This window comes from Paraburkholderia suaedae, assembly GCF_040812055.1.
Taxonomy (GTDB): Bacteria; Pseudomonadota; Gammaproteobacteria; order Burkholderiales; family Burkholderiaceae; genus Paraburkholderia.
In genome coordinates this window covers 1-57,671 of sequence record NZ_JBFOAH010000031.1, presented here as the reverse complement: position 1 = coordinate 57,671, position 57,671 = coordinate 1, and the positions used below count along the sequence as shown (strand labels likewise).

The window sequence follows — 57,671 nt, the reverse complement described above, 5'->3', positions numbered from 1 at the left end:
GCGCACGCCATTGCCTTTGCCGCCCGCGGCGTGGCAACTGAAACACGCCTGTACGCTCGTACCAGTTCCCGTTTCGGCGAGCTGCTTGCCGGCGGCGACGAGTTCCGGCGCTGGCCGCTGTGAAGCTCTCAAAAGTGGCGGACGCTGGTTCGAGAAGAACACCGCGAGGGCCCGCATGTCGCTGTCCGACAGGTTTTGAGCGACCGCCTGCATTTGAGGGCTGACACGCGTGCCGGCCTTGAACATCGACAGCGCATGTGCAAGGTACTCCGGATTCTTGCCTGCCAGCCGCGGCGCGCCTGTTTCACTTCCGGCACCCAGCGCACCATGGCACGCTACACAGGTCCCAACCGACGGACTTTGCGCAACGTTGCCTGTACTTGCGGTCGCAGCCTGGCTTTGGGCGAAGCATAGGCTCGCGAACGCGCCAAGCGACGCCACCAAACCTATTTGGGCGCCGCGGGAAATGGCGTGCCGAAGATATGAACCCGTCTTCTCGTGCCGCTCTGCGCGAGACCTGTCGTCCGGATTGCGTGCATTGAATCGCTTGATGATCTCGAGCATCTGATCTTCCCGTTGAGGTTTGCCAGAGTCTGTCTATAGTCGACGGGCGCGTGAATTTAATTCTATCGATGACCCTCATTGAAAATGGCTATGAATTGTCATGAATTGAGCATGCGTAAGGACTTGAGCCTCGGTAAAGACGATCAGCAAGCATGTCAGATGACAAAAACGTAATCGGACCGCAACGTAACGGTTATCCAGACGGCCCAATTCCGACGTCATAAACGGAGTCGGCACTTTCATTTCGCCTCGAGGGATTTCGCTGTGTAAAGTGCCGGACAATTCAAGAACGACACCGGAAGTTTGCGTAGAATTTTGGGTTCATTTTCGCTACTGCGTTGCGAGCCCTGCTACGCGACAACGCCCCTCGCACTACTCGTACCACTCGTACCACTCGCACCACTCGCACCACTCGCACCACTCGTACCATCCACACATCTCGTTCAGAAAGCGGACGGATCCTGGGTGAGCTCGGTGAAGTGATGCCATGCCGCGAAAAGGCTTGCAGCATTGTTTGCGATCCAGGGAGGCGCGCAGCAGATGGCGGTTCAGGGGGAAGTGCGCTGCCGGACCCGAAGCTCGACAGATGGCCGCCGCTTCGTTGTACACGCACATGCGAACACGCGCCTTTGCGACCTGGCCAGAAGCGGCAGCGCGGCCGATTTAATGCAGAGATGATCGAACGCTCGACAAGCGCCAGGAAGATCGTGAGATTGCTTCATGAGGGCAAGCCGGTCATGCTTTCTGCGGACATGGACCACGGCATCGAAAACTCTCTTTTGTGCCTTTTTGGGCGTCCCTGCGTGCACACTGACTTCTGTTTCGCGACTTGCGAGAATGGGACGCGCGCGTGGTGCCGTTCGTCACAGAAGTACTGCCGGATTTTAAAGGGTATCGGTTGAACGTTTTTGCGCCGCTCATCGATTTCCCATCGGGAAGCGACACGAATGATGCGTGTCGCATGAATGCGTTTCTCGAGGCTCTGCTGCAGATGACGATCAACTGGTTGCGGGTTTCCACGCTGATTTCGTAGAGAGGGATCGAACAAGCCAGAGGCGCGGATCGGTGTTCGGTATGGCGCGCTGAAAATACGAAGATATGTTTCGTTATGCGAATATGAACGTATCGACAGATCGAGCACGATCAGCGACGCTGAGCCGAGCGCCGACGATGCTATGCCAAGCCTGGCGTGAGGTCAGTTATGGCAGTAGTGACGCAGATTGATCATCGAATAGGCAAGTGCCTTTAGCGCGTAGTCACGTCACTGACGCGTTCGACGCGCAGCAGTAGACGACGGAACTTGTCTTCCCAGGCAAAGACGCGTTCGATGGTCCTGAAGCGCTCCCTCGAAGATCGCCGGATCAAAGCGCTCGCGAGCTCCGGAATCTCAGCTTTCGCGGCCGGATACCGCGGAGAGACTCGGGGTGAAATGACTCGCGCATTCCCCTAGGAAATGCCTGTCGATAGGCTTCAGAGTCTTGGTCTCCCGCCACCCTGCTATCCAAACTACGGGGCGCAAGTCCTCGCTGGCGACCCTCTCAGCGATCGCCTTTAGCGGGCGTCGCGCAACGCATATCCCGCGAGTGCGCCGACGATGCACAGCACCGACACATAGAGTTCGGGCGCGGCCGGGTTTGACGCCGACATCAGCGACACGGCCACCGGCGTCAGCCCGCCGAACACTGCGTACGAGACGTTATACGAGAGGGAGATTCCCGAGAAGCGCACGACTGGCGGGAAAGCTTTGACCATTGCGACTGGAATGGCCGCCACCGCACCGACAAAGAAACCGGCCATCGCATAGAGCGGCATAAGCGACGAGCGATCGACCATGATCTGCTTGCACATGAGAAAGTACGACGAGCCAAGGAGCAGGCAGCCCACAAAGATCGTACGGGCTGCGCCGAAGCGCCCTGCAATCAGACCAGCAACGACGCAGCCAATCGTCTGGGCGAGAGTCGCAACGACGTTCGCCTGCAGCGCGGTTGCTGCATCGATATGAAAGCGCTTTTGCAACAGAGTTGGCGTCATCAGGATGACGACGACAATCGCTGCGGTCAGCGTCCAAGTGAGCAGCATAGACACGAGTACAGCACCGCCGTGGTCGCGCAGCACCGTCTTGAGCGGCACCTCCGCGGCCAGCGACTTGCGCCGCTGCATTTCGATGAATACGGGCGTCTCGTGCAGCCAGCGGCGCAGGAAGGCAGAAAGAAGACCGAAAAGACCGCCGATGAGGAACGGAAACCGCCACGCATAGGCAAGAATCTCGGCATGCGAATAGTGGTGGTTGAGCGCGGAAGCGAACAATGAGCCGAGCAAAATGCCCAGCGTCAGCCCGCCGGTGAGCATTCCGCACGCGTATCCGATGTGACGCTGCGGCACATGCTCAGAGACGAATACCCACGCGCCCGGCACTTCGCCGCCGACTGCCGCACCCTGCAGCACCCGGCACACCAGCAAGAGCACTGGCGCGGCTACGCCGAGACGCTCGTAAGTCGGCAAAAGTCCAATCAGCAGCGTCGGCAACGACATCAGCAGCACGCTCAGCGTAAACATGCGCTTGCGCCCGATCAGGTCGCCGAAATGCGCCATGATGATGCCGCCGAGTGGACGCATGATGTAGCCTGCGGCAAAAATGCCGAAAGTTTGTACCTGGCGCAGCCAGTCCGGAATTGACTGCGGGAAGAACAGTTGCCCGATTACGGCCGCAAAGAATACATAGATGACGAAATCATAGAACTCGAGCGCACCGCCGAGCGCGGCGAGAAAGAGCGTCCGGTGGTCGCTAGCCGCCAGCGGACGATGCGGGACAAACGGAATCTGGTGTGAATCGGTGGTATCCATGCGAGCTTCAAATTGAACCAGGAGGATCGTTATCTTCGTGCCATCACGTCAAAGCGTTCCGTACGTGAATGCGGCGGACCCTGCGACGGCGGCAGGCGCGCAACGTCCCAACATCGGCTCACGGGACGCGCCTTTCGCGATTGCGCGGCTATCTCTGCGGCGGGCTGTCATGCTCGGCGACAGCAGACTATTACGCGTTTGACGTCACGCCACCGACACGGCCACGACCGTGCGTCCGGCCGAGCGCTCGACAAGTTGGTCGAGCGTCGGATGTGAACTCAACCATTTCGCGAGCCCGCGCAGTTTGCGATAACCGATGACGATCATGTCCGCGTCGACAAGGGCGGCGTGGCGGGCAATCGCGTCGACGACGCCGCCTTGCGAAGCATGGCCGCGCGGGACCGTCCCTTGGGCGGTGAGGTGAAGCACCGCTTCGTCGAGAATGACGGATGTCGCTCCCACCATGACGCTGTATGCGGCGCCACTCAGCATTCCCGCACTCGATGCCACCGCCGAGACGGTGTCGGTAACTACGAGCACGTGAACTTTTTTGCCGCAGGACGAAGCCAGTTTGCCCGTGCGCTCAAGCGCACACGTGGCCTCGGCTGAGCCGTCGTAGTAAACCAAAATCGATCCGGACTGGGTCATGGGCAATGGTTGTGCCGCCTGTAGGGTTCAAGGCGCTTCTATTCTCCATAACGTCGTTTGCCGAACAGTGTCACGTCGATTACCGAATTGTTATTTTTTTCGACAGGGGCCTGCCCCGCAGCCAACGAGAGGGGCGTCGGCTACAGTCCTCCACGGAGCGCAGCGGCCGGGCCGTGAAGCGTCAGTCGCGGAATTGCCTGGATCTGCTGCCTGCTCAAAGGAGCCAGTCGTGTGCATTTAACATGGAGTATGTCGATCGCCGTCGCCGCAGTGAATATCAAAGCCACGCCTGCGCCCGCCGTGACGCGCGCGGCAGCAATCGCCGGAGCGATATCGGCGGTTCCCCGTCGGTCCAGTTTCTGGCTCTTCCAGACCGCTGCTCCCCGGATTGTCATTCGCCGGCGACTCTTTGCTAGCGCCTCGCCGTTTCACGGCAAAGCAGGCAATGTCGCGAAGCCTGTTGCGTGCCGTCCCAAACGCCGAACAGGCGTCGGCCAACGCGAATGGGCAAGTGGCTGTTCCACGCTGAAAACCCGCCGTCCACAGCTTTGATCTGTCCGGCGGGAAAGGGTCCGTCATGCGCCTGTCGCGTCGCGTGGAAGCGCTCATGCGTTGGCGTGAACGCGCGCTGGGGCAATTGTCCGAATCTCCGAAATGTGGCGGTGGCCACGCGCGGAGCCGCACCAAGCTTACCCCCTCCACTAGCACGTTCTTCTTGCGAATCCCGACAGCGCGAACCACTGCGTCCTCGTCAAACCAAAGTCGCTTGTCTCAGCCACGAGTACGGATCTGCCCTTCGGATAACAAATTCTTAATGGACGCGTCACTGTCGAATCAGGTGCGGCCGCCATAATCGGATGGTTCCAATCAGAAAGGATCGCGATCGTGAAGCGTCTTTTACTGCCAACCCTGCTGACATTGTTGTGCAGCACCCCTATTGCGTGCTACGCCCAGAACTTGTCGATCCTGCAGCCGCAGATTGCTAATCCGCCGGCGTTGAACGCACCGCCTCTGCAGATGCCGCATGGATCGTCTGTGAGCGGCAACGATGCACGCAAGGCCCTGCAGGCTGCGATGCAAGATGACATCGTCCGCGCAAATCTGCAATTCCTGGACAACCCGTCGGGCGGCGTGGACATGATCAATATCGATCATGATCGTAAGCCTGAATCGACGCTGTTTGTTCACAACATATACCTGAATAGATGATGCGGAAGCTCTTTGCATTTCAAAGGCCCCGTAATTACGCAGCGACGTCTGTGCCGTTACGCGGATCATCGCCTTGCCTGACAACCGGGTCCGACGCGACGTCTGCGAACGAAACCGACTTGCGGTTTGCAAGCCGGTGATTGACCGGAAGCGCAACGAGAAACGGCTCAACCTACGCTGATGGACGCTCCCTCGTTTAAGTCGTTGCTTCGACACTCCCACTTTGGCACATTGATGCCACCTCGGGTGGTGGCGTCCATTCCATTACTGTTGACGTTAGCTCGTTCCGCGCACCTGGTCTCTAGCACGCTCGCGATATTCGAGCGTTTCAATGTAAGTCAAGGCTATGCGGAAGAAGCCGCCGTTTTCGCAGAAACGTTGCCGCTGAATTCCTGATTGGGAGATCGGTGAACCCGACGGGTTCGATTTCCAGGCGCCGAAGGACCTGGGAGCGGGTCTTTCGGTCCGTTCTGCCCGTTTATGGACGGATCGGTGCCAGGAGCCGGTCGGGGCTCTTGTAGATGTTGCTCAACGCCAGTACGGGGAAGGCGCGCGTGATGTTTCTTCGCGAGGCCGTGATAGCGGGCTTTGATAAACCGCAAACGACTCACCGCCGCTATCGGATCTATAGAGACAACCCATTTGCAACCATGTGTCGCAAACAATAGTATTGGAGACCAGTCTTTTTGCGACTCATCGTCCTAACATGCAACTGCTCTCGATCGGAATTAATCACCATACCGCGCCGGTTGCCTTGCGCGAACGAGTGGCGTTCTCGCTCGAACAGATCCGGCCCGCCCTGCAGACACTGAAAGCCGCGTGGCATAGGCACAGTAGTCCGCGCGGTGGTGCGGCGCATACCACGTCGGCGATGGATAGGCTCCCGTTCAGCTGCGACGCGCTGTCTGAAGCGGCGATTCTGTCGACCTGCAATCGCACCGAAATTTACTGCGCGACTGATGACCGCGCCGCGCCTGAGCGCGCGATTGCGTGGCTCTCCGCCTATCACGGCATTGATGCTGACGAACTGGCGCCGCATGTCTACACGCTGCCACAGTCGGAGGCGGTGCGACACGCGATGCGCGTGGCGTCGGGCCTCGACTCGATGGCGCTCGGTGAAACGCAGATTCTTGGCCAGATGAAGGAGGCCGTGCGCACCGCGTCCGAAGTCGGCGCGATGGGTACATATCTGAACCAGATGTTCCAGCGTACCTTCTCGGCCGCAAAGGAGGTGCGCGGCCAGACCGACGTCGGCGCCCATTCGGTATCGATGGCGGCAGCCGCGGTGCGGCTAGCGCAGCGCATCTTCGATAAGATCTCTAGCCAGCGCGTATTGTTCATCGGCGCAGGCGAGATGATCGAACTGTGCGCCACGCATTTTTCGGCGCAGACGCCGCGCGCTCTGGTAGTGGCGAACCGCACCCTTGAGCGCGGCAGCAAGCTCGCCAAACGCTTCGGCGGTCAGGCGATTCCACTTGCGGACCTGCCCGAGCGGCTGCACGAGTTCGACATCGTGGTGTCGTGCACCGCGTCGTCGTTGCCGATCATCGGCCTCGGAGCGCTCGAGCGCGCAATCAAGGCGCGCAAGCACCGGCCGATTTTCATGCTCGACCTCGCAGTGCCGCGCGACATCGAACCGGAAGCCGGGCGGCTCGAAGACGTGTTCCTTTACACGGTCGATGATCTCAGCACCATCGTGCGCGAAGGCTCCGCGATGCGTCAGGCCGCAGCGGCCCAAGCGGAAGCGATCATCGAGACGCGCGTTCAGGGGTTTATGCACTGGCTCGAGCAGCGCAGCGTGGTGCCGGTGATCCGCCATATGCACACGCGGGCCGACGCGCTGCGGCGCGTCGAACTCGGGCGAGCGCAGAAAATGCTCGCTCGCGGCGACGACCCTGCCGCGGTGCTCGAAGCTCTGTCGCAGGCGCTCACCAATAAGTTCATCCACGGTCCGACACATGCGCTCACGCGTGCTTGCGGCGGCGACCGGGACCACCTCGCCACTCTGTTGTCCGGCTGCTATCGGCACTCAGCCTCGTCCGAGCTCTAACGGCGCGCAACCCTCGTTAAAAAGAACGCCTGGTGTCAATCACGTTCATGCGATTCGTGGACGAAGCGAAGATTTTCTCCCGCAGTGCATTGAAATACTTGCGCTGTTTTCATGGGCCAATACGTTATCCGTGACGGTGATCCCACCGCAACACGAACACAGCGCAAGCCGGCGAATGGAACACAATGTGTGCCTCCCACTCACCGGAATCAGAGCCATCCACGCCTCTCAGATGCGTCAAGTCAGCTCTTGTGCGCAGTTATGAAAGCGATCTGACCGCGTCGTTGACTCGCACCGTCCCGGTCTGTACAGGCTCCAAGTACAAGCCGATGCGGCCAGACAAATTGCTCGAACTCCTCGGCACTCAATCTCGTTCAGACTTTCGCTACAATCGGCTTTGGGCCATTTCGACCTTCAACGCATGGGGATTCCAGCCGATTCCAGTGGGGCGACGCTAATCCATGCACCATGGCCGTCCAGCCGACTTTGCCGCTTGCAAAAAACCCGTAACCAGTTGAAGGTGTGGGAGCGCAACGTGACAATGTTGTCATGCGCGCGTCAGCTTGGGGGCACGGCCAGTTGCGCAGAATGAAATCAGCTCATCGTCTCTGGAGGCCTTGAGCACGCGCTTCGTTCAAAGAGAGTGAAGTTGAACTTCTCCTAACTCTACCTGTCATGCATTGCCGTTAACGCACCGATGCAAAGCAAAAGCCGGCGCTACGCACCCAGCCCTTCGAGACGTGGGAACGCGTGACGTGCATTTCGACGGTGCAGCACTCCCGACATATCCCTTCGTAATACTAACTAACGCTGGCGGGCCGAACGCGGCACACAAGTTGACAAATACCCTTTTAACGCTCGCGGCTTGAAATGATTCGTCATTGCGCACATCGAAAAAGACTCTTTACGCAATTCGCGTGTCATCACGATTACCCGCCGGGTACACTTCGCGCTCAATTATCAGAGTGTTTCGCCGCGGCCATCGGCGCCATGCCCAGCATCGCCAATCGCGCGGTCTGTTTTGTTTCACCATGCAATCTGGAGAAGAACATGAAGAAAACGCTTTTTGCCGCCTCATTGCTGGGCGCGTTTGCGGTCTCGGCGCAAGCTCAAAGCAGCGTGACCCTCTACGGCACGCTGGACGCAGGGCTGGTCTACTCCAATAATCAGTTGGGCCATAGCAACTTTCAGCAGGGAAGCGGGTCCCTGTCGAATACGTTGTTCGGCGTGCGCGGCAATGAAGACCTCGGTGGTGGCCTGCATGCGATTTTCACGTTGGAAAGCGGCTTCAACCTCAACAATGGCGCATTCAAAGAAAACGGCACGATGTTCAACCGTCAGGCTTATGTCGGCCTGAAGAGCGATCAATATGGCCAGATCACGCTGGGCCGCCAATATGATTCGATGGTCGACTATCTCGCACCGATTTCGGCCGCAGGCTACGGCTATGGCAACAATCTGGCCGCGCACCCGTTCGATAATGACAATCTCGACGGTACTTTCTCGGTTACGAACTCCGTAAAGTACACCAGCACGAATTACAACGGCATCCAGTTCGGCGGCTTGTATGGCTTCAGCAATGCGGCCGGTCAGTTCTCGAACAACCGAGCATGGAGCGCGGGCGCTTCATACCAGAACGGTCCGTTGAATGTCGCGGCCTCGTATCTGCAACTGAACAATTCCGGCAGCAACAACACCGGTGGCGCGGTCTCGTTGGGCAACGGCGACGCAAACATCGCCGCGGCCCTGCAGCGCACTTACGGCGCCGGCGCGAACTACACGTACGGCGCGGCGACCGTCGGCTTCGTGTATACCCACACGCAGCTGGACAATGTACAAGGCATCAACGTCGGCGGGACGGTCATCGGCGGCATCGGCGGCACGAACCTTCATATGGACAATTATGAACTCAACGGCCGTTACGCATTGACGCCGGCGCTGAGCCTCGCGGCCGCCTACACGTTCACCGACGGCAAGGTCACCGGTTCCAACGGAGCGGGCGATCCTAAGTGGCAGACGGCCTCGCTGCAAGGCGACTACGCTTTGAGCAAGCGCACGGATGTGTACCTGGAAGGTGTGTACCAGCACGCCTCGGGTCAGTTGGGATCGCTGGGTGCGAACGTGGCCGCGATCAATACGCTGTCGCCGTCGTCCACCGCCAACCAGACGGCGGTGACGATCGGCATGCGCCATCGCTTCTGAGGTGAATCCGCCATTTCCTGATTGAGCCGCTAGTCAGGAAAGCAACCACAACCGCGCACCGGTCGCAGGTCGGCGCGCGGTCGCGTGCGTTTGCGCGCTGTTCTCTCCGTGTCGTGGGCTTTCGGTCCTGTGGCCCTCCCGCTGGCCCTCAGGAGTTTCCTCAAATTTACTCATCATGCTATTCGTTTTTCCCGCAGGGCCGATTCGTCTTCGTGATGTCGTGCAATATGAAATGGCGCGAAGATTCTTGTACGGCGCAGACGAGGGGATCGTGGCGCGATGCGCCGACGGTGGAACAAAGATCTCGAGCGGCAAATCAGCTGTTGCAGTAGTGACGCAGGTTGTCGGGTAGCTGAGCGCGATCACCCGCGCCCAGCCTCCTCAGGTAGGGTCGAGAACTGGCGCGCACACCGGTAGGCGCCGGTGGTGATTCCACCGCTTTCGCGATGCCCCGCATCCGGCAACCATGGTCACGTGCTTAGCTCCCGCCACGTCGAACGGACCGGGCCGATTTGCGGCACTACGCTCTCCTGTGTGCTTCATGTCAAGATTTATGGGAGCTATCTCGCTGGGCGCGCTTTCGGTGGGGCAGCACGACGAACACGATAGCCGTTGACCAGCTTCAGTTCCTCATACAACCCGGTGCGGCTCTTGTCTTTATTGACCTCAACCTGCAGTTTGGCGAATTTTTCCTGAAGTCGCCTGGTCACCGCCCTCAGCAGCCACGCATGGGGCGGATGGGCATCGATCAGCACCACCAGATCGTCAGCGAATCGGGCATACCCGACGTAGGTGTACTTCCCGTTGCGCGCGGCTTCTTTCGCCCGCTCGGGCATACGGTCTACGTCAGTGAGATAGATGTTTACTGAGCAATGGTGAAAGCACCCCGACTTGCCGAACGCCTTGTTTGCCCGACGCCGTCAGCATCAGCTTCAGCACATGCATTACGTCGTCGTCGTTGACCCGACGCGCCACCTGACGCCGGTCTTGCACTGAACAATCGCCGTCGCCACCCGATGCACCGCTTCATGCGCGGTACGCTTGGGACAATATGCGTTATTTTGGTCTTCTCTGGCGATAGGACTAACCCGCGTTCCGCCCGAAATTCAATCGCTGCGGGCTTGAGCTCCTACGCAAACGCCCCACGAATGCCGTAAACGTTTCCTCCAGCCGCAGGTAGGCCGCCTGGTCGACCAACTGGGCACTAAGCGCGCGCAGCTCGTCCTGGAGGCTCAAGCGGCGCAACTCCGCTTGGCACGTGGTCGGACTTGGCTGCGATTCCATTCATAACGCCGGCGACCTCACTGAGGTTGTAGGGTCCGTTGTGAGTGTAGAAATGCGCGTCGACAGAGAACTTACTGTTCATCATGTATCTCGTCTTTTTAGCTCGGCTGTGCTCGCTAAATGTCGCGTAGCACATCACGTGCTTCTTTAACAGAGAAAATCATCCCCATATCTTTCATTGCCTCACTACGTGTGTATCGCAACTCACGATTTGCGTTGAAGCGGGTGTACGTTGCCCGGTTCACCGGCGCGAATACCACTTACCTCGGCAGCCGGTTCGGCAAACTGTAATAACGCCCCGGCGGCATCATCTGTAGACCACCTGGGCACAGTCGACCCAGCAGCGTTGGAGGCGGCCCCAGGTGCGTTTGCAGCAGCGGGCGCGGGGACAACTGTGCTGGACTGTCCGGCCGCTCCGGACGCCGGCGTGCTTATGCTGTCTGGGCCTGTATCGGGGCCCGAGTCGTCGTAGGCCGGCCGAGGTGGATTGCCGTCGGAGATCAGATACTGGCGACGCTGCAGATACGCGTCTCGTACGAACGAATACTTGTCGAGGGCAGCACCCGCCAGGAGATTCTCCGCACCGAGCAGCGATGCGCGCTCGCTAACGACCCGCACGCCATAAAGTGTCGTCCGGACCCAGATCGGCTGGATGTACGTTGTCAGATCCGCTTCGAACTCGGCGAGCATCCCCGCAGTGTCACGCACGGTGCTCGGACCGAGCAGCGGAAGAACGAGATACGGCCCCGGCGGCACGCCATAATGACCGAGCGTCAACCCAAAGTCGGCCGTGTGCTTTGGCAGTCTCGCGAGCGTCGCGACGTCGAACAGGCCGCCGACACCAAAGACCGTATTGATGGTGACGCGCATGACATCCTCGACGCCATCGGTAATTTTCAACTGCAGCAGATCGTTGGCAGCCGTGTACACGTCGCCAATGTTAGAAAAAAAGTTGGTAACGCTGTCCTGCACCGGCTGCGGCAGTGCCCGTACATACGCCTGAGCGACCGGCTTTAAGGCGTACTGGTCGACCTTGTCGTTGAACGTGAAGACAGTACGATTGAGCCCTTCCAGTGGATCACCCCTGGTCGGCGTCTGTACCGTCGCACAGCCCGCGAGTATCAGTGCTGCCGCCACTGCCATCCCTGTGGCGCGTATCGTTGTCGTTACTGTTTTGCTCATTTCGCCGGGACACTCGCTTGAGGCTAGATCTCTGACAATGCGTAACATTCAATACACCGCCAGCATGTCTAGCGGACGATGTTTGAAGCGTGGGTGCACCCAGTAATATTGCTCGGGAAATTTCACGATCTGTTCCTAAAGAAATTTATTCGTGCGGCCCGGATCGACCGTGTCACTCCAAACGGGAAATCGGTAAGCGGCTTGGAGATTGTCACCTTGTACCCTGGGTCATTCGCAACCAAGTGATTCGCTATCAACCTGACCACAGCGCATCGATCGACCATGTCCGCGCAATTGCGCCGGCACGATCAAGCGGGGCTTCGCGCCCGAGCCGGGAGTTTCGCGAAGTTGAACGGCAGCAGCTTCGAGACATTGGCATTCGGTGCGTGCTGCGACAATTCGGTGAGTTCATGCAGGACGTACACGTAGGGCTCGAGTTGCAGGCCGTCCCCCTGACGCCTGCCGATCCTGCCGTCCGCTTTGACATTTAGCGGTACTTCATCGACCTGGCTTGGCAATTTGTCGCAAACGCCTTGCGAGCGCTTTGGAGACGATCGGCGTGCCTTCTCCAGCCACGCCGCCTTGTGCCGCTTCGCTATCGCGCAGAAACAGGCTCACTTCGCCCGCTACAATTTCGCGCTCGTTGTCGGAGATGATCATGTGATACGAGTCGTCGAGATAGATAGAACGCACGAACGATGCCCCAATGTGCGCGTTGACGAATCTTGCGTTGTTGGCACTCGCGGTTTCATCATCTATGGCGTGAATCGTGAGGCAATCGGTCTTAATATCGCCCAGGAACCTGCGCACGCTTTTCGCGAGCCGGGACGCTTCATGAAGCGCCGACAGCGATATGGTGGAAGGACCAATCTCGCTGATCGCGTTGCTTTGCATCACGCGAGCAATTTTCGCGCGAAGCGCTTCGTTCTTGAGCCCGAATGGCGATTCTTCGCGATATCGCCACCTTCCTCGCATCGGCGTGTAATAGGCCAGACCTAGCAGGAATTGATACCACGGGATAGCCCAGCCGTCGTAGGCTAGCGTGACGGACAAGAGAATGACCGCCTGAGCCGAGGGTCGCTGCTTGACGAGCGCGAGCGCCAAAGTCGCCCCGATCGAGAGGCCGCACACCGACACGCGTCGATATCGTTGGGAAAGTTCGTCGAATCGGCCGACGGCCGCTGCGAGCCACTGCTCCATCCTTCTTTCCGGCGATCCGGCACTATAGCCGTCGAACACTGGCGCATAGGTTGCGAAGCCACTGCGCGCCAAAGCGCGAGCTAGAAACCGCATCTCGAGCGGCGAACTCGAAAGACCATGGACCAGGAGCACCGCGTGATCCCCACTTGCGTTGAACTGCGACTTCGTGTTTAACAATTTCAATCCTCACTTCGCTCACTAGAAACTCGCCGGCGTGCGTCAAAGTCTATTCGCTACACTGTCGATCAGCTTGTACTGTCCTACGCCCACGTCGATGCGAGTGCGATGGCTGCTACTAGGCACGAGTGTGGATGAGAGGCGGCTGGTATCGTTCGAATGGACATGCTCGTGGGGCATCCCCGGCACAGTCGCCGCTCGTTTCGTTTTTGGTGCGGAAGCGGGGTCACTCTCGCCATGGCAGCGCACTGCCTGATGAACGCGCGCCTGAGTCGGGATAATGTCATCGTGATAGCGAGGAAGATTCCGTATCAGCCGATGAGTTTCATCTGCAGCGCGACTGGCGATCTCGCGTTCATTATCCGCCCGCAAGAGCATTTCATAGCGCGACTGCGCCACTAGGGCGATGAGTTCGGCGCGATATTCAGAACGTCGCAACCTCTCTATCAGGCAAATCACCAGCATGCTAACCACCGGAAGCGATACGATCAGCGCAACGTCGGACTGATCCAATACTCCTATCTGCTGGTACGGGGGCACAAACAGGAAGTCGGCGATCGCAAGGCCAACTGTCATGACGGCGAGCGCAGGCGCCATTCCGAAGAAATATTCGATCAACGCGGCGGCGATGAAGTATGCCGTTCCAGGCATGATTGGTCCTAGTAGCGGGTGCAGCAGCAACCGAACTCCACTTGCGATGACGAGTGCGAATACCGCAAAATACCAGCCCCCGAGACCCCGCGGAGCCCAGCGGCTTGCATTACGAACTTTCATATAGTGTCGTTTGATTTGGTGCCTTGCATTCGGCGGTTGAGAGGGCGAGGACACGTCTGGCCCCCATATCGAGGAGAGCCAAAGCAGAGTGATAGCCGGCTATTACGGTCCATGAAACGAGCTAATATCCGCTGGGCGGAGAGCGCGTCCAGTGTTGACGGAACCGATACGTCGACAGGTTTAAGTTCGCAGCTCGCCCGTACTGTGAGACTGACCAGGTCGCGCACTTGAGATCGAGCAGACAGACAAAAGCGACATGTCTGACATTTGTGACAAGTAAATCAATGCGTCGCACCGACTTTTCTAAGCGCTTCCATTGCCGCCAGATTGCCTTGCGCTTGAACGGTCGCGAGGGCAGTGTTTCCCCGCGCGTCCGCATGATCCGGGTCCGCGCCATGCGCGATCAGGTCATCGAACAAGCCAAAGCGTCCAAAAAGCGCGGCGAAAGCAAGTGCGGTTTCGCCCGCGTTATTGGTTGCGTTAACATCGCAGCGCGCTTGCAAGAGCGTCCTTGCTATGTCGAGTTGGCCTTTGTAAATGACGCCCATCAAAGCCGTATTGCCGTTATGGTCGGCTGCGCACGCATTGGCGCCGGCGGCCATCAGCTTGTCGAGCGTATCGGGATGATTGTCATAGGCAGCAAGAATGAGCGCCGTGTAGCCGCTCGAATTGACGCTTTCAAGTGGGTAGCCCGCCTTGAGCAACGCATCGAGAATGTCCCATCTCCCCTCTCGTGCAGCGTTGAACCATTCCTTGTCGTATTGATGCGCGGCGACGTGCTGGCTCGCGTCCAGATGCAGAGCAGGAGCAGTCGTGACTTCCGATCCGCATCCTGCCAAAACCACTGCACATGCAGCCACGCTAGCGATGGAACGCCATGCAAAGCCAAAGTTTCCGAGATCCTTCATACCAGATGTTTCCGTGAGACGAGGCACGCTGGTTTAGCGGCGTGCCTCTTGTAAGCGGTGGCGACTAAAGGCGAATCAAGCTTGCCTGAAATTACTCGTCAGACAGCTTCGCCGACAATGTCTTCACCTTCGAGCCGTCCGCGTTCAGCGCACGGATCAGACGCGCGCCCAGGTCGGGATCGGCCTTGTTGAAGTAGGACAGCATCGTGTATTTGTTGTCTTCGTTCGTGACATGGCTCAAGTCGCCGGACAGCGCGGTCACGAGGTCGCCCTTGCCTTGCTCGGTAAGACTTTCGAAATACTGGCCCGCTTGCCGGAAATTCTGCTTGTTGTGAATCGCGATCTGCTGCGTCGTTCCGGACAATGGCGTCTGCACGTACTTGAATTTCGGGTTCTGGCTTAGCTCGCTGATCCCCGACGGCTCATAGTTGACGTCGCCGGTACGGCCGCTCGCGTTCATTTTTCCATCTTGATTGTTGTTGTGGACTTCAGCCAGCGGCCGGTTGATCGGAAGCGAATTGAAGTTCGCACCCAGCCGGTACATCTGCGTATCGGCGTACGCGAACAGACGGCCCTGAAGCATCCTGTCTTCCGACGGTTCAATGCCAGGAACCAGTCGCGACGGCGCAAACGCGGACTCTTCGGTGGACTCGAAGTAGTTGTCGGGCACGCGGTTCAGCGTCATTGTGCCGACCTTCCGCTCAGGCACACCAAGCCATTCCTTAGTGTCGTCAAGCGCATCGTAAGAGAACTTGTTCAGATCCGACGGCTTGAGAATCTGGACATACAGATCCCACTTCGGGAAATCGCCTTTACGGATCGCGCCGTAGAGATCGTTGGTCATCAGGTTCCAGTCCGCACCAATGGATGCGGCGATTTCACCGGGACGCAAATCCTTCTTGCCCTGATCGCTGACCCAGTGGAACTTGACGTAGTGCACCTCGCCCTTCGCATTCACGAACTTGAAGGCATGTACTCCAAATCCGTCCATGTGCCTGTAAGAATCGGGCATGCCCGCGTCGCTATAAAGATGCGCGAGCATATTCGTCGCTTCAGGCGTATGCGCAAAGAAATCAAAGGCCAGATTGGCGTCCTGGACGCCCGTGACCGCGCTGGGCTTGTTAGCGTGGACGAAGTCAGGGAACTTGATCGCGTCGCGAATGAAGAAGATCGGCCAATTAATGCCAACCATGTCCCAATTGCCTTGCTGAGTGTAGAACTTGATGGCAAAACCACGGGGATCGCGTGCTTGTTCGGGAGATCCGCGGTAGCCCATCACCGTTGAAAACCGCACGAATACCGGCGTTTTACTGCCTGGCGAGAAGACCTGCGCCTTTGTCAGGTCGGATAGATCGGCACTTGGAACGAAGTTGCCAAAGGCACCTGTGCCTCGCGCATGAACGACACGTTCAGGAATGCGCTCGCGATCGAAACGCTGCAGCTTTTCAACCAGATGCGAATCCTGCAGTAGCACGGGACCTTCGGGCCCCGCTGTTTCCGAATTCTGGTTGTCTCCAACAGGAGATCCGTTGTCGCGGGTCAGGTTGGCTGCAAAGACAGGCGGCAACATCGTGGCGCTCAAGACGACGGACAGAAGCGTTCCTTTCAAGACTCTAGTTGCATGTTGCATATGGGCTCCTGGGGATCGGTTACTACTCAAGACATCGCTAATCGGGCGTTGCATGCTATGTCGATGCCCTAGAGCGGTCCAATCGCCATTTTTAATGAACGCGATAGTCATGGACCAGGCATGCGTACATGACAGATTTGTCAGCGATAAGCACATTCGGTATCCTAACTTCCAAAACGGTGATTCAACGGCACCCGTACCGAATGACACGGATCCTTCATGCCACAGCAACCTCAGAGAAGAGGCTAACGCAGCAGCGCTGCCGGTCGGACATTCGTACGCGCCGTAGAAAACAACCGCGTGGGGCTTCGCTCTGGCACATGCGTGCGGTGACGAGGCACGCCAACGTCTGTGCTATTTAAAGAAGGTCATCTGTGCGATCTCGGCGATGTCGAGGCACTTGGCTAACACGAGCTAGCCCTGCAGTACGCCCCTCCCGGGGGCGCTCTCTGAGCGTGAGGTTCTACGCCGACGGTTCTTCCGCCGCAGCAGTACAAGCTACAACGCGATCCCACTGGATATCCGTCGGCCACGCCTGACGGTAGCCGTGGTCTGACCGGCAGACTCTGAAAGTTCCTAGTTTCTTCACAGACACTATTGCCGTGTCGACCAGGAGACGCAAACCAATCTCTTCGTTATGGCGATATACCACAAGGAGTCTAGATGCGTGATTCTGATGACTGTATGGCGTCAACATTACAGTTCGGTCACGTTCGAGATGGTCGTCAAAGAAATTTGTTTGACCCGTCACTTCCATCGAGGCTCATGCGAAGAGGCGGGCTCTCGACCGGGTGTTGTCAACTTGCCGAGCGTGAGACGAAAAACCGGCAGGTGTCTTGATCGTTTAGAAAGCGGTCGACGGACGCGATAGTTCAAGACTGATGTCACAGTCTGCGGCAACACCGGAACTGGGCGCTTTTTACGCACTTCAAATTCTTTTCCCGCAGTAAAGACTTTGGCTCGCTTCCGATCGGCAATACAGTTTTTCTCAAACGTATTGGAACTTGGCGCCTCGTGCTATTTCCTAGTGGAAACGGCAGACCCGCCGCGTGGATCGCGACCGACATCGACCGCCTCCAAGACGGCAACCTCGCCGATCACTGGGATGTCCTTCAGGACGAAGCGACCACGGCCCAATCCGTTAGTGGCCTGCCGATGTTCGGCGACCTGTTTCCTGCCTGACCACGGATGCACCAACAAGGATACGACTATGAAACTCACCGGAAACACGATCTTCATCACGGGAGGCGGTTCGGGCATCGGCCGCGGGCTTGCCGAGGCGCTGCACAGGCGCGGCAACAAGGTTATCATCGCCGGCCGCCGGCGCGGCCATCTCGACGAGGTGATTGCGGCGAACCCCGGGATGGCTGCGATCGAACTCGACATCACCGATCCGGCCAGCATCGACCGGGTGGCGGCGCAGTTGATCGCGGACTATCCCAAACTCAACGCTCTGATCAACAATGCAGGCATCATGCTGCTGGACCAGGTGGGCGGCCGGATTGACGATGCGCTGATGGTGTCCACCATTACGACCAACCTCATGGGGCCGATTCGCATGACGTCAGCTCTAATCGATCACCTCAAGACGCAGAATGACGCTGTCGTCGCCTATACCAGCTCGGTGCTTGCTTTCGTGCCGTTGGCCGCGGCCGCGGTGTACTCGTCGACCAAGGCGGCACTCCATTCGTACGTCCTCTCGCAGCGCTTGACGTTGCGGGATACGAAGGTTCGCGTGCTCGAGATTGCACCGCCCTGGGTGCGCACGGACCTCATCAACAGCCGCGAAGCCGAACTGGGGATGCCGCTTGACGCGTTCATCGCCGAAACGATCGCTGTCCTCGGTACCGATGCGGATGAGGTTTTGGTTGAAGGTGCCAGGCCGCTGCGAGCGAACCCCGGCCCCGGCGAACAAGCCGTCGTCCATAGCTTTAATGCGCAAATGACGGAAGCCCTGTCCGGGTCAACCTCAGACGTCGCTTGAGCGACCGCTGATCCCGGTGCCACATGTCGGTTCGTGAGGCATCGTCCACTATTAGACATGCTGGACGCGAGGACTCGTTAGTGGCTTGCATGGCGAGGTCCTCGGCCCAATGTAAAGAGGTGGTCGGAGGCACGATAGCATATAAGACGAAAAATGCGAGTCGTGTGAGTCTGCGATAGCTCGAGCAATGAACTCTATGACCGGACTGCTTGATTCCGTCGCAGTAAGGCGGCTCGCGCAGAAGCGATTTGTAATGTACTGCTTATGAAAGCAAAGATTAGAACCGCCGAGCGGCTGTTAGCGAGAAGCGTCGGGCAGCGGCCTTGTCGCGCTTGGCTGCAAGCAGGAATTCAATGGTCGTGCTCGCCTTGATTTTGCCGTCAAGGCAAAGTGCGGCGGTCCTGCGCAAGGGTCACGACGATGAAGGCCACGCTGCACAAGGTTGCGACATAGATCGCGGGCACCATTGTGCTGTTCTTCAGAAGCAGCCAAACGATGATCCGCGTCAGCCCGCCGAAGAGTGGTTACGCGACGTTGTACGAGAACGAGATTCACAAAAAACGGACCGCAGCGGGAAACGCGTGGATCATCACGAACGGGATCTAGCCGACTATTCCGACCAACAGGATATCGAGTTAAGTGCCGTGCTGATCGACTGCTCCGCACAGCAAATAAGACTCGCCGCGCAGCGTAACAAACACTTCGTCCATATGCCAGGTGGTATCCGGCTTTCGGCAAACCGCTTTTAGGCGATGCGAGAAGCGTTCTAAGCGTGCCACGCGCACTCGCGGGATCCAATCAATCACGTCGGGATCTTTCCGTGAAGCCCAGAAAACGTTTTCAAAGATGAGCCGCAGGATTTACCGCCTTACATCTGACACGGAAGATCAATATCGAAATCGCATCACCAGATTCCTATGGATACAGGCCGGGAAAATCGGTAAAACAGGCGATTGCGGTGACGCGCAAGCGTTGCTGGCAGTATGACTGGGTTGTTGAGTTTGACATCAAGGCGGCGTTCGATCAGATCGATCATGACGTCCTGCTCAAGGCGGTACGCAAGCACATCAAGGTGGATTGGCTTCTGCTGTATATCGAGCGATGGCTAAGGTCTTACGGGGCGTCTTGCCCGTCATGGCCATCGTGGTCGTCTCAATTTCGGTCGCCGAAGTTTACCTCATCGCCTTAGCGCGACAGAGCCCTCCGGGATCCCCCTCGGCGGCCATCCGGGTCTGCTCAGCCTCAACGGCCTTGCACGGAACATCTGCGCACGCGAGGCCATTGCGGCGCAGTCACTGGTGGTCAAGTCTGTGCGTACGTTGATCTGCGCACTATTCCGGTCGCACCTGCCCCGTGAGCTCCGCACTGGCGAAAATCTTTTCGGTCGCGCCGAAACTGGCGATTGCCGCCAGCCCCAGGAGCGCCAGCACGCCGCCGAACCAGAAATCGGCGGAAATGCCGACCCGGTCGACCACGGTGCCACCTATCGAGGAGCCGACAGCGATCGCGACCTGGATGATGCCAACGAACAGCGCGGACCCCGCCTCGGGCAGATCAGGCGTTGCGAGTTGCATCCACACGCTAAGACATAGCGGAATGGCGCCGAACGCAACGCCCCACACGAGTATGGCAACCATCACCGCAGGCTCGGAATGCCGCAGCAGCGGCATCGCCAATAGTGCGAACATGAGCAGTGACACGACCATCACCAGTGACGCCTTCAGCTTGCGCGTAACGATCGCCGAGAAAGCGAAGTTGGAAACGAACCCCACGAAGCCGAACCCGAGCAGCAGCAAGGTAATGCTTGACATGCTGAAGCTGGCGTTTTGCAGCAGGAACGGCGCAACGTACGTGTAGGACGAGAAGTGAGCGCCGAAGATCAGCGCGACCATCAGCAAACTTCTACGCGGAAGAGCGCGTCGGCATAGCGTGACCAGATCCGCCATCCGCAACGCTGCCGTCGACGGCAGCGAAGGAATCAGGAACGCCTGCGCGGCGAGCGCGACGGCCACCAGCACGCCGGTCGCCATGAACGACGTGCGCCAAGACGCCAAGCCGGCGATGAAGGTGCCGAGCGGTACTCCGATCACCGTTGCGCATGTGACCCCGGTGAGGATTGCCGCTGTCGCCTTTGCGGCATCGTGTGACCGTACCAGCCGTCCAGCAGCCGCCAGCGCAAGTGTCCAGAATCCGCCCAGACTCGCGCCGAGTATCGCGCGACCCAGCAGCATGAACGCAAAATTGGATGCGAAGGCCGATATCAGATTGGACGCCAGTAGCAATACCGACAGCATCAGCAGGATCCGGCGGCGGTCAATGCGTCCGGCACCCAGCATCATCCCCGGCGCAGAAAGAGCGGCGATAACGCCAGGAATGGTCACCATCAGCCCAGCAGTGCCGGGCGTGACGCCGAGATCCCGGGCAATCTGCGGCAGCAGACCAACGGGCAAAAACTCCGTTGTGACAAACGCAAATGCGCCGATCGTCACCGATCCCACTGCAAGCCACGCGCGCAAAGGGGACGAGTCGCCGCTTTCCGGCGGATCGTTACTCGCCGGCTGATTCTGTTCCATCATCATGATTCTGTTTTCTGTCTGCGTATGGGTGATCGAATGTTGGGACGGGCGCCGCGGCGCCGTAGGTCCAGTCGTTTGGGGGGAAATCACATCAAAGAAAAAGTCCTGTTTTCGGGGCCGTTGTTCATCGATGAACAGGCGACCTTCTCCGAGTTTTCACGACGCTCGACGATAAATGATGTTTGTGACGATAACCTGCGAAGCGTGCGCCTCTCACAACCGGCCGGTCGCGGACGTACTCAAGGTCGTTTGTACTGCCCGGCTCACACACATATCGACCGCCCGCCGCTAAAAGGGACGACACCATATCACCTCTTCCGCTGTCGTGCTGGATTGGAGAGCGCTTCAAAAAGTAGTCATCAGAACGCTAAAGCGTTCGCCAGCAGTGGTCGTCGGTCCATTAACAAGTCAACCGTCGACACAGCTTGTTCGCCTGGCAACCGACGAGCAGTTCGAGAGAACTGCCGCTCTCACCATCAATGACGGCAGTGAATGGCCTCAAGCCCCAACGAAAGCGTGGCGTCCTGATGGTTTCGAACTTAGGCTGAGGCAGCCGCGACACTTGGCCGCGCTCCCACGCGGGCGCGCCAGTCTTTGAATGAACTCGCAACTTAAGCAGTACTTCTCACATCGATCGTCTTTCGTCCGCGAGCCTTACTGCGACACAACCCTTTTGGGTCCTCACCCATTCGTCCCCCTGAATTACAGCTCGGGGCTATATCCAAGCCCACTGTACTGATTTGCCTTGCAAACGTAAGTCAAATTCGACTCCCCCGGGACCCTGAGACCGCGTTCGGCCGAGCCAAAAGCAAAGGCTGGGCCATGCGCTGGGGCTCATCGAACTGTTAGAGACCCATTGATCTCCGACGTTGCCGCCGCCGTTTGCCCCCTGTCGAGGCGTCGCAACGCAACCGCGCGCCGTGTAATCAGTTATTAAGCTGATGATAAGCTTTTACTCTTTATCCTCTTGAGGCGCGCGCAAGCAAGGTCGTTATCCCCACATTCAATTGGAGATAGAACATGTCGCGTTACATCACTACCCGTACCGCCTTGGCCGTTACTGCACTGACTGGCGTTGTTGCCATCGTTCAGGCCGTCACATCGCCTCGCAGCGGCGTGAATGCAATCGAGCCGGCGCCGAACAGCGCAATCGAATCAACGGATGCCGGAAGCCCGCTGCTGTCCCAGGTGCAGCTTGCGGTATTGCTTGAAGGGTTCGATTGGCAGGAGCCATTGGCTGCAATCCGCTCAGCCGGCGTGCAATAGCGCATCCAAGGGCCGCACCCGTCGCATTAGCGGCGAGCTGTCCCATCTGGAGACGATGGGACGCCAGGCCGGAGGCGATGCGCCGCCGCGCTTTGCCATTTTCAGGCGCTACATGGATTCACCTAAGTGACTCGTTATGTGGCGGGCAAGGACGTCGAAGGTGACAGGCCGCTTATGGGCTTGCGGTCATCTGATTGTGCAGCCGGATCTTGCGCTTTCCGCCGGGTCGCGCGCGGCGCATAGTCGCCGCCACGCACGATAGGCCTCTTTCGTTTTACAGGCTTTCGGCTTATCTGCAGACTTCGCCTGGTACGCCGCCCAATCGTGGGCGAGAACCTTCTCTTCCCGGTCAGTAAGTGGCGCGTCGGGCGGCTTACTGTGGTAAAAGAGCGCGGCAACTGCAACGCCAAGCCAGGGCTGTTAATTTCTCGTGGCTCCGCAGAGGCAGCGTCGCAAATGTTCAAAGTTCAGCGCGTTGCGGTGCCGCTCGATGGTGATGCTTCGGCCTGATGTAGCCCGCGCATGCAGTTCAGGGCGATGGAGCGCAGGCGCGCCAGAATTCCGGGCTTGGTTCGCGTCGAGCAGTGATCCTCTCGCAAGGCCACATGGCGCACATGATGATTCTGGTTCTCTATTGACAAGTGGCCACGGATGGCCATCTGACAGGTTGCGGCGCTCATAACGGATGTACTGACCCACCATGCGGTTTCCGCTGGTGCGGACCCAGCCGTCAGTGTGGTGGCAGCGTTCGACCGAACGCGAGCCGCTGACGATGTGCCGTACCAGCGGCTGCCAGTCCATCTTCCAGCCAGTCTAGCGGCACACTCCAGATACGCACGATACACGGCTCGCTACGGCTGTACCGGCTCGGATTGTCTGGACACGGTTTTGCAACGCAGGCGGCCTCTTCCAGGGTGGCTGCCTGACGGGCTTCATGGGGTAACTGAAGCCCGGTCTTTCGAGACGCCAGTGGCGATTGTAACAATCCTTGAACTCGACGACCGCAGGCCGGACTTTCTCGTCAGATTCCTGACGATGCGATCGGGCCAATTTTTTTCGCCGCACGTTACACTAGCCGCGAAAATTCCGGGAACCTCACTTGGCAAAAGTCTCCACGATCCGCGATGTCGCCGAATTGGCCAACGTGTCCAAGGCGACCGTCTCGCGTTACCTCAACGGTACGTTGACGCTGCCGGCGGAAACCAGGAAGCGCGTCGACGACGCCGTGATCGCCCTCAACTATCGGCAGAATAGTCTTGCGCGGCGTCTGAGCATCGGCAGCAGCGAGACCATCGGCCTCGCGATGCCGGACATTGCCAACCCGTTCTTCGCGGAACTTGCCGACGCGGTCGAAGAAGCCGCCTCCGAAGGCGGCTTCGGACTGTCGCTGTGCATCACGCGCAACCAGCTCGAACGCGAAGCGCTCTATCTGAGCTGGCTCGACACCCAGCATCTGGACGGCCTGATCTTCGCCACCAATCGCCCCGACGACGGCTCGCTGCAAAAGCTGATCGGCGAGCGCAGGAACATCGTGCTGATCGACGAGGACGTACCGGGCGTCGATGTACCCAAGGTGTTCGTCGACAACGCCGAAGGCGGCTATCTGGCCACCAAACATCTGATCGACGCCGGCCACACCCGCATTGCGCACGTCAGCGGACCGGAAACGCTCTTCACCGTGCGTGAGCGTCTGGCGGGCTACCGGCGTGCGCTCCACGAGGCAGGCCTGCCGTTCGACGCGTCACTCGTGCTGTTCGGCGCCTACGACCGCCGCTTCGGCCAGGTGGCCGCTGCCGAACTGATTGCACGCAAGACCGCCCCAACCGCCGTTTTCGCTGGCAGCGACTTTCTTGCGGTTGGCATGCTGGAGACGCTACGCGACCGCGGGTTTGAAGTGCCGCGCGACATGTCGATCGTCGGCTTCGACGACATGGAATTCGCCAGCCTGCTGATGCCGCCCATCACCACGCTGCGGCAGTCCGCGCGCGAACTCGGCCGCGCGGGCGTCGCTATTCTGCTGGCCATGCTCGCCGCCGACCAGGGCGAGGCCGCGGGCGCCGCAGCCGCCCTGGCGTCCGGTGCGGCGCTCGGTGCACCGGTACATCGCCTGCCGGTGCGGCTGATTGAACGCGCGTCGGTCGCGCCGCCGCGCAATACTTAGTCTCCTTTCGTATTTACCCTGATCTTTATTGAAATGGTTGACATCCCAATACTCTCCACATAACTTCAATAAACCGGTTTACAAGAAGGCGGGCGCAATGTTGGTTGCGTCCTTTGAAAGTCTTTTCCACTCACGGGACGGCGCCATTCCACGCGCCGCTCCGCTTACTCAGAAAAGGGATTTCGATGAACGCACCACATCATTTGCGCCGGCTCGCCGTCACCCTCTTCGCGCTGTCACTCATCGGCTCCAGCGGCAGCGCGTTCGCCGCGGACAAGAAGATCGCACTGGTGCAGATCAACCAGGAGGCACTCTTCTTCACACAGATGGACCAGGGCGCGCAGGCCGCCGCGAAAGCAGCCGGCGTCAACCTTGAGATCTACAACTCGAACAACGACCCGAACGCGCAGAACAACGCCATCGAGACGTATATCCAGCAGAAGGTGGATGCGATTCTAGTGGTCGCGATCGACGTGAACGGCATCAAGCCCGCCATCAGCGAAGCGAAGAAAGCCGGTATTCCGGTGGTCACCATCGACGCCATTGTGAACGGCGACAACGCCGTGCAGGTGGGCGTGGACAACAAGAAAGTCGGCGTGGATATCGGCAAGTACACGGCGAACTACATCAACAAGAATCTGGGCGGCAAGGCGCAGATCGGCGTGGTGGGCGCCCTGAATTCGTTCATCCAGAACGTACGGCTGGACGGTTTCAAGGAAGGTGTCGCAGCGGCACCCGGTGCAAAAATCGTGTCCACCGTCGATGGCCAAAACGTGCAGGATCAGGCCCAAACTGCCGCTGAAAACCTGATCTCGGGCAATCCGAATCTGCAGATTGTCTATGCGACCGGCGAGCCCGCGCTGATCGGTTTGGTCGCAGCGGCTTTGTCGCAGGGCACGACGGATCATCTGAAGATCGTCGGCTGGGACCTGAGCGCGCAGGCCATCAAGGGCATCGACGCGGGCTTCGTCACCGCCGTCGTGCAGCAGGACCCCGAAGGCGAAGGCAAGGCGGCAGTTGGCGCCGCGCTCAAACTGATCGCCAAACAGCCAGTCGAAAAGAATATCTCGGTGCCGGTCACCATCGTGACGAAAGCGAACGTGGACAAATACCGGGCTATCTTCAAGTAAGTCCAAGGGAATTCAATCGAGCACCAGGTGCGCCGGACGAGGACATGCAGATGAATAGCGTTGCCATCACTCCACGCGTACGCATGGAGAACATCATCAAGAGTTACGGCGCGGTGCAATCGTTGCGCGGCGTGAATCTCGAAGTGGCGCCTGGCGAAGTGCTGGGCCTCGTCGGCGATAACGGCGCGGGCAAATCCACGTTATCGAAGGTGCTGGCGGGTGCGGTGATTCCCGACGGAGGTCGCATCGAAATCGACGGCAAGCCCGTGCATTTCACGGACCCCGGCGACGCCCGCGCGCATCACATCGAAATGGTCTATCAGGACCTGTCGCTGTGCGATACGGTGGATGTGGCCGGCAACCTGTTCTTCGGCCGCGAGCCGCTGCGCCGCGTGCTCGGCATTCCCATGCTCGACCACGCGAAGATGCATCACGACGCCCGCGAAATGCTGGATGGTCTCGGCATCCGCATTCCGAACACGCATCTCGATGTCGAGAATCTGTCGGGCGGCCAGCGTCAGGCGATTGCGATTTCACGCGCTGTGTCGTTCGACCCTAAGGTGCTGATCATGGACGAACCGACCGCAGCGCTCGCCGTGGCTGAAGTCGAAGCGGTGCTCGAACTGGTTCAGACCATCAGCCAGCGTGGCGTCAGCGTCATTCTGATCAGCCATCGCTTGCAGGACCTGTTCCTCGTCTGCGACCGGATCAGCGTGATGTATGAAGGACAGAACGTGACGGATCGCAAAATTGGCGAAACGAATCTGGAAGAAGTCGTCGATCTGATCGTCGGACGTAAATTCAAGGCGCGCTCGGCGCGCGCGCTCTCGGAGGACTAATCGTGGAAATCGCCATGCACAAGGACCAGAGAGCGCCGCGCCGCTCGTTGCAACATCTGTTGGGCGGCAATGCGGGCGTGGCCAGCATTGCGGTGTTCTTCGTCTGCTGCGCCGTCGCTTTCAGCTTCGCCACCGATACCTTCCTCACCGCCGGCAACCTGCTGAACGTGCTGCGCCAGAGCGCACCGTTGCTGATCGTCGCGACCGCGATGACGCTCGTGATCACCACGGCTGGCATCGATCTTTCGATCGGCTCGACGCTTGCGCTGGTTGGCGCACTCGCCGCCGTTGCGCTGCACGCGGGGATGTCGGACAGCGTCGTCTTGATAGGCGGCCTCCTGCTCGGCGCGCTGATTGGTGCGATCAACGGCTACTTCATCGCGTGGGCCGGCATGCCCGCGTTTATCGTGACGCTCGGCACCTTGTCGGTCGTGCGCGGTCTTGCGTTGCTGATTACACAAGGCTATTCGGTGCCGATCGAAAACGACGGCTGGTTCGTGCAACTCGGACGTGGTCATATTCTCGGCGTGCCGATGCCCGCCATCATCTCCGCCGTGATCCTGTTCGCCGGCTGGTTTGCGCTGCGTCATATGCGGTTCGGGCGTTATGTGGTCGGTATCGGCACGAACGCGGAAGGTGTGCGCCGCGCGGGTGTAAACGTGCGGATCGTGACGTTGAAGGTCTACATTCTGAGCGGTGCGGCCGCGGGGCTCGCGGGTCTCATTACAACGGCGCGGCTCGGTAGCGGTTCGTCGAATCAGGGCGTCGGTTTCGAGCTCGCGGTGATCGCAGCCGTCGTGCTCGGCAGCACGAATCTGTTCGGCGGACGCGGCACGATTCTCGGTACGCTGCTCGGCGCGCTGACGATTGCCGTGCTCGGCAACGGGCTGATCCTCATCCACGTATCGCCGTTCTATACGCAGATCATTCAAGGCGCGATCATGCTGCTCGCCATCTGGATGAACACGCGGATCTTTTCACAGCGGCGCGGTAAAAAGGCTTGAACGATGACGTCGATCTTCCGTCATGTTTCGCCGCTGCCAATTGGCGTGGATACCGGCCATGTGATGACCGTGCTCGGTCCCCTGCCCGTCGAGAAGATGGGCGTCACGCTGATGCACGAGCACATCCTGCTCGATGCCTCGGGCAAGTGGGTGCCGCCCTCATGTTGCGGCGACCGTCATATCGGCGAACAGAAAGTGCATATCGGCATTCTCGGCGCGCTGCGGATGAATCCGTTGATGAACCGCGACAACTGCCAGCTGTTCGATGTCGAAACCGCGATTGACGAGCTGATGCGTTTTCGCGAGCTGGGCGGCGAGACGGTGGTGGACCCAACCAACCTCGGCATTGGCCGCGATCCTGCAGCGCTGCAGGTCATCGCCCGGCGTACCGGCCTGAACATCGTGATGTCGACCGGATTCTATCTGGAGCCCACGCATCCGCGCTACGTCAGCGAACGATCCATCGACGATCTAGCCGAACAACTGATTATCGAAGTGGGCGGCGCGGATCAAAAGCCTGATGTAATAGCGGGTTTGATCGGCGAGATTGGCGTGTCCGCGGCCTTCACGGCCAACGAAGAGAAATCGCTGCGGGCCGCGGCGCGTGCCAGCGCGGCGACGCGCGTGCCGTTGTCGGTACATCTGCCCGGCTGGGTGCGGCATGGGCACCGCGTGCTGGACATCGTTGAAGCGGAAGGTGCGGACCTGCGTCACACCATCCTCTGCCACATGAATCCAAGTCACATGGATACGGAATATCAGCACACGCTCGCGCGGCGCGGAGCGTGGCTCGAGTATGACATGATCGGCATGGACTACTTCTATGCCGACGAGGCAGCGCAATCGCCATCGGATGAAGAGAATGCGCGTGCGATCAAGGCGCTGATCGACGCCGGCTTTATCGACCGTGTGCTGATGTCACAAGACGTGTTTCTCAAGACCATGCTGACGCGTTACGGCGGTTACGGCTATGGCTACATCCTCAAGTACTTCGTGCCGAGATTGCGACGCCATGGTGTGACCGATGCCCAGATCGAAACCATGATGATCGCCAATCCGGCAAAGGTCTTTGCGCGGCAACGCTAAGCGCGAGCTACATGTTTGTCGCACAACTCGGCAGCGCTCATTCGACTCATAACCAAATTCGGTAAACCGGTTTAACGCCGCGAGGACTGCCGCCGACACGACAATCCTCGCGCCTCACAGGAGATTTCGCATGACCCAATCCGCCCCATCGGCCAAGTCGATATTGCTTGCGGGGGAAAGCTGGACCAGCACGTCGACGCACATCAAAGGCTTCGACCAGTTTCCGACGGTGACGTATCACAATGGCGCAAAGCTCTTTCTCGATGCGCTGAAAGACAGCCGCTATGCAATCACGCATATGCCGAGTCACGAAGCGCAGGAAGAGTTTCCGGTCACGCTCGAAGGACTGCTTGCGTACGACGCGATCATCCTGTCCGACATCGGCGCCAATACGTTGCTGCTGCACCCCGATACGTGGGCCAAAAGCCAGCGCACGCCGAACCGCCTGAAGCTACTGCGCGAATATGTGAAAGCGGGACGGGGCTTGATGATGGTGGGTGGCTATTTGAGTTTTCAGGGCATCGCCGGCAGCGCGCGGTTTCGCGGCACGCCGGTTGAAGAGGTGTTGCCAGTCACTTGCCTGCCCTACGACGACCGCTGCGAAGTGCCGGAAGGATTCACGCCTCAGATCGTCGCGCAGCATCCGATCGTCGCCGGACTCGGTACCACGTGGCCGCATCTGCTGGGGTACAACGAGGTGCAAGTGAAGCCGGGCGCGACCGTGATTGCGACGGTGCCGGACACCGGGCATCCGTTGCTCGTTGCCGGAGAATACGGCGAGGGCCGCACGATGGCCTGGACGAGCGACATGTCGCATCACTGGCTGCCACCGGAATTCTCGGACTGGGACGGCAATGCGACGCTATGGCTGAACTGTCTGGACTGGCTAACGTCGGCCGCGAAGTAATCTCCTGAGACGCAAGAGGCGCAACGGCCACCATGCACGCACTCGACCTTATCGAACTGACTCGCAAGCTGGTCGCCGCCGACGCGGTCAACCCGCCTGGCGACGAGCAGTGGGATCGGCTGTTGGAAGCGGTCGATCTGTATCGCGTCGCCCTGACCGACTGGGCGGGGCGATGAGCACAGCCGTCAGTCCTACGCCGCGCATCTGCGTGGTCGGCAATGCGGCGATCGATCTGAGCCTGAACGTCGCGCGTTTGCCGTCGCCCGGCGAAACCACGCTTGCTTTGGACAGCACGTCCGGCTTCGGCGGCAAGGGTGCGAACCAGGCCGTGGCCGCGGCGCGCGCGGGGGCATCGACGCTGCTGTTTGCCGCCGTCGGCGAAGACGCGGACGGCGACCGGCTGATCGCGCAACTGAACGCCGAAGGCATCGACACGCGCCATCTGCTGCGCATGCCGTGCCCGACCGATCTGTCCATCGTCACGGTGGATGCCGCCGGCGAAAACACTATTGTCACGCGCAACCTGGCGGCGGCCAACTATCGCCCGGACCGCTGTGCGTTGCACGAAGCCACGCGCGACGGCGACTGGATCGCGCTACAAGGCAACCTGAGCGCCGATGTCACCGCCGAGGTCCTGCGCACCGCGCGGCTCGGTGCGTGCCGCACGCTCCTCAATCCTGGGCCGGTCCGTTTCGATTGCATGCCCTTGCTGGCCGACCTGGATGTGCTCGTGGTCAATCGCGTCGAAGCCGCCACGTTAACCGCGCTGGACGACCCAGCGCTCGCCGCTGCTGCGCTGCATCGCGCCGGCGCGCACGACGTCTGCGTCACGCTCGGCGCGGACGGCGTAATTTGGTGCGATAACCACGGCACGCGGCATCTCGCAGCAGTACCTGCTGAAGCCGTCGATACAGTCGGCGCCGGCGACGCCTTTTGCGGCACGCTGCTCGCCGGGCTGGCGCTCAACCTGCCGATGCCAAACGCGTTACGCTGGGCGCAGGCGGTGGCCGCTTACGCGGTCGCCCGACCCGGCGCGCAAGCGAGCTTTCCCCAGCGCGCCGCGATGCACGCGTTGCTGCACGCGGCAGTCCCGCAGTCTGTTCTTTCGTCAGTCACCTACTCTCAGGCACGTTGAACCGATATGGAAACTTCTTCTGGTGTTGGCCGCGGGCGTCGCGACTGCGTCGAGCGGATTTTTGGCCGCGCGCGCGGCGTGGTGATCGGCGTGATTCACTGTCCGGCTTTTCCCGGCTCGCCCCGCTATCAGGGTGCCGCGAGCGACGCGCTTTACGCCACCGCGCGTGCCGATGCGCTCGCGTACGCGAGCGGCGGCGTCGACGGCCTGATCATCGAAAATCACGGTGACGTGCCGTTCTCGAAGCCCGACGATATTGGTCACGAGACCTCGGCGTTCATGGCGGTGACGGCGGATCGCATCGCGCGCGAAACCGGCCTGCCGATCGGCATCAACGTGCTGGCGAATGCGGCGATTCCTGCGCTCGCCATCGCGGCGGCGAGCCAGGCGGCCTTTGTGCGCGTCAATCAATGGGCCAATGCGTATGTCGCCAACGAAGGGCTGATCGAAGGCGCGGCGGCCAACGCGCTGCGCTATCGGGCGCGGCTGCGCGCGGACGGCATCAGCGTGTTCGCAGATGCGCACGTCAAGCACGGCGCGCATGCCATCGTGGCGGATCGCGCGCTGGAAGAACTGGTGCGCGACGTGGAATTCTTCGACGCCGACGCGATCATCGCCACCGGTCAACGTACGGGAGACGCCGCCAGCCCCGACTATCTGCGGCAGATTCGTGCGGCGACGACCTTGCCGCTGCTGGTGGGCAGTGGCTGCACGGAGAGCAACGTGGCGGAGATTCTGTCGATTGTCGACGCCGTGATCGTCGCCAGTTCGTTGAAGGTGGGCGGCGTGTGGTGGAACCCGGTCGACGAGGACAAAGTGCGGGCGTTCATGCAGGCGGCGCGGTAGTGCTCGCAAGGGGACTGTCACGTTGTGGGCATGTAGCCGGAAATGCAGCGACAATTGCGGGTATGAAACGAACTGCTCTCCAACACAACGCACCTGCCAACGACGTTATCTGCTATGCCGGCTACCGGTTTCCACCCGATGTGATCAGTTATGCGGTGTGGCTGTACTAGCGTTCTCCCTTGAGCCTGGGCATGGTCGAGGAGTTGCTGGCTACCCGTGGCATTGAACTGACGTATGAGACGGTGCGACGCTGGTCGCTGAAGCAGTAAGGAGCTGAAATGGAACTGGCAACGAAGCGAAACAAGAGCGTGACGAAGACGGATTTGCTCGCACTTGTGAAGGGGCAGTACTCAGGTGATCCGGCGTTTGCTTGATCGGGTCGCGCAGTACCTTCTTCAAGGCGTGTCTGACGGACTGCGGACGTCTCTCGCCCAAAGCGGCAGGGAACTGTTCGCTAGTGACGCGGCGCGCGAGGCGGTTGCCGCCTCGCTGGGCGAGATGCTGCAGACGACGGCGCGAACAGGCCGCTGTCTGAAGCGAAAACGTTGCCAGTCTCCAGATTGAGCCATGAGGAGGTACTCAAGCTCGCTTAATGATTTCTTCTTCTCCATGCGTGCCGTGCTGCGTTTCTTTGCGCGCTGTTCGGCACGTTCACGTGCTTCCTTCACCCGGTAGGACTCGCCTTCGATCGCGACGACTTCGGCGCGATTCACCAGCCGGTCAACCACGCGGCCCGCCCATGTTGAGTCATCCTCGCTAAACCCAGCAACCCGTGGAAGGCCTTCAGCAAGACGATATTGCGTCAAGAATCCCTGGTCGCATCCGTAGCACGGGACCTCATGGCGGTCCCAACAAAGCCTGATAAAACATCCCCGTCGTTCGCGTCAGTTGCTCTTCGGGGACACCACCTGGCCGCGGATCTCGCCGTTCGGATTGTTTTTGGTGTGAACGTTGATGTACATGTCACCGGCTTCAAAGCTCTTGGCATCATCCGGGGATAGCGTGGCCTGACCGGTGATCGGGCTTGTCGCCTCCATGTTGCCCTTCTGGGAGAGCCAGACCTTCACGCCGGCGTTTTTGCCGGCCGGGGCGGGCCCGTGGAAATGCGCCATCGTGGCCGGACTCGACAATCCGCTGAAGCTGATGTTCCACGTTACGACCCGCGTGCCCGCGTCGTACGTGAGGTCGGCGCTGCCGCTGCCCGGAGTCTGCACCGGCGGAACCTGTTGGGTGCCCGTCAACGGCACCTGAAACGAGACCGGCGCCGCTTGCGCCCAGCTCAGCGTACCCGCTAAGGCCAAGCCACCGAACACCATGAAAGCGCGCTGCGAAATGGACCGTGACATTTAGTTTTCTCCTCTAGGGAACAACGAACGCGCGATGATGCGAATATCATAAATCGACGGGCTGCGGAGCTTGAACCACGTGCTACCGCAGCGGGTAGGTCATCCATCCGACCGCTAATCGACTACATCGGCGGAGCGATTCCATCCTTTTCGACCACCACGCGTTGCGCGACGAATGCGCCCTGCGAGGCGGCCGTCGCGACCACAAACACCTTCTTGCCCGCGGTCAGGTCGGTGCGTGCGGCCGGCGCGAAAGTCACGATGGGTACGTTAGGCGGTACGGTCACCTCATTGCTCCCGCCTTTGTACGACAGCTTCAGATCCCGGCCGCTGGTACCCTGAACAACGGCGTCGACGTTCGCATTCGTCATCGTGCTGTTCGGACCGAGATCCCATGCGTAGTGACCTTCACCCATGCCGCGCGCGGATTCGGGGAAGACAAGCACTTCGGTGGCCGTCAACTTTCCGTCAGTGCCCGTCGTTGCGGCTGTGCCGACGAAGGAGCCCGGCTTGATGTCCGAAAGCTGCATGGCTTTGACGGCCGACACCGCAACCGCCGGTTTGAGCTCGATCGACACAGTGTCGCCGCTACGGCGGTGCACCTTCAGCACGTCGCCGTCGAGCGAGACGATCTCGCCGCGGATGCGCGACGGTTTGGCGGCGGGCGTCTGAGCGAGCACGACGCTGGTAAAAGCCAGCGTGGCGAGGGTGACGCCAACTTTCAAGCGAATAGACATGGATGCTCCGTAAAGGACTGTTGAGCTGCGAGTGGTAGTGAACATCAGGAACCGCCGAACCAGTTGTAGCCCTGGTTTTCCCAGTAACCACCGGGAAATTCGTTCGTCGCACTGATTGCGACGATATGCTTCGGGTTCTTGTAGCCGAGCTTGGTCGGCATACGCAGCTTCATCGGGAAGCCGTACTTCGGCGGCAGCACCTCGCCGTCGTATGTGAGTGTGAGCAGGGTCTGCGCATGCAATGCAGTTGCCATGTCGATGCTCGTCCAGTAGTTGTCCGCACAGTGCAATGACACGTACTTCGCCGTGATGTCCGCGCCCGCACGCTTCAGGAAATCGGAGAAGCGCACGCCACCCCACCGGCCGATCGCGCTCCATCCTTCAATGCAGATATGACGCGTGATCTGGTTTTCCTGCGGCAACGCGCGCAGCTCGTCGAGCGTCCAGAGACGCTTGCCGTTGGCAACGCCACCTACCTGCAGCCGGTATGTAGTGGCGTCGACTTCGGGCACATCATCGATGTCGTAGAACGCGTTGAACGGAAACGGCCGTGTGATCATCGACTCCGGATAGGTCGGTGCCATCTGGTTCGGGTTGAACAACAGGGCCTGCACGTCATCGTTGAAGAACGAGATTCTGCGCAGCATGGTGTTCACCGACTTGTCACTGGACAAATCGCAACCTGACAGCAACGCAATGCCGCCGAGCGTGAGAAGCCGCTTTCCGAGCAGTCGGCGTGCCGGATTTTTCAGCTCGTTACGCGCATCATTTATGATGGATTCGGCGTGAGACGAAACAAACGTATTGCGATTCTGGGCCTTTTTTCGCAAAGTCATGGTCACCGTCCGCGAATCATCAAAACCAACGAGCGCGGCACGAGTGCGACCATGACGACATGCACGACAAAGAACGCAACCAGCACGCTCATTGCAATGAAATGTACGACGCGCGCATTGTCGTACCCGCCCATGAGCGTGCGCAACAGTGGGAACTGCACCGACTTCCATACCGCCAGTCCCGACAGGATGATGAGCGCAATATCGACGATGACGACGAGATAGGCCAATTTCTGTACCGCGTTATAGCGTGCGTGGTCCTCATGCACGAGCTTGCCACGCAGCGCGGCGAAGAGATCCGTTGTAAGCGACTCAAGGCTGATCGGCAGCAGTTTCCGGCGCAGACGTCCGGACGCCAGATTCAGCCCGACGTATGCAATGAAATTCGCGACCAGCATCCACATGACTGCGAAGTGCCATTGCAAGGCCCCACCGAGCCAGCCGCCCAAGGTCATGGCGGAAGGAAACCCTAAAGCTGGAAAGATCGGCGAGGCGTCATAGATCTGCCAGCCGCTCATGACCATCAGTACGACAGCGAGCGCGTTAATCCAGTGTGTGATGCGGACCCAGGCGGGTTGAATCGTTGTGTGAATCAAAGCGATCTCATGATTGATGACGTAGCACATGCTCGGACTCGTGGCCGGCCGCGACCAGGTCGGGTCGCCATGCGTAAACGCAACGTGCGCTCAACTATTCCATTGCGCGACAATTAATTTTCCTACAAGCGAATATTCCAGCTTTATGTAATAGCCGCCCTTCGCCCCGCCAACTATCATCAGAAAATTGGCTCCATAAACCTCTCTTGGCTTCGATATCAGAGGTAGTTCTTTTCGGCACGACGGGCACGAAAATGAACAAACCCGCGGCTCTTTAACACAAGCTCTAGCCACGATCAAAACGAAATTCACGCCTGAGTCGTCGGCGCCAACGCCAGCGCAAGCTGCGAAACTGTCACACGTTCCCGGCTACCCGGCGGTATCCAGTCGCGCCCGACATTCAGTCTCTCTTCCAATGGCAATGACCCGAAAGGACACACGATGACGTTGCCCCGAATCAGCGGAACGAATGTTTCCGCGGACCTGACCCGCACCGGCCGATTGTTTTTCCTCGAATTGAGCGGCGGCCGCATTCACTCAAGCAATCCCGACGGATCCGACCTGAAGACGATCGTCGCGGATTGCCGCCTCCCCGACGGCATCGTCGTGGACGTGGATGCCGGTCATATCTACTGGACAAACATGGGTTCCATCGGCCTCCATGATGGCTCGATTGAACGCGCCGGCCTGGATGGCGGGAATCGCGTGGTCATCGTCCCGCAAGGCGTCACGCACACGCCGAAGCAGCTTCATCTCGACAAGGCAGGTAGCAAGCTCTATTGGTGCGATCGAGAAGGCATGCGCGTGATGCGCGCCAATCTCGACGGCTCTCAAGTCGAAACGCTAGTCGAGACCGGACATGGCGACCACGACCGGCTCGACCAGACGCGCTGGTGCGTCGGAATCACTATCGATACGCAGCTCGGCGAACTCTACTGGACGCAGAAAGGTCCGGACAATGCCGGCCTCGGCCGCATCTTCCGCGCCAACATCGACATCCCGCAAGGCGAAGACCCGGCGAACCGCTCCGACATCGAGGTGTTGTTCGATCGGCTGCCGGAACCCATCGACCTCGAACTCGACCTGGCGAACCGCGTCCTCTACTGGACCGACCGCGGCGATCCTCCGCGCGGCAATACCGTCAATCGCGTGCCGGTCGACCGAGCGGCGGCGCCTGAAATCGTCGTTACGCACCTGATGGAGGGAATCGGTATCGCGCTCGACGTTTCCGGTAACCGGATGTTTGTCACGGACCTTGCCGGCTCCGTCTATCGCGTCGATCTGGATGGAAAGAACCAGCGCAACTTCCTCTTCGCCCAAGGCAATCTCACCGGCATTGCCTATGCCGAAGTCTGACCAACGCATTGGAGACATGACATGACTGATACCACGTCCATTCGTCGCATCGCTGTGATTGGCACCGGTGTGATCGGTGCCAGCTGGACCGCACTGTTTCTCGCCAAAGGGCTGAAGGTCGTTGCAACGGACATCGCGCCGAATGCCGAAGCTCAACTCAAGGAGTTCGTGGAGTCCGCCTGGCCGGCGCTCAAGAGATTGGGCCTTGCGCCCGGAGCGTCGCAAGCGAACCTGACATTCACGCCCGTGCTCGCACAAGCGCTCACGGATGTGGACCTCGTTCAGGAAAACGGCCCCGAGCGGCTCGAGTTCAAGCAGGAACTCTATCGGCAACTCGATGAGCTGCTGCCGCACGACGTGATCATTGCGTCGAGCACGTCGACTCTCCCCATGAGCAGCATCCAGTTAGGTGCCGCGCTGCATCCCCAGCGCTGCGTGGTCGCGCATCCGTTCAATCCGCCGCACCTGATTCCGCTGGTCGAGATCGTCGGAGGGGTAAAGACCTCGGAAGAGACGATCCGGCGCGCTACGGAGTTCTACGCATCGATCGGAAAAAAGACCGTGCGCCTGCACAAGGAATTGCAGGGCCACGTCGCCAACCGTCTGCAGTTCGCGGTGGCGCGCGAGGTCTATTACCTGGTGGCAGAGGGTGTGCTGAGCGCCGCCGACGTCGACACCGCCCTCTCATGGGGGCCGGGCCTGCGCTGGGGCGTAATGGGCAACATGATGCTCAATCACCTCGGCGGCGGCCCGGGCGGCATCGAGCACTTCTTCCATCAGTTCACCGGTCCGATGACGGCTGGCTGGAAGGATCTCGGCTCGCCCGAGCTGACGCCGGAAGTGCAGAAGAAGCTCATCGACGGCGTTCATGCGGAGGTCGGATCGCGCTCCATAGAGGAGCTGGAGGCGGAGCGCGACAAGATGCTGCTCGGCCTCATAGAACTGCGCACTAAAGGACAGGCGCGTTAAAGGTACGAATGCGTCCACGCCGGCGAGGCCGCGGCTCGGGCGGGCTGATCGCGCGCAGTTGACACTCCCCATCAAAATGGAATTTCGCAAATGAATGACTCGACCAATCTCCCAGTCGAAAACGAAACGGATCGGCTCACCGGAATCATTCAATCGAAGCTCGCGAATCCGGCGCGGAGCTCGGATATCGACCTGCACGGCGTGCTCAATGAAGTACTAAAAGACGTTGGGTTATCGACGGCGGACAGCGGTGGCAAGATCACTTTCCACGGCCGGGATCCGATCATTCCCGCTCTGTTCCGGTTCGGCTCTTTGTCCGCGATCGCCCTGGCCGCCAAGGCTGTCGGCGTCGCTGCGCTATGGCGACTGCGCAGCGGCGAGGAACAGGACATCGAAGTGGACGTACGTAAAGCGTTGCGGCGTTTCGCCGGATTCTTCGATCTGAAATGGGAGACGATCAATGGACGTCCTCCAGCCCTCAAAGTCGATACAAATCTCTTTCGCGAAACCCGCGATGGGCGGCACGTCGTGCCCCTGAACATCTACCCGAAGCTGGCTGCCCGCGAGCTCCGCCTGCTGCGGTGCGACGCCAGCCCGGAATCCGTGCGCAACGCCATTCTGCAATGGCGCGCCGACGACCTGGAGAATGCGGCGGCGGACGCCGGGATCGTCATCGCCAAGGTGCGTACTTTCGAGGAATTCTGCAAGGAGCCTCAGTACACCGAGGTCCTCTCGAGAATGTCGCTGATCACCGTGGAAAAGATCGGCGAAAGTGAGCCGATCCCTTTCAGGAAAGAGGGCACTAGTCCGCTGGACGGCATTCGCGCACTTGGGATGGGTCACGTGATTGCCGGAGCAGCCATCGGGAGAGACCTCGCTCTGCACGGGGCGGATGTCCTCAACATCTGGCGGCCTTTCGACGACAGCGAGATCGAGGCGTTCGCGTGGGACACTCAGGTCGGGATGCGCTCGACGATCCTGGATTACTCGAAGGAGGATCGCGCGACATTCGATCTCCTGCTGAAGGATGCCGACGTCTTCTTCGCGAACAAGCGTCCCGGCTATCTGGAACGCCATGGTCTCGACGCCGACGAACTCTGCGGCGCGAAGCCTGGGTTGATCCATGCCAGTGTCCTGCTTCACGGCGCCACGGGCCCCTGGAAGTATCGTCCGGGATTCGATGAAATCGGCGCGGCCGTCTCGGGGCTGTTCGCCGTCGAAGGCACGCTCGCGCGTCCGAAGTCGCCGCCGATCATCCCCATTGTCGACAACGTAGTCGGCTGGCTCGGCACGGTCGGCATACTCGCGGCGCTGCGCCGGCGTGCGATCGAGGGTGGCAGCTATCGGGTCACCGTTTCTCTGACCCGAACCGTGCTGTGGCTGTTCTCGCTCGGCATCTTCGACAGGGACTATGCCCACGCAACCGCCGGATCTTCCGACGAGCACGTCTACGTCGCCCCCGATCTGTTCACGGCAGAGACCCCTCTGGGCACGTATCAGGGCATGACCGACCAGGTGGTGTTGTCGAAGACTCCCGGGGCCTTCAGCACGGTGCTCGTGCCACGAGGCTCCAGCAAGCCCGAATGGCTGACGCGGTGAGGGTACGCAACCTGCACTTTTGCGAAATCGGCGAGGAGCGCAACGGCGTTACCGCTGATGTTGGTCGGCTTCCTGCAATCAAAGGACGCCATTCCGTTTCCGCCGTCTCCGGTTGCGACTGAAACGGCGGAGGTCGCCGCGCACCCCTGGACAGCGCGCCAAGGGACGAGAGCCGTTGGTTCGTCTCTTGGCGACGTTTCGGCGTTCGTCCCGTAGTCCAGTGTCTTTCGCGGACGCTCATTCAATCGTCTTGCCACAGCGTTAAGTTTCGCCTGTGAATACACTGACAGGTCGGAGTCCTTCGGGAAATACTGTCTCAACAGTCCATTCGTATTTTCGTTCGATCTGCGCTGCCATGGATGCTGGGGGTCGCAGAAGTAGACAGCGATGTCAGTGGCGACGGTGACGCGTTTGTGCCCAGCCATCTCCCTTCGCCGATCCCGTGTCAGCGATTTGTAGAGTTCCTGCGGCAATTTGCTGGCATGTTTAGTGGGCGCATTGATGACCGTTTCGCGGTCCTTGCTAGCTATCTTCACCAGCATGACGTAACGTGTCTGGCGCTCGACGAGTGTCGCAATCTGGCTGCTCCCGCTGCCGCACAGAAGATCGCCTTCCCAGTGTCCCGGTACCGCGCGGTCTTCAACTGTGGCTGGAAGTTCGCTGATTGACACCCTGTCGCGAATCCTGCCGTGGTCGTCCGTCTTCTGCGTGTGATGGCGCGAACGGCGCATGGCCCGGGTGCGCCGCAAATATTCCAGCAGCTCCTTCTTCAAGGCACCACGGGCCTGGATGAAGAGACTGCGATAGATGGTCTCGTGGGACACGTGGTAGTCCTCGTTGTCTGGATACGCACGCATGAGCCATCCGGCAATCTGCTGCGGTGACCCTTTTCATAGGCACTCGGATGCCGTGCATGGAACGCGTAGAGGCGCAAGCTCTGATCCACAGATCTCCTTCCAGTGCGAGAGAAGGAAAATGTGTCAATCGGTCTTGCAGCGTCCCGCCAGCTGGAGGTTAGCGCTGGTGGTGCTTGTCTTTCGGCTTAACGTCAGGCTGAACGCTGGGCAGGCATCGTAAAGAAGGCATGCATCGCATGCCAGATACGGTGCCGGTTGATGCCCAGCACCGCAATGTGCGCCACTCCCTTGATCTCGCAGAACTGCTTGTCCCTGTTCGGCAACTGCGAAAAGAAATCGAGCAGTTCTGCATCGGTCGCATTGCCGTCATGCTCGGCTCTCGTCATGCAAACGGGACACTGCAGCCGTTTCGGATCGACCATCGGCATATGAATCGCCATGTCGATGTAGGTGCCGTTCGGCGTCCGGTTGGTAAGCTTGAGTTCATAGTCGGCCAGTGCTTTCGGTACTCTTGAATCGACCGTCGACGGGTCATCGCGGGAGAAGATGGCATCGAAGCTCGCTGGCGTGGTTGGACGGAAGTTGCTGGCCTCGAGAGCTGCGATGTTCGCGCGCCGCCTCATGATTTCCGGTGCGCCCTCGCCCGTATAGGTGATCGCATCCAGGACCATACGGTCCACGCGATCCGGCACTTCCATCGCAAAAACACCCAGGCGGAGGGCGCCGGACGACTGACCATAAAACATGAACGTTTTCTGGCCAGTTGCGCTTTCGACAACCGGCATCGCAGCTTTCAGATCCTCCACACCGGAGCGGACATCGGAGTTCGAATCCGTCTGCGAGGAGCGGCCGTAGTTTTCATGGTCCATGGTCCAGACGTCAAAGCCGTAGCGAGCAAACTCGTCCATGAACGAGTAGTTCTCCGTGCCCGGCAGTTGCAGATCGAAGCCTCCGCGACCCGAAAACGACGAACCGTGCACGAGAAACAGCACCGGCTTCCGGTCGGAACTTGCGTTCCGGTCGTCCGCAAGTCGCTTACGATAAAGATACAGTTTCACCGCGCCTTTCTGCGCCCAGTGTTCTTCGGCAATGATCCGCGGCGCCGCCGCACTGGCAGAGACTGGCACTGCCGTGGCCATCAGTGAGAGGGCCGCGCCTCGCAGCAAACGGCGTCGCTGGGCCATCCGCTGCGTGTCTTTCGTTTTGCTCATTGTTTTTTTCCGGTGATTAGACTCAATGCATTCCCCTCTTCGCGCTTCTGTCGCGGACCTTGGGCAATCCTCGTGCCGCGTTTACGAGATCTATGAAGTATGTTCATTCAGGTTCGCTCCTTTGTGTCGACTCCACGGCGTGTGCCGTGACACGGAACAAATCAATTCGCCGGTGAGACGAGGTCGAACCCGTTCGCCTTCAAAGACGTTTGCACCGCTGGTCCGGTGAGATACGAAAGGAGCTTTTTCGCTGCGTCCGGTTGCTTGCTGTTTGTGCCAATGCCCGCGGCGTACGTCGTTACGAGTTGCAAATCTTCCGGGATTGGCCCGACAAGGGCGACACCGTGCACGGGCTTGATTTCGCTGATCTGTCCCAGTCCCAGCGACACCTCCCCTCGTGCCATCGCTTCCATGGCGGTTTGCCCTTCCGGATAGTATTTGACCTTGGGACCCACCGTTGCCCCAATCCCCAAACGATCGATCAGGCGGGCCAGATAGATGCCGGAGGTTGCGCCGCTGGCAGGGTCGGCCATACCGATCGAAGGGGTATCGCGCAGGACTTTCGTGAACGCCTCATCGTCATTGATCGCGGGCAAAGCGGTACCCGCTTTCACCGCGACTCCGAGCCGCACGCGTGCGATATCTACCTGTGAACCCTCTTTGACAAGATGGCGCCCGGTCAGTTTGGCGAGCGGCTCGGGAGGAACGATGACGAGGTCGAATGCCTGGTCCGATACAGCCCGGTCACGCACCTGTCCCGCGGTGCCGTAGATGACTCGCACCCGATCACCTGTTGCAGCCAGATATCGTTCAGGCAGATCCTCGAGTGCACCTTTCATTGCAGCCGCCGAGAGAACGACCAGGTCCGCCGCGTGAGCGGACTGAATGGCGACGAGCAGCGTGGTAAGCAGAAGTCCCGTTTTGGCTTTCATAAGATTGTGCTCCTGCGAGCATCAATGAGTACTGCGTTGTCTACCTGGCGAATTTATCCAGGCTTGGAAATCGCGAACCGGTGGTGGCTTTCATGCCCCATGGCCGCCACGAGTGCGGCGGCCATGGGCATTTGGCGTACACCCAGCGATACCCCGCAAACACTAGCGTCACTGATGACGCTTGCGTGCCGTCATACTACGACGTCAGAACCTGTGGTGCATCCCGACCCGGGCGACGAGCTGATGGTTGTTCGACGAATCGCCAAGGGCGCCGATATCCGCCACCGCCGCCGCGCCCGTCGAACTCGTGCCGCTTGCAGCCTGGAACGTGCCTTCCATATAGACGTCCGTGCGTTTCGACAGAAGGTAGTCCAGCAACAGCGAGAACTGATTGTACTTCTGGTCGCCGATGTCCCCTCGCACTGCGTTGCCCTTCGTTACGCTGACAGACATCGACAGACTGTTCAACGGCCGTCACTTTGACCGCGAAGTCATCGTCCTTAAACAATTTGATCGAGCAGAATCGTCGCAATATCAAGTCCAGGGTCAACACAATGCTCGGCTTCAAACGCTTCCGGGATGCGGCCATTACGATATCGGGCGTCGAGTTGATACATCGCATTCGCAAAGGTCAGTTCAACCTCGCACGGTTGCGCCTCAAAGATACCACCGCGCCTTCTGTTTGGAAGGCACTGTCAGGTTGATGGAGAGGCGGCGGTAGAATGAAGCGATGAAGAAGACAAAATCGCTTTATCACGGCCACCGCTTCCCTGCCGTCGCCATAAGCTGTGCGGTTCGATGGTATTTCCGGTTCAGCCTGAGCCTGCGCGACATCGAGGAGTTGTTGCTCGAGCGTGGTGTCGCGGTCACGTACGAAACGATCCGTTGCTGGTGCGACAAGTTTGGCGCCGGGTTCGCCCGTTGCGCGAAAGCGGCGCGGCGCAAACCGGGCAGCACATGGCATCTGGATGAAATGTTCGTGATGCTGCGCGGCGAGAAGTATCTGTTGTGGCGAGCGGTCGACGAGCATGGTGCCGAACTCGACGTGCTGGTGCAAAAGCGGCGCGACAAGGCTGCGGCGAAGCGTTTCTTCCTGAGGGTGCTGCGTTCAAACCCGGTGCCGCGCAAGATCGTGACCGACCAGCTGCGCAGCTATCCGACGGCGAAAGCTGACATTCCCGAACTCGCTCATGTGAAGCACGTTTTCGTCAAGGCGGCTGCACGCGTGAACAACCGTGCCGAGAACAGCCACCAGCCGACCCGCCGGCGCGAACGCCAGATGTGCGGCTTTCGCGATGCGCGTCGCACGCAGGCGTTTCTGTCATGCTTCGGCCCCATCCGGCAGCATTTCGCGTTGCCCAGACACAAGATGAACGCGGCATGTCATCGTGCCGCTCTCCAGGAACGCATCACCGCATGGCATGGTTGGACTGCCACGGCTACATCCCGGAACGTTATCTAATAAGGATAACTATACTTTATGGAAAAAGATAGTCTATGCCCGTCAAGTTGACAACGCCGTTTGAAGAGCGGACGGACGCAGCCCGACCCACTCCGGTCAGGTAACTTTCTCGAAACCGGTCTGTCAGCCAAATTCAGGTTTTGCGAACTGGAGTGCCAATAAGCGGCCGTTGGCGAACTCGCCCAATCGGCCAGGAACGGTCCATCGCAATCGATTTGCGATCGGCCGCTCTCGCGAGGAAAGCCGCCTTTTAGATACGGCAATGCTAGCGATACGCGGAAACAGTAAATTGAAATGTCATTCCCGAGCCAATATTGCGGGACGCCCACACCCGCCCTCCGTGGGCCTCGATGATCGAACGACAGATGGAGAGTCCCATACCCATACCATCTGGCTTCGTCGTGTAAAACGCGGCGAAAAGCCGGTCCACCACCTCGGGCTCCGTGCCGATGCCGACGTCCTGTACGGCCACGAGCACCTCGTCAGATTCGCGCTGTTCCGTTCGGATGGTTAGCACACGCGCGCGATCGGTGACGGTCGCCATGGCTTGGACACCATTGATTGCAAGGTTGATGATCAATTGCAGCAGTTGGACCCGGTCGCCACGCACCAAGGGCAATCCCGACGCAAGTTGCAGTTGCACTGTCACCCAATGTCGGAGCGCTTCCGGCTTTACAAGCGCGACCGCCTCGTCGATGACCTCGTTGATGTCGAGTGGAATCAGCTCCGGATCTGCCCTCCTGGCAAGATTGCGAACGCTCCGGATGATTTCGCTCGCCCGATTGGCTTCGTCGACAATGTGACTCACGCAGGCGCGCGCCTCGTCCACTTTCGGAACTTCGCGGGTCAGCCAGCGCAAGCCAGCTGCGGCGGTAGTGGCAATGGAAGCGAGGGGCTGATTCACTTCATGCGCAATCGAGGCACTCATCTGTCCTAGGGCTGTTACACGAGCGACGCGGGCGAGTTCCGCCTGCGCCGTATACAACGCCTCTTGCGCTTCCCTGGTTGCCGTGACGTCCATCAGTGCACCAACGAGTTCCTCTTCGCCCGATTCGAATTTCACGCGATGGGTCCGGACAATCAGGTGTTTGATCGCTCCATTCGGCATCAGAAGACGGTGTTCGTAGTCGTCGGATGGTTGGCCAAGTGCCGCACGATTGATTTCATGCCGTACAAGTTCTCGGTCATCCGGATGAACACATTGGAGGATGAGGTCGATCGTCGGCTTGACCGTTTCGTCCACTCCAAATATCCGATATGTCTCCTTCGACCAGACAATGTTGCCGCTGGCTATCCTCCAGGCAAAGCTCCCTGTATGACTCAGCCGTTGAGCATCCGCCAAATAGGCCTCACTGCGCCGCAATGCGCTTTCGGCACCTCTTCGCGCGACGTTCAGCCACACCACAAACAGGGCTGTCACCGCAAGCAGGACGATGCGCGGCAAGTCCGTAGGCGCAACCTCGACCGAACCGATCGGCGGGACAAAATAATAGGTGAAACCCGCGACGGACAGTGCGGTCGCGGACAACCCCGGGCCGACGCCACCGAACCAGGCACTGAACATGACCGCGCATAGAGACAGCGATACGAACGCACTACCGTGCATGTGAGGTTCTAGTAGCAGTGCGGCCCCGAGCGTCGCAAGAACCGATAGAACTGCAACTGCATAGTTAACAAGAGCGGACCGTCCGGACCACTGTAGAGGACTAGACTGGGACATATCTCCTGCCTCCACAAATCAGCAATGCCTCGCGCAATCTGGCTGCCTAAGCCATTCGGATTGACATCTTCAGAGCCGCGACCAACTCGCCAGGGAAATTCGCAATGCAGATGCCATCGACGGCGGCCTCGATCTCGTCGCACTCGTGCGCGAAACCGCAGTCGCGCAACGCCGCGGTGACCGTCCGGCTCGGCGGGGCGAAGCGCACCGCGGCCCGGTCCTTGCTCACTGATCGTCGCGGTGGATGCCGGCAATCATACAGCCATCGAGCTGGCGCAACCCATGGTGAGTCAGTGCGCCCGAGCGCACCGACGAAAGCTTTCGCGGTTCCAGGCGAAGTCTGTTTCCGGGTCAACGGCCGCGGGTTACCTGAAACGGCTATGGTAGCTGCGCGTTGAACGGCTGGTCAGGTACGGACAGGGGACATCGGGTGAGCGAGTCTGAATGACCGAAGCGGGACCCATCGCCGACGGTCGAGTGGTCGCGATTCCAACGGCGGCAATCAGAGCGGAGCCGCCATACTGCGCCTTCATCTACGGACTCGTCTTCGGCCTTGCCGGCATTCATGCATTGATGCTGGTGTTGCATCCACCGGTTGAATCCGCCGTCGCTTTCCTGACATTCGTGCATCGATGGCCGCGAATGTCAGGGCTCACTACACCCGGATGCGTACTTTCGGCCCAAAGCTGACCGCTGGCGGCCTCGACGGCGTGCATGCCTGTGCCGCGTAGTCAGATCCGGGATCTCGGGCTCGACAAACTTCGCCAACTGAACAAGCGACTCTTGCCAGCCGAGGTAGCACATCTCCGCAGGAATGACCTCGGGTAGCAGCTAACTGGATCCCGTGTCTGTGCCCGAAGCTGAACGCGGTTGAATAGTTTCCAATTTATTTTCGTGCTTAAATTAAGTGCTTGCTGCGTCCGCTTTCCCGGCGCGTAACGAGCGAAGAGACTTACAGGCCCGTCAAAACTCTTTGCTTCATCACACGAGACCAACCAATGAAGAATGCAACGTCGATCACCGTTTTCAAAGCTGCTTTACTGCTGGTTGCGACGCTGGGCGCCAGCGCCGCATTCGCCGCTGGGCCCCTCCACTACGGACTGGAAGCGCAATATCCGCCGTTTGAGTCGAAGTCCGCGTCGGGGGAGTTGCAAGGCCTCGACATCGACATCGGCAATGCCATCTGCTCAGAACTCAAGATGAAGTGCGAGTGGACGGAAAGCTCGTTTGACGGCATCATCCCCGCGCTGCAAGCCCGCAAGTTCGACGTGATCAACTCGGCCATGAACGTCACAGCGAAACGCCGCGAAGTAATCGACTTCACCAACATCATCTACAAGGTGCCTACTCAATTGGTCGCTAAGTCCGGTGTCGGCCTGATGCCGACACCGGAGTCGCTCAAAGGCAAGAACATTGGCGTACTGCAAGGCTCGACGCAGGAAACGTATGCGAAGGCAAAATGGGCCAACAACGGCGTTACGGTAACCACCTATCAGGACCAGAACCAGATCTACGCTGATTTGAAGTCCGGTCGTATCGACGGCACGCTGGTTCTGGCCGCCGCAGGCCAATCGGGCTTCTTATCGAAACCGGACGGCGCGGGTTTCGGCTTCGCCGGCGGTCCAGTGAATGATGACGCGATCCTTGGAAGCGGCATTGCGTTCGGAATTCGCAAAGACGACGCCGCGTTAAAGGAGCGCCTGAACCAGGCGATCGCCAAGCTGCAGGCGAAGGGCACTGTGAAATCGCTGGCGAAAAAGTACCTGGGCGACATCGACGTCTCGTCGAAGTAAACATTCCCGGGAAGGTCCGTCGACGCTAGAACGGATAACGCCCACCCCAGTTCGCGGGCTTTTGTCGTTTTTGTGAACGTCGGCGATAAGGACGCATCCATCGAGACCGGAGCAGCCTTTCGCGCCGGTTTCCCAGCGAACGACCGGTCTGCAGCGGTGAGCGGGCATATCAACGTCGATGCTTATCGATAATCTTTTGCGTCCATGGCGTGACGACTGCCCCTTGTGGCGTTCCTCGGTCCCGCGATACCAGAGCGCCGTCGGGCATACAAGCCGGTGCGACTAGCCATCTCTCGATGTCTACCGAAATCGTATTATTCGACACCGATGGCCACGTAGACAACAAGCTTCTTACCGTTCGGCCAAGGCACGTTCGCGCGACCGAGCACCGGCGCGTAGTCATAGCCGTCGTATTTGAGCGCCCCTGCGGGCGAAACCGGGGAAAGTCGAGGAGGCCATGCGAGCCCTCAGAAGGCGGTCACGATGGCGGCGAATACGCCCTCCTGGCTGTGCCCGTAATTCGGCGCCGTACTGGTGCTGCCGCTCGCCGGATCATTATTGATGTTGGCGCCGTACGGATCACTATAGCCGTTCCCCAGCCCGATGTTCGAAGTGGAACTGTTGCGCATGTAACCGACTTCCGAGTATAGGAAAGTCCGCTGCGACAGGTTGTAGGTTCCGCCGAGCGTGTACATCGTCGCGTTGCCGTTGTTCGCGTTGGCGTGATAGACGGCGCCCGACAAGGCAGTCGCGGGAGTGACCTGCCAGTTGGCGCCAAGCCATTCATGATTGACCGAGGTCGGCAGCGACACGCCGTCTGGAAGTGCGGTCGGGGTCCCGGCCGCGCCATAGACACCGGCATTCGATGCGTTCGGCGCACTCAGGTGCTGGTAACCAGCGAAGAGCTTGACGGGGCCCAATGTAACCGTTCCCCCCGTCATGAGTGAGCGCGAATTCAGGTAGACGTTGTCGAACTGGTTGTGATGCAATTTCGGCGCGTCGGTCTGTTGCCCTTGAGCTTTTGACGACCACGAGCCAATGAGCAAGCTGAAAGATCTCGAATTGTTGTTCAACGGGCGTCATTTCGACCGCGAAGTCATCGTCCTTTGCGTGCGTTGGTATCTGCGCTACAAGCTCAGTCTGCGTGATCTTGTGGAGATGATGGCTGAGCGCGGCCTGTCCCTCCCCCACACTACGATCCTGCGTTGGGTGAAGCGCTACACGCCGGAGTTCGTCAAGCGCTGGAATCGGTTGGCTACGACAGCCGGTCAGTCGTGGCGGGTCGACGAGACCTAGGTGAAGATTCGCGGGTCGTCAAGGATTATTGTTCGGGAACGGCGGGGCTCAAAGGCGTTGCTCGCCGCCATAATGTGGATGTTACGTCGCTACGCAAATGGGTGGCAGGTTATCGTTGGCGGATTCAACCGGTGGATGCAATAGTTTTCTGGAATCGTTCGGCGGGCGTCTCGTAGTCCAGCGTCTTTCTTGGACGCTCGTTCAGTCGTCTTGCCACCGCGTTGAGTTTGGCTGGGCGGCCTCAAAAGCCGTTTTACACGGCTACGCGAGCGCGGCATGCTCACCGCGAACGAGCTCGCCGCGCAACTCGGCGTTTGCGCGACAACAATCTACCAGTGGGGACAAAGCGGGTTCTTGCGCCAACATCGTTATGGAAATCTACACCGCTGTCTCTTCGAACCCGTCGGCAACGTCTTGCTGGTCAAGGGGCAAGGTGGTCGCTACAGTTCCACCGCTCCGATGCTTATCGCTGTTCAATCAACCACACAAGGTGCAATATGAAACCTACGCTTTGTCCCTCGGGCGATAGACGCGAGCAGGCAGGAATGACGTACCGTAAGGACGCGCGAAGTCCAGCACGGTATCGCCGGCACGCGGTTCATAGCGGTCGGGATCGGTAATCATCGCGCGCGGGTTGTCCGGCACGATCAGTTGTGGCACTCCGCCATAGAAGGTCAGCGCGCGTGCGATGCCGCCCAGCCAGTCCTCCATCGTTTCGGCCGGCGTCGCGCACGCGAACGTGTAGCTCGAGGCGCCCATGGCTGCCACAAAGATGTGCGCGCGGCGCCCCATGGTCAGCGGCAACGTGGGGCCGGCGAAGTCGACGAACAGCTTCTCGCCGGCGCGGTAAATCTGCCGCATTGAGCGCTTCAGGCGTTTCGTGAATGCCTTGTAATGCTCGCAGAACTGCGTGTAGCGGTAGGTCTGCCGGTCCGCAAACTCGGCCTGGTACTCCTCCCACAGCAACGTCAGCGTCACGCCCTTGCGGCGCAATTCCTGATGGATACGCCCGTAGTCGGGCTGGGCGTAGGCTGCTGGACCAGTGGGCTTGCCGAGAAGCCGCCGCTCGAGTTCGCCTTCGTCCAAGTCACAGGCACTCGCCCAGTCCAGCCCGGCGGCGCCAGCCAGTCCGACGTACTTCGTGACCACGCCCTTGGAAATGCCCAGCGATGCGGCAATCCGATCGTGCGAGAAACCGCCGTCGAATTTAAGTCGTAAAACGTCCTTGATCATGCGCATGTTCATCCGGTGCGCGGGCATGTTCTCTCCGGCCAAAGCCGGCGAGCATAGCCCGCGTGGTTGATGTCATGCGCAACGCCAATCCTGCCGTCCGGTCCGCTCGGTCACGTTCCCGAAATGATCGGTCACGTTGCCGAAATCGCCGGTCACGATCCCGAAACGGCCGGTCACGTTCATCCGAAATACGCATTCACAACCTGGGCTACTCCGAACACGCTTCAATGGCGGGCTGGCCATCGACGCTCGATTCAGAATCCGGAAACCAGGGGCTTTCGGGCTCGCATGGGGATCCAAGTGAAGTTGGTAGCAGCGGCTCGCGGAAGGCGTACAGTGCTCGGTTCTCGGGGAGAGTGTGCTGAAGTCGATCCAAATCGCGCTCACATGGCCGAGTTAAATCACTTGGCCATGTTCCGCTCCTGTCCCAGCCGCTGCAACTCAAAGCCCAGATTAACAAGTTAGCATCGTAAGCCTAATCTAAATCAATCAACGAAGCGGTTTTAGTTTCCGGCATCCAAAGGTAACAAATAAGGGAGAAGAAAATACAGAGTGAAACATACCAAAAGAACCAGTTTTCATGCCCGATCTTTTTAGTCCACAGCGCGATGTATTCTACCGTTCCACTGAAAAGTGAAACGCTAATGGCATAGGGAACCGCCAGGCCGAAGGAGCGGACTTCGACAGGAAATAGCTCAGCTTTAGTAATGGTGCTGACTGACGAATACATTGCCACAATTGCAAGTGCCGCCATAACCAAGGCGAAGACGATGAACGGGTTTTTTATGCCAGTGAGAAACGTGAAAAAAGGAATAGTTCCGAAGGTCCCAACCGTTCCGAAAGTTAAAAGCAGGGGGCGACGCCCGATTCTATCTGATAAAGCTCCAAAAACCGGTTGAATCACTGTGAACCCAATTAACGACAACACTGAAATAAGGCTGGCGGTACTCCTGTCCATGCCAGCACTGTTTATAAGGAACTTCTGCATATAGGCGGCAAAAGTATAGTTCGCGACAGAACCACCCAATGTCAAACCAAATACCATCAGACAGGCCTTTTTATGGCGCATCGCCTCGCGAATTGCGCCCCCTTGTCGTGAAGTTTTGGCATGTTTGGCAAAAGACTCAGTTTCTTCCATGTTCCGGCGCAGCACAATTCCGACGAGCGCGATTGATGCGCCAATCAGAAACGGAATGCGCCATCCCCAGCTTTGTAGCTGCGTCGACGTCAAAAAGAACTGCTGAAGCAGTACAAGCGTCGCCATAGCCAGAAGCTGGCCAAGAGAAATTGTGGTGTATAAGAAACTTGAGTAAAATCCTCGCCGCCCCTTGGGCGCTGTTTCGCTCAAGTAAGCGGCCGCACTTCCACCTTCCCCACCAAGGCTGAGACCTTGTAAAACTCTGGCAATGAGCAAAATAACGGGTGCCGCAATCCCGATGCTCTGATACGTCGGAGTCACGCCAATCATCAGTGAACCAAAACACATCATGGAAACGGACACCAGCAGCGCTGATTTACGGCCGCGGCGGTCAGCGTAAATTCCTAATATCCATGCTCCAATCGGGCGCACAAGAAACCCAATGGCAAACACGGCCGCGGATTTAAGTAGTGCTACGGTCTGGTCACCATCCGGGAAAAATCCCTTGACAAAATAAATCTCTAGCGCGGAATAAATAAACCAGTCGTAATATTCGAGCATGTTGCCAATGGAGCCACTAAAGATTCCCCAAAGCCGACTGCGCATATTCATATCATCACTCAGACTTCCATGCGACGTCTGCTGTTGATCTTGCCCTTCCGCGCTGACATAAATATTTCTTTGCGCTTGTGTCTCTTGCATCGTTCCGCTCTTTCTATGTAAAAAACGTTTTAGTGATCGATCCAATTGGATCTATGCAGATTTGATACGAACCCGTAAATTTTTGAGTTGCCTGACGCAGGAAGTCGTCGACCATCTGGTGTTTCAAACCAGGTAAAGAGTTCGACAGGTCTGTCCGGAAATCTCAGAAAGCCGAACTCACGCGAGTACGGCGCAGGAGATGTGATTGCGCCAGTTACGTGTTTTGCAACATTGGCAGCCCCTCGGGTCCGGTTAGTTGCCTGGCCTCCCGATGAAACTGCTCGATCTTCCAGCGCAGGCCGACGCGTTATGTGTGGCCTGCGAAGAATCCTGAGTGAGGTCGTTGGTGTCCGTCGCGACCATGGTGTTCCTGTTTGCTGCAGTGACTGGCGCGGATCGGTCATTTTCAGCGTTGGACGACGGGGCTTGCAAACGTTCGGAGACGTCACGACCGAGAGGGTGGGTTCTGCCTGCCAATTACCCGCGAGACGCCTGTCCCTTAAAAGCTGTTCCATTCTCCTGCCTCGGCGGTTTGCGCCAACCGCACGGGCCGTGATGCAGCCCGCTTCACGGCTGTCGTGGTCGGCGCCCTGGCGCGCGTCGGGGCCGTTGTGCGCGTCTGCTCGTCGCTCCCCCGGCCGAAGTCGTGCGAGAAGTCCAGCCTGAACATCGAAACAGCGGCTTTCAGATCGCTCGCCTGCGACTCCAGCGCACCGGCCGCGGCAGCCGCCTGTTCGACCAGGGCCGCGTTCTGCTGCGTAACTTCGTCCATCTGCGTGACGGCCTGGTTGACCTGGCCGATGCCCTTGCTCTGCTCCTGTGATGCTGCGGTGATTTCACCCATGATGTCGGTCACACGTCTGATTTCGTGAGTGATCTCGCGCATCTTCGCACCCGCTTCCCGTACATGGCCGGCGCCTGCCTGCACGCGCTCCACGGAATCGTGGATGAGCTCCTTGATTTCCTTGGCCGCCCCGGAGGAGCGCTGCGCCAGCGAACGCACTTCCGAGGCCACCACCGCAAAGCCCCGCCCCTGCTCACCCGCCCGCGCTGCTTCGACAGCCGCGTTCAGCGCGAGGATATTCGTCTGGAAGGCGATGCCCTCGATGATGCCGACAATGTTGGCAATCTTGTCTGAGCTGGCGTTGATGCCTTCCATGGTTTCGACCACGCGCGAAACCACAGTACCGCCCTGTTCGGCCACCTGGGCGGCCTGTGCAGCAAGCTGGTTGGCCTGACTGGCATTGTCGGCGTTCTGCGTGACGGTCGAAGTCAACTGCTCCATGCTGGACGCGGTTTCCTCCAGCGAGGCGGCCTGCTCTTCGGTGCGCTGCGACAGGTCCTGGTTGCCCGCCGCGATCTGATGCGTGGCGGTGGCAATCGAGTCGGCCGAAACCTTGATCGTACCGATCGTCTGTGCGAGCTGCTCCTGCATGCGCTTCATCGAGAACAACAGGCTTGAGCGGTCATCCGGCGCCGTCTTCACCACGGCAGTCAGATCGTTGTTGGCAATCTGGTTGGCGATTTCCGCAGCATACGACGGCTCGCCGCCCAGCGAGCGGAGGATGCCGCGGTTCAGCAGTACCACCACACCCGACAACGCCGCGGCCAGTACTACCAGAATCCCAAGGCTCTGGTACAGCGACGAGCGGAACGCGGCGTCGATGTCGTCAACATAAAGCCCCGTCATAAGAATCCAGTCCCACGGCCGATAGGTCACGCTGTAGGCAATTTTCGGAGAGGCCTCGGTGGCTCCCGGCTTTGGAGCGCTAAACGCGGTAAAACCCTGGCCATCGCGCTTGATGACAGCAACGATATCCCTGAAGAGGTAAACGCCGTTCGGATCCTTGTAGTCGTCGGCGTCCTTGCCATCCAGTTTCGCGTTCGCTGGGTGCATCAGGACCCTCCGCTGCGAATTGATGATCTCAATGTAGCCGTTCTCGCCATACCGCATGTTCCGGATGCGAGCCATTGCCCGCTTCTGGGCTTCCGCCAAAGGAAGGGTGCCGGCGGCCGCGTCGTCGCCAGAGGTCTTGACGACACTGAGGGCGATCTGCGCCGCGTGTATCAGGTCGGCCTTGCGCTCATCCAGCCGCACTTGTCTCGTCTGGTACGCGTTGTAGATCGATACTCCGGCGAGACACAGCAGGCTCAGGATCAATGGCAGCCAGAGTTTTTGTATAAAGGACAATTTCATAGGATTACGAATCTTTCAGTATGGAAATTGTAAGCAGATGCATACAAACTGTTTAACGGCACTCTAACCGGAAACTTCAGATCATGGAATCGTCCGGGCTCTGCGTTCGGCGATCGCGGGCGCAACCGCCTCCTCATGTTGACATTGAAGAAAACCGCAGGCGTCGGTGTCACGATCGGGACGGCGACGGACTCGGTGCCTGCGCTGCTTGATGCCAATCCATCCGCACATGCCTGCACTGGTCTCTACCGCGGCATGAAGCTCTGGGAGGCTGTGGTGCGTGAGGCGGCCACCGTCGACCAGGACAAGGTGATCGCCGCGCTCGGCCACGCGAAGATCGCGCAAGGCCCCGGCGCCCCGGCGAAGATGGTGCCCGCATGAACATGTTCCTCGCCTAGGCGACGGGCGGCCTGGTTCAACGCCGTCAAAAAGCTGGGCGGCATCGATCCGAAAGAACGGATCATGGGTGGTCTTTGAACCAACGCGGCTCGGGAGCGCCGCTTAAGCTGCGTCTCTTGTGCGTCGCCTTCTGCCGGTACCGCATCCGGCAGTAGTCGGCCGGCGGCCAGCGTCAAATGCAGCGCACACGACCACACATGGCAGAATCCAACGCCGGATTGGCAGAATCCGCTGCAAGCTTTTGCGCGTCGCAAAGGTGTTAAGGCAGTAGCCTGTAGTTCAGCCTGACGCCTCGGCCGCGCAAGAACAGGAAGCCTTTGCCATGTCACCATCGCAAGCCATTGTTGCATCGATTCACCGATATCCCGTCAAGTCAATGATGGGTGAGGAACTCAACTCAGTCGCGATTACCACGCGCGGAGTGGCGGGCGATCGCGCCTACTCGCTCATTGATGTCGAGACCAATACGCTCGTCAATGCGAAGCATCGCCAAAAGTGGCCGGAGATGTTTGCCTACCGTGCCCGCTACACGTCGCCCCCGGTTTCGCCGGAGCATGTGCCGCCGGTGTACATCCACGTCAGTCGTAACGTCTGTTGTCCCTATGCCGCGGACTACATCAAAGGATATCGATGCCGCGGTAATTCACGAGGTCCACACAATGAAGACCTGGCAGTGCGTCGTTTGCGGATTCGTTTATAACGAAGCCGAGGGTATCCCTGAGGATGGCATAGCATCCGGCACGCCGTGGGAGGATCTCCCCCCGACTGGGTCTGACCAGAGTGTGCTGTGAGCAAAGCCGAGTTCGTAATGGTCGAGCTCGCTTGAAACATGTGAGAGGCTTTGATGGATCTGCTTATGTTTGGCCTTGTCGCGATGGGATTCGGCGCTTATTCCACTTACCTTCTGGCGACGAGTCTGCCGGACGAGGTCCTTGATGCTGCTGCGAAACACTGTCGGTTCGCCGGCGTTGGCGGCGACACCGTTCACGAAGAAACGGAACCGGAGATCAATCGGTTATCTGAAGGAAAGGGCAGTCGCTTGCCTACATGCCCGGCTAGACGAGACATCTAGTGCACCACTTTTCGCGCAGGAAGCTCAACTGAAAAACATCCCGGCCAGGTGTGGCAGAAATCCGCTTGTAGTCGATAAACTCCTATCCGCCGCGTGCATTCCCCGCCTTGACTGGCAGCGAGCCGCAGTTCCCACAGTATCGGTGATCGTGGTGCGACGCTGATCCCCGAATACATCAGCATCTCCCGGCATCCCCACATGGGGAGGCTCCACGATGATCGGCATTCTCGCCGGCGTCCTAAGCTTGCCAGGAATCGGGAGCTCGCCCAAGTCGTGTCCAGCAAACTTCAGTTGCAGTGGTCGCCAGAACAGATTGCCGCTGCTGCTCCTAATTCCCGAGTTGCGCGACGTCGAACTCGAATGACCCTTGGCCTGCGGTACGGCGCGAGCGCTCGGCACCTGGCCGCTCGCTGAAATTCCCCAAGCGAACCCACCCGGGCAAACTACCGCCTTGCTTCAAACTTTCGCTGTCAACCCCGAGTGGATCTTCGGGCTTGCCGAATGCGGCCGCTCAATGCACAGAAGGCCGCTCAAGATTCGAGGCCGGTCCTCGTGGCAGTCGGGATCAACAGGAGGCCAGCCGCAGCAATGGCGGTCATCGATGCGCGCCAAGGGATGTGGGAAGACGACGAGCGGGGCTCGAAATAGTACGCTGCGACATCGTGACTCGCCCGACTATGCTTTCACGTCAATCGCTTGTGGTGACCGCAGTACGCATGTTGCATTGCGCGACGAACCCGTGCCCATGCCCCTCCCCGTATGCGTATTGGTGCTTACGTCAACACCTGCCCGCCATCGACCACCAAGGTCTGGCCGGTGATCCAGCTCGCGTGCGAACTGGCGAGAAACAGCACCGCGCTCGCGACCTCCGCGGGTGTCCCGAGCCGGCCGAACGGAACCGAACGCTGTATCCGCTCATACAGCTTGGGATCGGAAGTCTTGCGCTGTTCCCACGCTCCACCGGGAAACTCGATCGAGCCGGGCGCAACCGAGTTGACCCGGATCCGATCCGGCGCGAGTGTCAATGCATGCGAAGCCGTGTAGTGCACGACCGCTGCTTTGATCGCCGCGTAAGACTGGGTGCGTGTCGACGGACGCAGCGCCGAGATGGACGTCACATTGACGATGGCGGCGTTGGCCGACTGCCGCAGGAACGCAAGCGCGGCATGTCCCGCGCGCACCGTTGCCATGAGGTCGACTTGGATGCCGGCCTCCCAGCCGGCTTCGGTATCCCCACCCCCGAAGCCGGACGCGTTGTTGATCAAAATGTCGATACCGCCGAGCGCGTTGCCAGCGGTCGCAATGTAAGCGGTGATCGCGTCGCTGTCAGCGAGATCGCAAGGTGCTGTATGGACCGGACGGTCATAGACGGCCAACTCGGCCTCGACCGCTTTCAATCCTTCCAGGTTGCGTGCACAGACGGACACGGAGGCACCTGCCTGCGCGAACGCTAGCGCGATGCTGCGGCCGATACCGCGCGAGCCCCCCGCGACAACGACGCGACTACCGTTGAAATCGAAACCCATGTTTTTGCCTCCAAAACCGTTAAACCAGCACGTGACCACCGTCGACAACAATGACCTGCCCCGTGCTAAAGCCCTGCTGCATCAGGTAAAGATACGCTTGCGCGACGTCGCTCGCCTCCCCGACCCGCTGTACTGGCATCTTCCCGGCAATATGGTCGTAGAGACTCTCGCGATCGGCTTTGCTCATGTTGTCCCACAGCGCGGTACGCAAGACGCCAGGCGCCACGGCATTCACACGGAGCGGCGCAAGCTCGACGGCCAGTGTCCGTGTGAGCGACTCGATCGCCCCCAGGATACTGGACGGGATCGTCCACGCAGGCAACGGACGCGACGAGGCCACTCCGCTCGTAAGGGTGATGGAGCCGCCCGCGCGAATGAGGGGAGCCGCATATTTGACGGCCTTCAGCGCACCCCAATAGCGCACCTCGAAGGCCCGCTGCGCGGCTTCGATGCTAAGCTCAGCAAGGGTTTGCAGGAACAATGATTCCCCTGCGGTGTAGACCAGATGGTCTAGCGCACCGATGCGTGCGAAAAACGCGCGCACTTGCTCCTCGTCGGTGAAATCGAGTGACTCGCCGCGCGTGCCTTGAGGTAGGCGCTCAAGCGCGGCCGCGACGCGCTCCGGCCTGCTCGACGCGATGATGACTTCGGCTCCGGAATGCGCCGCAGCTTCGGCTACGGCAAAGCCAATCCCTGACGTGCCCCCGGCCACGACTACCCGGCTTTGTTGAAGGGTAATGCTGGTAGATTGGTTGTTTCCCATGCTTGAAGTTTCCGTAAGAGAGCGGTCCACGCGGTAGCGCCCTATGTAACGCAGCACGTGCTGCCGAGCCACTGATCGATGCGCTATCGCGGTCGCGCCGAGTGTACGAGATTTGCGGCAATCGCGTTGGAGGCGCCCCGCGGAGAGTCAGGCGACGGAGCATGCTCAATCGTCGAGTAGTGCCTCCAGTATCTGGAAGCGCTCTGAACCGCTTGGGTTTCCTGGACACATTGCAATGTTAGTGTCAGGCCTTTCATGAGCCTTCGGCCGTAGGCCGAAGGCTGTGCTGCCGGGCAAACTCGCCCGGCGTCAAGTCGTTGAGCGC

Annotated in this window: 46 protein-coding genes and 11 pseudogenes (1 of these 57 running past the window's edge); 28 read left to right on the top strand and 29 right to left on the bottom strand. The window is 59.4% G+C overall.

Annotated elements, in window-relative coordinates:
* Positions 1 to 564, bottom strand: the 5' portion of a protein-coding gene (locus tag ABQJ48_RS31105) for a c-type cytochrome (RefSeq protein WP_367841779.1). 174 nt of this gene lie to the left of the window's left edge; only the first 564 of its 738 coding nucleotides appear in the window; it begins with the start codon at positions 562 to 564; the stop codon falls past the left edge of the window.
* A 583-nt stretch (positions 565 to 1,147) separates the two neighbouring features.
* On the opposite strand from ABQJ48_RS31105, the pseudogene ABQJ48_RS31100 reads away from it, so the two are divergent.
* Positions 1,148 to 1,543 (top strand): annotated as a pseudogene (locus tag ABQJ48_RS31100) (LpxL/LpxP family acyltransferase); the annotation flags it as partial.
* Positions 1,544 to 2,115: 572 nt separating this feature from the next.
* Here ABQJ48_RS31100 and ABQJ48_RS31095 read toward each other — a convergent pair.
* Both ABQJ48_RS31095 and ABQJ48_RS31090 read right to left on the bottom strand, forming a co-directional pair.
* A complete protein-coding gene (locus tag ABQJ48_RS31095) occupies positions 2,116 to 3,408 on the bottom strand; it encodes an MFS transporter (protein WP_367841778.1) in 1,293 nt (430 codons plus the stop codon).
* A 204-nt stretch (positions 3,409 to 3,612) separates the two neighbouring features.
* Entirely contained in the window at positions 3,613 to 4,056 is a 444-nt protein-coding gene (locus ABQJ48_RS31090; RefSeq protein ID WP_367841777.1) for a universal stress protein, read from the bottom strand.
* Positions 4,057 to 4,941: 885 nt separating this feature from the next.
* Here ABQJ48_RS31090 and ABQJ48_RS31085 point away from each other — a divergent pair.
* The 3 genes from ABQJ48_RS31085 to ABQJ48_RS31075 all read left to right on the top strand — a co-directional run bounded on the left by ABQJ48_RS31085 (position 4,942) and on the right by ABQJ48_RS31075 (position 9,517).
* A complete protein-coding gene (locus ABQJ48_RS31085; protein ID WP_367841776.1) occupies positions 4,942 to 5,265 on the top strand; it encodes a hypothetical protein in 324 nt (107 codons plus the stop codon).
* A gap of 871 nt (positions 5,266 to 6,136) precedes the next feature.
* Positions 6,137 to 7,315 carry a glutamyl-tRNA reductase gene (gene hemA / locus ABQJ48_RS31080; protein WP_473094214.1) on the top strand — a complete coding sequence of 393 codons (1,179 nt, stop codon included), beginning with the start codon at positions 6,137 to 6,139 and terminating at the stop codon, positions 7,313 to 7,315.
* Between the two features lie 1,050 nt (positions 7,316 to 8,365).
* Positions 8,366 to 9,517, top strand: a complete 1,152-nt coding sequence (locus ABQJ48_RS31075) for a porin (RefSeq protein ID WP_367841774.1) — start codon at positions 8,366 to 8,368, stop codon at positions 9,515 to 9,517.
* 560 nt (positions 9,518 to 10,077) lie between these two features.
* On the opposite strand, the gene ABQJ48_RS31070 is transcribed toward ABQJ48_RS31075, so the two are convergent.
* From ABQJ48_RS31070 to ABQJ48_RS31045, 6 genes are all read right to left on the bottom strand, one after another.
* Positions 10,078 to 10,353: an RNA-dependent RNA polymerase family protein gene (locus tag ABQJ48_RS31070; protein ID WP_317015033.1), complete on the bottom strand. Its 276-nt coding sequence runs from the start codon at positions 10,351 to 10,353 to the stop codon at positions 10,078 to 10,080.
* A gap of 652 nt (positions 10,354 to 11,005) precedes the next feature.
* Positions 11,006 to 11,983 (bottom strand): MlaA family lipoprotein, encoded by a 978-nt coding sequence (locus ABQJ48_RS31065; RefSeq protein WP_367841773.1) that lies wholly within the window; start codon positions 11,981 to 11,983, stop codon positions 11,006 to 11,008.
* Positions 11,984 to 12,481: 498 nt separating this feature from the next.
* Complete coding sequence (locus ABQJ48_RS31060; RefSeq protein ID WP_367841772.1) at positions 12,482 to 13,366, bottom strand: alpha/beta hydrolase; 885 nt, start codon at positions 13,364 to 13,366, stop codon at positions 12,482 to 12,484.
* Between the two features lie 36 nt (positions 13,367 to 13,402).
* A complete protein-coding gene (locus ABQJ48_RS31055) occupies positions 13,403 to 14,134 on the bottom strand; it encodes a DUF4118 domain-containing protein (protein ID WP_367841771.1) in 732 nt (243 codons plus the stop codon).
* Between the two features lie 281 nt (positions 14,135 to 14,415).
* Entirely contained in the window at positions 14,416 to 15,042 is a 627-nt protein-coding gene (locus tag ABQJ48_RS31050) for an ankyrin repeat domain-containing protein (RefSeq protein ID WP_367841770.1), read from the bottom strand.
* Between the two features lie 91 nt (positions 15,043 to 15,133).
* Positions 15,134 to 16,612: a catalase gene (locus tag ABQJ48_RS31045; RefSeq protein ID WP_473094213.1), complete on the bottom strand. Its 1,479-nt coding sequence runs from the start codon at positions 16,610 to 16,612 to the stop codon at positions 15,134 to 15,136.
* Between the two features lie 1,074 nt (positions 16,613 to 17,686).
* Here ABQJ48_RS31045 and ABQJ48_RS31040 point away from each other — a divergent pair.
* Positions 17,687 to 17,854: a nuclear transport factor 2 family protein gene (locus ABQJ48_RS31040; protein ID WP_367841769.1), complete on the top strand. Its 168-nt coding sequence runs from the start codon at positions 17,687 to 17,689 to the stop codon at positions 17,852 to 17,854.
* Between the two features lie 28 nt (positions 17,855 to 17,882).
* Positions 17,883 to 18,656, top strand: a complete 774-nt coding sequence (locus ABQJ48_RS31035) for an SDR family oxidoreductase (RefSeq protein ID WP_367841768.1) — start codon at positions 17,883 to 17,885, stop codon at positions 18,654 to 18,656.
* A 641-nt stretch (positions 18,657 to 19,297) separates the two neighbouring features.
* On the opposite strand, the pseudogene ABQJ48_RS31030 reads toward ABQJ48_RS31035, so the two are convergent.
* Positions 19,298 to 19,417: pseudogene (locus ABQJ48_RS31030) on the bottom strand (IS6 family transposase); the annotation flags it as partial.
* 113 nt (positions 19,418 to 19,530) lie between these two features.
* On the opposite strand from ABQJ48_RS31030, the gene ABQJ48_RS31025 reads away from it, so the two are divergent.
* Positions 19,531 to 19,845 (top strand): reverse transcriptase domain-containing protein, encoded by a 315-nt coding sequence (locus ABQJ48_RS31025; RefSeq protein WP_367841788.1) that lies wholly within the window; start codon positions 19,531 to 19,533, stop codon positions 19,843 to 19,845.
* 142 nt (positions 19,846 to 19,987) lie between these two features.
* On the opposite strand, the gene ABQJ48_RS31020 is transcribed toward ABQJ48_RS31025, so the two are convergent.
* Complete coding sequence (locus ABQJ48_RS31020; protein ID WP_317015044.1) at positions 19,988 to 21,235, bottom strand: MFS transporter; 1,248 nt, start codon at positions 21,233 to 21,235, stop codon at positions 19,988 to 19,990.
* A gap of 1,017 nt (positions 21,236 to 22,252) precedes the next feature.
* On the opposite strand from ABQJ48_RS31020, the gene ABQJ48_RS31015 reads away from it, so the two are divergent.
* The 11 genes and pseudogenes from ABQJ48_RS31015 to ABQJ48_RS30965 form a co-directional block, all read left to right on the top strand.
* Complete coding sequence (locus tag ABQJ48_RS31015) at positions 22,253 to 22,498, top strand: hypothetical protein (RefSeq protein WP_367841767.1); 246 nt, start codon at positions 22,253 to 22,255, stop codon at positions 22,496 to 22,498.
* A gap of 1,099 nt (positions 22,499 to 23,597) precedes the next feature.
* The gene (locus ABQJ48_RS31010) at positions 23,598 to 24,659 is read left to right on the top strand and encodes a LacI family DNA-binding transcriptional regulator (protein WP_367841766.1); all 1,062 of its coding nucleotides are present in this window, start codon (positions 23,598 to 23,600) and stop codon (positions 24,657 to 24,659) included.
* 185 nt (positions 24,660 to 24,844) lie between these two features.
* Entirely contained in the window at positions 24,845 to 25,789 is a 945-nt protein-coding gene (locus tag ABQJ48_RS31005) for a substrate-binding domain-containing protein (protein WP_367841765.1), read from the top strand.
* 50 nt (positions 25,790 to 25,839) lie between these two features.
* Complete coding sequence (locus ABQJ48_RS31000) at positions 25,840 to 26,628, top strand: ATP-binding cassette domain-containing protein (RefSeq protein ID WP_367841764.1); 789 nt, start codon at positions 25,840 to 25,842, stop codon at positions 26,626 to 26,628.
* A 2-nt stretch (positions 26,629 to 26,630) separates the two neighbouring features.
* Positions 26,631 to 27,632, top strand: coding sequence for an ABC transporter permease (locus tag ABQJ48_RS30995; RefSeq protein WP_367841763.1), 1,002 nt, complete (start codon positions 26,631 to 26,633; stop codon positions 27,630 to 27,632).
* 3 nt (positions 27,633 to 27,635) lie between these two features.
* Positions 27,636 to 28,718, top strand: a complete 1,083-nt coding sequence (locus tag ABQJ48_RS30990) for a phosphotriesterase family protein (protein WP_367841762.1) — start codon at positions 27,636 to 27,638, stop codon at positions 28,716 to 28,718.
* A gap of 130 nt (positions 28,719 to 28,848) precedes the next feature.
* Entirely contained in the window at positions 28,849 to 29,625 is a 777-nt protein-coding gene (locus ABQJ48_RS30985; protein ID WP_367841761.1) for a glutamine amidotransferase, read from the top strand.
* A gap of 32 nt (positions 29,626 to 29,657) precedes the next feature.
* The gene (locus ABQJ48_RS30980; RefSeq protein ID WP_367841760.1) at positions 29,658 to 29,801 is read left to right on the top strand and encodes a hypothetical protein; all 144 of its coding nucleotides are present in this window, start codon (positions 29,658 to 29,660) and stop codon (positions 29,799 to 29,801) included.
* On the top strand, positions 29,798 to 30,760 hold the full coding sequence (locus ABQJ48_RS30975; protein ID WP_367841759.1) for a PfkB family carbohydrate kinase: 963 nt from the start codon (positions 29,798 to 29,800) through the stop codon (positions 30,758 to 30,760). Before ABQJ48_RS30980 ends, ABQJ48_RS30975 begins: the two co-directional genes overlap by 4 nt.
* Before the next feature lie 6 nt (positions 30,761 to 30,766).
* On the top strand, positions 30,767 to 31,606 hold the full coding sequence (locus ABQJ48_RS30970; protein ID WP_367841758.1) for a BtpA family protein: 840 nt from the start codon (positions 30,767 to 30,769) through the stop codon (positions 31,604 to 31,606).
* Positions 31,607 to 31,668: 62 nt separating this feature from the next.
* Positions 31,669 to 31,869, top strand: a pseudogene (locus tag ABQJ48_RS30965) (IS6 family transposase); the annotation flags it as partial.
* A gap of 132 nt (positions 31,870 to 32,001) precedes the next feature.
* Here the strand turns inward: ABQJ48_RS30965 and ABQJ48_RS30960 are convergent.
* From ABQJ48_RS30960 to ABQJ48_RS30940, 5 genes are all read right to left on the bottom strand, one after another.
* Positions 32,002 to 32,412, bottom strand: coding sequence for a hypothetical protein (locus ABQJ48_RS30960; RefSeq protein ID WP_367841757.1), 411 nt, complete (start codon positions 32,410 to 32,412; stop codon positions 32,002 to 32,004).
* 78 nt (positions 32,413 to 32,490) lie between these two features.
* Positions 32,491 to 32,952 carry a CHRD domain-containing protein gene (locus ABQJ48_RS30955; RefSeq protein WP_367841756.1) on the bottom strand — a complete coding sequence of 154 codons (462 nt, stop codon included), beginning with the start codon at positions 32,950 to 32,952 and terminating at the stop codon, positions 32,491 to 32,493.
* Between the two features lie 122 nt (positions 32,953 to 33,074).
* The gene (locus ABQJ48_RS30950; protein WP_367841755.1) at positions 33,075 to 33,689 is read right to left on the bottom strand and encodes a hypothetical protein; all 615 of its coding nucleotides are present in this window, start codon (positions 33,687 to 33,689) and stop codon (positions 33,075 to 33,077) included.
* 44 nt (positions 33,690 to 33,733) lie between these two features.
* Complete coding sequence (locus ABQJ48_RS30945; RefSeq protein ID WP_367841754.1) at positions 33,734 to 34,525, bottom strand: molybdopterin-dependent oxidoreductase; 792 nt, start codon at positions 34,523 to 34,525, stop codon at positions 33,734 to 33,736.
* A 2-nt stretch (positions 34,526 to 34,527) separates the two neighbouring features.
* Positions 34,528 to 35,151 carry a cytochrome b/b6 domain-containing protein gene (locus ABQJ48_RS30940; protein WP_367841753.1) on the bottom strand — a complete coding sequence of 208 codons (624 nt, stop codon included), beginning with the start codon at positions 35,149 to 35,151 and terminating at the stop codon, positions 34,528 to 34,530.
* Positions 35,152 to 35,562: 411 nt separating this feature from the next.
* Between ABQJ48_RS30940 and ABQJ48_RS30935 the strand changes: the two genes are divergently transcribed.
* The 3 genes from ABQJ48_RS30935 (at position 35,563) to ABQJ48_RS30925 (ending at position 39,045) form a co-directional block, all read left to right on the top strand.
* Positions 35,563 to 36,477 (top strand): 3-hydroxyacyl-CoA dehydrogenase, encoded by a 915-nt coding sequence (locus ABQJ48_RS30935; protein ID WP_367841752.1) that lies wholly within the window; start codon positions 35,563 to 35,565, stop codon positions 36,475 to 36,477.
* A 21-nt stretch (positions 36,478 to 36,498) separates the two neighbouring features.
* The gene (locus tag ABQJ48_RS30930; RefSeq protein ID WP_367841751.1) at positions 36,499 to 37,446 is read left to right on the top strand and encodes a 3-hydroxyacyl-CoA dehydrogenase NAD-binding domain-containing protein; all 948 of its coding nucleotides are present in this window, start codon (positions 36,499 to 36,501) and stop codon (positions 37,444 to 37,446) included.
* Positions 37,447 to 37,536: 90 nt separating this feature from the next.
* A complete protein-coding gene (locus ABQJ48_RS30925) occupies positions 37,537 to 39,045 on the top strand; it encodes a CoA transferase (RefSeq protein WP_367841750.1) in 1,509 nt (502 codons plus the stop codon).
* Positions 39,046 to 39,242: 197 nt separating this feature from the next.
* On the opposite strand, the pseudogene ABQJ48_RS30920 reads toward ABQJ48_RS30925, so the two are convergent.
* The 4 genes and pseudogenes from ABQJ48_RS30920 to ABQJ48_RS30905 form a co-directional block, all read right to left on the bottom strand.
* Positions 39,243 to 39,929, bottom strand: a pseudogene (locus tag ABQJ48_RS30920) (IS30 family transposase); the annotation flags it as partial.
* 164 nt (positions 39,930 to 40,093) lie between these two features.
* Complete coding sequence (locus ABQJ48_RS30915; RefSeq protein ID WP_367841749.1) at positions 40,094 to 41,086, bottom strand: alpha/beta hydrolase; 993 nt, start codon at positions 41,084 to 41,086, stop codon at positions 40,094 to 40,096.
* A 188-nt stretch (positions 41,087 to 41,274) separates the two neighbouring features.
* A complete protein-coding gene (locus tag ABQJ48_RS30910) occupies positions 41,275 to 42,045 on the bottom strand; it encodes a molybdate ABC transporter substrate-binding protein (RefSeq protein WP_367841748.1) in 771 nt (256 codons plus the stop codon).
* A 204-nt stretch (positions 42,046 to 42,249) separates the two neighbouring features.
* Positions 42,250 to 42,486, bottom strand: a pseudogene (locus ABQJ48_RS30905) (porin); the annotation flags it as partial.
* A 56-nt stretch (positions 42,487 to 42,542) separates the two neighbouring features.
* Between ABQJ48_RS30905 and ABQJ48_RS30900 the strand changes: the two are divergent.
* Both ABQJ48_RS30900 and ABQJ48_RS30895 read left to right on the top strand, forming a co-directional pair.
* A pseudogene (locus ABQJ48_RS30900) lies at positions 42,543 to 42,749 on the top strand (DDE-type integrase/transposase/recombinase); the annotation flags it as partial.
* Between the two features lie 26 nt (positions 42,750 to 42,775).
* Positions 42,776 to 43,507, top strand: a complete 732-nt coding sequence (locus tag ABQJ48_RS30895; RefSeq protein WP_367841747.1) for an IS6 family transposase — start codon at positions 42,776 to 42,778, stop codon at positions 43,505 to 43,507.
* A gap of 265 nt (positions 43,508 to 43,772) precedes the next feature.
* Here ABQJ48_RS30895 and ABQJ48_RS30890 read toward each other — a convergent pair whose 3' ends face one another.
* The gene (locus tag ABQJ48_RS30890) at positions 43,773 to 45,227 is read right to left on the bottom strand and encodes an ATP-binding protein (RefSeq protein ID WP_367841746.1); all 1,455 of its coding nucleotides are present in this window, start codon (positions 45,225 to 45,227) and stop codon (positions 43,773 to 43,775) included.
* Positions 45,228 to 45,962: 735 nt separating this feature from the next.
* Positions 45,963 to 46,055: pseudogene (locus tag ABQJ48_RS30885) on the bottom strand (polyketide cyclase); the annotation flags it as partial.
* 170 nt (positions 46,056 to 46,225) lie between these two features.
* On the opposite strand from ABQJ48_RS30885, the gene ABQJ48_RS30880 reads away from it, so the two are divergent.
* Entirely contained in the window at positions 46,226 to 47,020 is a 795-nt protein-coding gene (locus tag ABQJ48_RS30880) for a transporter substrate-binding domain-containing protein (protein ID WP_367841745.1), read from the top strand.
* A gap of 467 nt (positions 47,021 to 47,487) precedes the next feature.
* Here the strand turns inward: ABQJ48_RS30880 and ABQJ48_RS30875 are convergent.
* Positions 47,488 to 48,003 (bottom strand): annotated as a pseudogene (locus ABQJ48_RS30875) (porin); the annotation flags it as partial.
* A gap of 55 nt (positions 48,004 to 48,058) precedes the next feature.
* On the opposite strand from ABQJ48_RS30875, the pseudogene ABQJ48_RS30870 reads away from it, so the two are divergent.
* A pseudogene (locus ABQJ48_RS30870) lies at positions 48,059 to 48,313 on the top strand (IS6 family transposase); the annotation flags it as partial.
* Between the two features lie 510 nt (positions 48,314 to 48,823).
* Here ABQJ48_RS30870 and istA read toward each other — a convergent pair.
* The 4 genes and pseudogenes from istA to ABQJ48_RS30855 all read right to left on the bottom strand — a co-directional run.
* Positions 48,824 to 49,555 (bottom strand): annotated as a pseudogene (istA, locus tag ABQJ48_RS30865) (IS21 family transposase); the annotation flags it as partial.
* A gap of 469 nt (positions 49,556 to 50,024) precedes the next feature.
* On the bottom strand, positions 50,025 to 51,299 hold the full coding sequence (locus ABQJ48_RS30860; protein ID WP_367841787.1) for an MFS transporter: 1,275 nt from the start codon (positions 51,297 to 51,299) through the stop codon (positions 50,025 to 50,027).
* A 141-nt stretch (positions 51,300 to 51,440) separates the two neighbouring features.
* Positions 51,441 to 51,737 (bottom strand): annotated as a pseudogene (locus ABQJ48_RS37915) (IS701 family transposase); the annotation flags it as partial.
* Between the two features lie 151 nt (positions 51,738 to 51,888).
* Entirely contained in the window at positions 51,889 to 53,586 is a 1,698-nt protein-coding gene (locus ABQJ48_RS30855) for a methyl-accepting chemotaxis protein (protein WP_367841743.1), read from the bottom strand.
* A gap of 135 nt (positions 53,587 to 53,721) precedes the next feature.
* On the opposite strand from ABQJ48_RS30855, the gene ABQJ48_RS30850 reads away from it, so the two are divergent.
* The 3 genes from ABQJ48_RS30850 (at position 53,722) to ABQJ48_RS30840 (ending at position 54,776) form a co-directional block, all read left to right on the top strand.
* Positions 53,722 to 53,967, top strand: coding sequence for a hypothetical protein (locus ABQJ48_RS30850; RefSeq protein WP_367841742.1), 246 nt, complete (start codon positions 53,722 to 53,724; stop codon positions 53,965 to 53,967).
* 340 nt (positions 53,968 to 54,307) lie between these two features.
* Entirely contained in the window at positions 54,308 to 54,685 is a 378-nt protein-coding gene (locus tag ABQJ48_RS30845) for an MOSC N-terminal beta barrel domain-containing protein (RefSeq protein ID WP_367841741.1), read from the top strand.
* Positions 54,645 to 54,776, top strand: a complete 132-nt coding sequence (locus tag ABQJ48_RS30840; protein ID WP_473094212.1) for a rubredoxin — start codon at positions 54,645 to 54,647, stop codon at positions 54,774 to 54,776. Before ABQJ48_RS30845 ends, ABQJ48_RS30840 begins: the two co-directional genes overlap by 41 nt.
* Positions 54,777 to 55,830: 1,054 nt before the next feature.
* On the opposite strand, the gene ABQJ48_RS30835 is transcribed toward ABQJ48_RS30840, so the two are convergent.
* Together ABQJ48_RS30835 and ABQJ48_RS30830 are read right to left on the bottom strand one after the other, a co-directional pair.
* Positions 55,831 to 56,583 carry an SDR family NAD(P)-dependent oxidoreductase gene (locus tag ABQJ48_RS30835; RefSeq protein WP_367841740.1) on the bottom strand — a complete coding sequence of 251 codons (753 nt, stop codon included), beginning with the start codon at positions 56,581 to 56,583 and terminating at the stop codon, positions 55,831 to 55,833.
* Between the two features lie 19 nt (positions 56,584 to 56,602).
* A complete protein-coding gene (locus ABQJ48_RS30830; RefSeq protein WP_367841739.1) occupies positions 56,603 to 57,376 on the bottom strand; it encodes an SDR family oxidoreductase in 774 nt (257 codons plus the stop codon).
* Between the last annotated feature and the right edge of the window lie 295 nt (positions 57,377 to 57,671).

Bases quoted from the DNA above. Each gene is read 5' to 3' on its own strand.
- ABQJ48_RS30975 (WP_367841759.1), top strand. From the start codon at position 29,798: ATGAGCACAGCCGTCAGTCCTACGCCGCGCATCTGCGTGGTCGGCAAT.
- ABQJ48_RS30845 (WP_367841741.1), top strand. From the start codon at position 54,308: ATGTCACCATCGCAAGCCATTGTTGCATCGATTCACCGATATCCCGTC.
- ABQJ48_RS30930 (WP_367841751.1), top strand. From the start codon at position 36,499: ATGACTGATACCACGTCCATTCGTCGCATCGCTGTGATTGGCACCGGT.
- ABQJ48_RS30945 (WP_367841754.1), bottom strand. From the start codon at position 34,525: ATGACTTTGCGAAAAAAGGCCCAGAATCGCAATACGTTTGTTTCGTCT.
- ABQJ48_RS30850 (WP_367841742.1), top strand. From the start codon at position 53,722: ATGTTGACATTGAAGAAAACCGCAGGCGTCGGTGTCACGATCGGGACG.
- ABQJ48_RS30990 (WP_367841762.1), top strand. From the start codon at position 27,636: ATGACGTCGATCTTCCGTCATGTTTCGCCGCTGCCAATTGGCGTGGAT.
- ABQJ48_RS30910 (WP_367841748.1), bottom strand. From the start codon at position 42,045: ATGAAAGCCAAAACGGGACTTCTGCTTACCACGCTGCTCGTCGCCATT.
- ABQJ48_RS30835 (WP_367841740.1), bottom strand. From the start codon at position 56,583: ATGGGTTTCGATTTCAACGGTAGTCGCGTCGTTGTCGCGGGGGGCTCG.
- ABQJ48_RS30970 (WP_367841758.1), top strand. From the start codon at position 30,767: ATGGAAACTTCTTCTGGTGTTGGCCGCGGGCGTCGCGACTGCGTCGAG.
- ABQJ48_RS31020 (WP_317015044.1), bottom strand. From the start codon at position 21,235: ATGATGATGGAACAGAATCAGCCGGCGAGTAACGATCCGCCGGAAAGC.
- ABQJ48_RS31070 (WP_317015033.1), bottom strand. From the start codon at position 10,353: ATGCCCGAGCGGGCGAAAGAAGCCGCGCGCAACGGGAAGTACACCTAC.
- ABQJ48_RS30940 (WP_367841753.1), bottom strand. From the start codon at position 35,151: ATGTGCTACGTCATCAATCATGAGATCGCTTTGATTCACACAACGATT.
- ABQJ48_RS30915 (WP_367841749.1), bottom strand. From the start codon at position 41,086: ATGGCCCAGCGACGCCGTTTGCTGCGAGGCGCGGCCCTCTCACTGATG.
- ABQJ48_RS30860 (WP_367841787.1), bottom strand. From the start codon at position 51,299: ATGAATATGCGCAGTCGGCTTTGGGGAATCTTTAGTGGCTCCATTGGC.
- ABQJ48_RS30890 (WP_367841746.1), bottom strand. From the start codon at position 45,227: ATGTCCCAGTCTAGTCCTCTACAGTGGTCCGGACGGTCCGCTCTTGTT.
- ABQJ48_RS31075 (WP_367841774.1), top strand. From the start codon at position 8,366: ATGAAGAAAACGCTTTTTGCCGCCTCATTGCTGGGCGCGTTTGCGGTC.
- ABQJ48_RS31035 (WP_367841768.1), top strand. From the start codon at position 17,883: ATGAAACTCACCGGAAACACGATCTTCATCACGGGAGGCGGTTCGGGC.
- ABQJ48_RS30840 (WP_473094212.1), top strand. From the start codon at position 54,645: ATGAAGACCTGGCAGTGCGTCGTTTGCGGATTCGTTTATAACGAAGCC.
- ABQJ48_RS31090 (WP_367841777.1), bottom strand. From the start codon at position 4,056: ATGACCCAGTCCGGATCGATTTTGGTTTACTACGACGGCTCAGCCGAG.
- ABQJ48_RS31000 (WP_367841764.1), top strand. From the start codon at position 25,840: ATGAATAGCGTTGCCATCACTCCACGCGTACGCATGGAGAACATCATC.
- ABQJ48_RS30980 (WP_367841760.1), top strand. From the start codon at position 29,658: ATGCACGCACTCGACCTTATCGAACTGACTCGCAAGCTGGTCGCCGCC.
- hemA (WP_473094214.1), top strand. From the start codon at position 6,137: ATGGATAGGCTCCCGTTCAGCTGCGACGCGCTGTCTGAAGCGGCGATT.
- ABQJ48_RS31050 (WP_367841770.1), bottom strand. From the start codon at position 15,042: ATGAAGGATCTCGGAAACTTTGGCTTTGCATGGCGTTCCATCGCTAGC.
- ABQJ48_RS31015 (WP_367841767.1), top strand. From the start codon at position 22,253: ATGTCGCGTTACATCACTACCCGTACCGCCTTGGCCGTTACTGCACTG.
- ABQJ48_RS31065 (WP_367841773.1), bottom strand. From the start codon at position 11,983: ATGAGCAAAACAGTAACGACAACGATACGCGCCACAGGGATGGCAGTG.
- ABQJ48_RS30955 (WP_367841756.1), bottom strand. From the start codon at position 32,952: ATGTCACGGTCCATTTCGCAGCGCGCTTTCATGGTGTTCGGTGGCTTG.
- ABQJ48_RS30935 (WP_367841752.1), top strand. From the start codon at position 35,563: ATGACGTTGCCCCGAATCAGCGGAACGAATGTTTCCGCGGACCTGACC.
- ABQJ48_RS31005 (WP_367841765.1), top strand. From the start codon at position 24,845: ATGAACGCACCACATCATTTGCGCCGGCTCGCCGTCACCCTCTTCGCG.
- ABQJ48_RS31095 (WP_367841778.1), bottom strand. From the start codon at position 3,408: ATGGATACCACCGATTCACACCAGATTCCGTTTGTCCCGCATCGTCCG.
- ABQJ48_RS30895 (WP_367841747.1), top strand. From the start codon at position 42,776: ATGAAGAAGACAAAATCGCTTTATCACGGCCACCGCTTCCCTGCCGTC.
- ABQJ48_RS31045 (WP_473094213.1), bottom strand. From the start codon at position 16,612: ATGTTGCCGCCTGTCTTTGCAGCCAACCTGACCCGCGACAACGGATCT.
- ABQJ48_RS30880 (WP_367841745.1), top strand. From the start codon at position 46,226: ATGAAGAATGCAACGTCGATCACCGTTTTCAAAGCTGCTTTACTGCTG.
- ABQJ48_RS30925 (WP_367841750.1), top strand. From the start codon at position 37,537: ATGAATGACTCGACCAATCTCCCAGTCGAAAACGAAACGGATCGGCTC.
- ABQJ48_RS31055 (WP_367841771.1), bottom strand. From the start codon at position 14,134: ATGAAAGTTCGTAATGCAAGCCGCTGGGCTCCGCGGGGTCTCGGGGGC.
- ABQJ48_RS30950 (WP_367841755.1), bottom strand. From the start codon at position 33,689: ATGTCTATTCGCTTGAAAGTTGGCGTCACCCTCGCCACGCTGGCTTTT.
- ABQJ48_RS30985 (WP_367841761.1), top strand. From the start codon at position 28,849: ATGACCCAATCCGCCCCATCGGCCAAGTCGATATTGCTTGCGGGGGAA.
- ABQJ48_RS30855 (WP_367841743.1), bottom strand. From the start codon at position 53,586: ATGAAATTGTCCTTTATACAAAAACTCTGGCTGCCATTGATCCTGAGC.